The following is a 57,671-nucleotide window of genomic DNA, read 5'->3' as shown; positions in this document are numbered from 1 at the left end:
GCTGTGGACGGACCCGATCGACAAGCTGGTCCTGCACCACCCGGGCCTGCCGGAGGAGGAAGTCGAGGCCACGGCACGGTCCTTGTGCGGCGACTCGGTCACCGTGGTGCACTCGGTGCAGGGGATGGTGGAGGTGCTGCCGGCGGGCACCACCAAGGCGGCCGGGGTGGAGCGCGCGGCGCGGCTCCTCGGCGTCGACGCGGCCGAGACGATCGCGTTCGGCGACATGCCCAACGACATCCCGCTGCTGGCCTGGGCCGGGCACGGCGTGGCCGTGGGCAACGCCCATCCGGCGCTGCGGGCGATGGCCGACGAGATCGCCCCCGGCAACGACGAGGACGGTGTCGCCGCCGTCCTGGAACGCGTCTTCGGCCGGACGGAGCCGGTGTCGTGACCGAGGACCTGCGCGCGCTGGCGCGTGCTCACGGGATCGCCACCGCGTACACCACCGACCGGGGGCAGCGGCGGGAGGTGGCCCCGGACACCCTCGTGGCGGTGCTCGCCGCGTGCGGGGTGGACGCGGCCACCGCCACGGCGGCCCGCGCCGCCCTGGCGGACCACCACGCGCGGACGGCCGCCCGGCTGCTGCCCGAGTGCGTCGTCGTACGCGGAGACGCCCTGCCCCCGCTGGACCTGCCCGGAGACGCCACGGCGGAGGTGGCCCTCGAAGGCGGAGGCACCGCCGCCCTGTCCGGCTCGCTGCCGGTGGGCCGGCACACCCTGCACGTCGGCGCGGCGGGCCGCGACGCGTCCGCACCGCTGCTCGTGGTGCCCGGCCGGCTGCCCGTCCCGGCCGGGCGGCGCTGGGGGTTCCTGGTCCAGCTCTACTCGGTGCTGTCGCGCCGCTCCTGGGGCATGGGCGACCTCGGTGACCTGGCGGAGCTGGCGTCCTGGGCGGGACACGCGGCCGGGGCGGACTTCGTCCAGCTCGGCCCGCTGCACGCCGTGGAGCCCGGACCGCTGCCGGACCCGTCGCCGTACCGGCCCGCGTCGCGCCGTTACCCCGACCCGATGCACGTCCGGGTGGAGGCGGTCCCGGAGTACGCCTACCTCACGGGTGAGGCACGGCGGACCGCCGACCGGTGCGCCGCCCGGGCCCGCGCCCTGAACGAGGGCGTGCTCCGCGGTGAGCTGCTCATCGACCGGGAGACGGTGCGCTCCCTCAAGCACGAGGCGCTGCGCGCGGTGCGCCGGGTTCCGCTCACGCCCGGGCGGGCCGCCGCGTTCGCGCGGTTCCTGGCGCGCGAGGGCGAGGACCTGACGGACTTCGCCACCTGGTGCGCGCTGGCCGGTGTGCACGGCGGGGCCTGGCGGTCCTGGCCGGCCGCCCTGCGCGATCCGCGCTCCCCGGCCGTGGCCCGGGCCCGCGAGGAACTGGCCGCGGAGGTGGACTTCCACCGCTGGCTCGCCTGGATCACCGACGAGCAACTGGCCGCCGCGCAGGCGGCGGCCACCGGGGCCGGCATGGGGCTGGGCCTGATCCACGACCTGGCGGTCGGGGTCGCCCCGGAGGGCGCGGACGCCTGGGCGTTGCAGGACTGCCTGGCCGCGGGCATGAGCGTCGGCGCGCCGCCGGACGACTTCAACCCCTACGGCCAGGACTGGGGGCAGCCGCCGTGGCGTCCCGACGGGCTCGCCGCGTCCGGCTACCGGCCGCTGGCCGGGCTGCTGCGGGCCGGGCTGCGGCACTCGGGCGCCTTGCGCATCGACCATGTGATGGGCCTGTTCCGGCTGTGGTGGGTGCCCGAGGGTCGGCCGCCGTCCGAGGGCACGTACGTCCGCTACGACGCCGAGGCGATGCTGGGCGTGCTGATGCTGGAGGCGCACCGCGCCGGGGCCGCCGTCATCGGCGAGGACCTGGGCACGGTCGAGGCCGGCGTCCGCGCGTCGCTCGACGAGCGCGGGATCCTCGGCACCTCCGTGCAGCGGTTCGAGTACCTCGGCGGGTCGGAGGGGCGGCACGGACCGCTGCCGCCCGAGCGGTGGCGGCGCGACTGCCTCGCCACGCTGACCACCCACGACCTGCCGACGACCGCGGCCTGGCTGAGCGGCGAGCACGTGGACCTGCGCGCCCGGCTGGACCTGCTCACCCGTCCGGAAGCGGAGGAGAAGGCCGAGGCCGTGGCCGAACGCGACGGCTGGCTGGCCGAGTTGCGGCGGCTCGGACTGCTGCCCGACCCGGACGGGGAGGTCGTCGCGCTGCACCGCTTCCTGTGCCGTACCCCGGCCCGGCTGCTCGGCGTCTGGCTGCCGGACGCGACCGGCGACCGCAGGCCCCAGAACATCCCCGGCACGTCCGCGGCGCACCCCAACTGGCGGCTGCCCGTGAGCGATGACCAGGGCCGTCCCGTACCGCTGGAGGATCTGCCCGGCCGGCCCCTGGTGGCCGCTCTGTCCCGGGTGTTCGCGGACCTCCGCCGGCATCGTGAGAACACATGAGGAGAGAGATGTCAGGCCAGGTTCTTGACCGGGTGGACCAGCCGCCGACAGGGGTCGCCGAGGACCCCGGGGGCTTCGACCTGAGAGCGCCCGACGGCACCCGCTACCGGGTCGACCTCACGACCGGAGCGCTCGATCCGTCCAACCCGCTGCTCGCCGGCTATCTGGGCGCGCGCCGGGTGGTGGCCTTCGTCAGCGCGACCGTCGACCGGCTGTACGGCGACCGGCTGCGCGCCTATCTGGACGCGCACACCGGGCCGGGCCAGTGGACCCTGCACGTCATACCCACCGGTGAGCACCACAAGACGCTCGCCGCGGCGGAGCACGTCTGCGCCCTCGCCAAGGCGGACGGGCTGGACCGGCACGGCGTGATGCTCGCGGTCGGCGGCGGCATCGTCGCCGACGTGGTGGGCTTCGCGGCGTCCATGTACGCCCGCGGTGTCCGCTACGTCAAGGTCAACACCACGCTCGTCGGCCAGGTCGACGTCGGCGTGGGCGTCAAGACCGGCGTCAACGCCCTGCGGACGAAGAACATGCTCGGCGCCTACCACCCGGCGCACGCCTCCCTGAACGACCCCGCCTTCCTCGGGTCGCTCCCGCACCGGGAGATCCGCTGCGGGCTCGCCGAGATCGTGAAGATGGCCGTGATCCTGGACGAGGACCTGTTCGCGACGCTGGAGCGGCACCCGGACGTGTTCCGGCGCCCCGGCGGCGACGGGCCGGCGGACCCCGCCCACGGGGAGCTGGAGACCTACGTCCTGCGCACCTCCATGCGCCTGATGATGGAGGAACTCTGCCCCAATCTGCGCGAGCACGATCTGGCCCGGCTGGTCGACTTCGGGCACACCTTCAGCCCCGTCGTCGAGACGGCCGGCGGCCACCGCCTGGAGCACGGCGAGGCGGTCGCCGTCGACATGGCGCTCTCCGCCCACCTGGCCCGCCTGCTCGGCCTGGCGGACGACGAGACCTGCGCGCGCGTGGTGGGGCTGCTGCGGCGGATCGGGCTGCCGGTGTTCGACCCGGACACCTGCACCGAGGACCTGATGGCGCAGGCCCTGCACGCCTCCTGGCAGCGCCGGGGCCGCAAGCTGCACCTCGTGGTGCCGACCGGCGTCGGCAAGGCGGCCTTCGTGGAGGAGCTGGAGGACGTCCCCGAGGAGGTCCTGCGGGCCGCGCTGCGGGCGCTGGCGGCGGACGGGGAGCGCCACGATGGCTGAACCCGTGGTCAATCTGCGGGACCTGCTGACCGGCAAGGAACGGGACCACGGCGGTGTGGGCACGATCCTCGCCCACCGCCTCTTCGCGGCCGGGACCGGCTCCCGGGGCGCCCGCTTCATCGACCTGGCCGTGCTGCCGCCGGGCACCTCGATCGGCCGGCACCGGCACGGCGCCGACCGCGAGACCTATGTCGTGCTGGACGGCGGCGGCCTGATGTACCGGGACGGCGAGGAGTTCCCGGTCGGCCCCGGCGACGTCGTCGTCAACGCCCCGCACGGGGAGCACGGGCTGCGCAACGACGGGGAGCGGGACCTGCGGCTGCTCGTCTTCGAGGAGGAAACGGATGGACGGCGTCCCGTCGCCGAGGAGGGACCGGGTGGCCGGCGTGACGGCTGACGAGGTGTTCACCGTGCTCGACGTGGGCGGCACCACGCTGCGCATCGGCGCGTACGACCCGGGGACGGACGTCCTGTCCCGGGTGCGCAGAGTGCCGGTGGACGGCCTGCACCGCGACCCCGGCGCGCCCGTGCCGGTGCTCCAGCGGCGGGTGGTGGAGCAGATCGTCCGCGAGGTCGCCGCGTACACCGACGGACGGCCGCCGCGCGCGCTGGGCGTGGCCTTCGCCGGGCCGATCACGGCGGCCGGGCTGGTACGGGCCGCCCCCACCGTCTGGGGGCGGCGCGGCGACCCGCTGCCGCTCGGCGAACTGCTGACGGAACGAACCGGCGCACCGGCCGTCGTGGTGAACGACCTGACGGCGGCGGCCTGGCGGTACGCCGCCACCGAACCCGGCGACTTCTGCCTGCTCACCATCAGCTCCGGCATCGGCAACAAGGTGTTCCGCGGCGGCGAGGTCCTCGTCGACGCCGACGGTCACGGCGGCGAACTGGGGCACTGGGTCTGCGACCTGTCCGCCGACGCGCCGCTGTGCGACTGCGGGGGCCGCGGGCACCTCGGTGCCATCGCCTCCGGCCGGGGTGTGCTGGCCGCGGCCCGCCGGGCCGCGCACGCCGCCCCGGCCGCCTTCCGCGGTTCACGGCTCGCCTCCTTGTGCGACAGCCGCGCGGACGGCATCGACAACCGGGCGGTCGCGGCGGCGGTCCGCGCGGGCGACCCGTTCGCCACGGAGGTGCTGCGCGGCACCCTCACCCCGCTCGCCCAGGCCATCACGAGCGTGTTCACGTCGGTCGGGGTGTGCCGTTACATCCTGATGGGCGGTTTCGCCCTGGCGGTCGGCGAGCCCTACCGGCGGCTGCTGGTGGCCGAACTGGTGCGGCTGGGCTGCTTCGGCCTCGAACCGGAGCAGATCGACGCGCTGGTGTCGCTCGGGGTGGCCGACGACGACCACGGACTCATCGGGGTGGGCCGGCTGCTGGCGGCCCGGACGCCGCTGGCCTCCGCGCGGGGGGCGTCGTGACCGGCAACGGCACCCTGGTCGTGGGCAGCGGCCTGGTCGGTACCGGGATCGCCCGGCGACTGGCGTCGGCGGGACGGCCCGTGACCCTCGTCTCGCGCCGTCCGCCCCGCACGCCGGCCGAGGAGTTCGGAGCACGCTGGGCGGCGCTGGACGCCACCGACGCCGGGGCCTGCCGGCGGCTGCTCGACGAGCTGCGGCCCGGACGCATCGTCCTGGTGCACGGCCCCTCCGACGTCACCTGGTGCGAGGAGCACCCGCAGGAGACGCGGGATGCGCACGTCACCGTGGCGCGCACCTTCGCCGCCCTGGCACCGCGGGCGCGCACCGTCCTGATCTCCACGGACAACGTCTTCGCGGGCGACTTCCCCCGCAACGACGAGTACAGCCCGCTCTCGCCGGCGAACGCCTACGGCCGGGCCAAGCGGGCGGCCGAGGAGGCCCTGCTCGCCCTGTCCGAACGGGCCGTCGCCCTGCGCGTCAGTCTCGTCTACGGCCACGAGCCGGCCGACGCGGGCAAGTGGCTGAACTTCTTCGCCGCCTGCGCGCACCGGCTGCGGCGCGGCGAGCCCGTCGAGGCGCCGGACGACCACTGGACGACACCGGTGCTCGTGGACGACGTGGCGGCGGTGACGGCGGCGCTCCTCGACGCCGAGCACCCGCTGCCCCCGGTGCTGCACCTGGGCGGGCCCGACCGTGTCACCCGCGCCGAGTGGGCCGCCGTCATCGCCCGGACGCTGGGCGCGCCCACGGAGCTGGTGGTGCCGGTGCCGCGCGCCCGCACCCGCTACGCGTCCCGTCCGGTGAACGCCTGCCTCGGCAGCGCGCTGCTGGGGAATCTGCCCGCCACCGAGCGGATCGCCGTCCGGGGCGTGCACGCGGGAGCGGAGCTGCTGGCCCCCGCGTTCACCGGGTCCCCGGCCGTATGAGCACGTGGCCGCGGGGAGCCCCGTGACCACTGCACCGACATGTTCCCGGCCCGCCCGCGCCCCGGGCACGGCGTGGCACCGGGCACCGAAGTAAGTCCCGTTCGCCCCGCGGGAGGCCCCGCTCGCACCGCTCGCCGACGGACCGGCGGCGCGCCCGGTGCCCTGCCCCGCCCCGGCGACGACCCAGCAACGGAGTGATCATGACAGATGCGTCCCTGCCGACCGGCTACGACGTCGTCGTCCTCGGCGGCGGCGTGGCCGGCTGCGTCCTGGCCGCGCGCCTCAGCGAGGACCCCGGCCGGTCGGTGTGCCTGGTGGAGGCCGGCCCCGACTACGGACCGCGGCCCGCGGACTGGCCGGAGAAGGTGCGCAACTCCCGCGCCCTGCCCCGGGACGACGTGTGGGAACGGCACACCGCCTTCTACCGCATCCGCGCCCGTGTCCTGGGCGGCTCCTCGTGCATCAACGGCGCCTGGAACACCTGGGGTTCGCACGCCGACCACGCCGAGTGGACGGAGGCGGGCGGCGAGCACTGGTCGGCCGCCGCGCTGGAGCCGTACCGGTCGCGGGCCGTCGAGCGGATGGGGCTGCGCACCGTACCGGACCACGAACTCTCGCCCTGGGCCTCGGCCGCGCTCGCGGCGGCGCGCGAACTCGGCTACGGCGAAGTGGACATGGGGCGTCCCGGCGGTCCCGGCTACGGCCGGCCGCTGATCAACTCGGTCGACGGCCTGCGCTGGAACGCCGCGTTCGCCTATCTGGACCCGGCGACCCGGTCGCGGCCCAATCTGACGGTCCTCGACGGTGCCCTGGTGGACCGGCTGTCCGTGCGCGGCGGCCGGGTGCTCGGCGCGCACATCGTACGCGAGGGCCGGCCGGTCACGCTGACGGCGGACACCTACGTGCTGGCCTCGGGCACCTTCGGCTCCCCCGGCGTGCTGCTGCGCAGCGGCATCGGTCCGGCCGCGCACCTGCGGGACATCGGCGTCCGGTGCGAGCTGGACCTCCCGGGCGTCGGCGCCAACCTGTCCGACCAGCCGGGTGTGTTCGTGCCCCTGTCGCCCACGGACGACCTGAACAAGGCGCTGGCGGCCAAGGAGGCGGCCGGCGAGCTGTACGTCAGCCGCATGCTGGTCCGGGCCGCCGGCCCGTCCTGCCCGGACGGGGCGTGGGACCTGCATCTGCTGCCCACCGCCGGTCTCCCGCTGTTCGGCGGGCTGCCGCCCGGACAGTACGAGGCCGGTATCTCCGCGTTCCTGATGAAGCCGGCCTCGCGCGGGCACGTCAGGCTCCGCTCGGCCGATCCGCTGGAGCCGCCCGAGATCGATCCCGCGTTCCTCACCGACCCGGCCGGCCGTGACCTGGCCACCCTCCGAGCCGGACTGGAGAAGGTGGACCAACTGGCCCAAGCCCTGGGGACGTTGGCGGGTCCCTCGGACGGCGCACCGGTGCGCGGGCTGTCCGACGCCGGCCTCCGGGAGCGGGTGGGCACCTACTGGCACCCGGTGGGCACCTGCGCCATGGGCCCCGGGGAGGACGCGGGGGCCGTGGTCGACGGGCAGGGCTCCGTCCACGGGGTGCGGGGGCTGCGGGTGGTCGACGCCTCGATCCTGCCGACCGTGCCGGCCGCCAACACCCAGTTGCCCGTCCTCGCCGTCGCCGAGATGCTCGCCGACACCTTCCGGCACTGACCATCCGTCCACCACCCGCACACACCACGGAGTCCGCCATGGCGGCACAGACCGACATCCGCACGCACCGGCTGGTTCTCGGCTGCATGGGCCTGGGCGGCGACTGGGACACCCGGCCTTACACGTCCGAGGACGTCGACCGCGCCGGGACCGTCGTCGAGGCGGCCCTCGCCGCCGGCATCACGGCCTTCGACCACGCGGACATCTACCGCTACGGCAAGGCCGAGGCCGTCTTCGGGGAGGTGCTCGCCCGCAGCCCCGGGCTGCGCGAGCGCATCGTCCTGCAGAGCAAATGCGGCATCCGGCTGCCCGACGGCGACCGGCCGGGGCTGTACGACCTGAGGGGTGCGAGCATCCTGCGCAGGGTGGAGGAGAGCCTCGGCCGCCTGCGCACCGACACCCTGGACGTGCTGCTCCTGCACCGGCCGGACCCGCTGGCCGACCCGGCGCAGATCGGCGAGGCGCTGGCCTCCCTGCACGCCCAGGGACTGGTCCGGCAGTTCGGCGTGTCCAACATGAGCGGCCCGCAGATCGCCTCCCTCCAGGCCCACACGGACGTCCCGCTGGTGGTCGACCAACTGGAGATGAGTCTGGCCCGGCGGGACTGGGTGGAGGCGGGCGTCCTGTTCAACACCCCGGCCGCCGCCGGGAACGGCTTCGCGCCCGGCACGCTGGAATGGTGCGCGGCGGGCGGCATCGGGCTCCAGGCGTGGGGCCCGCTCGCCCGCGGCCGGTTCACCGCCACCACCGACGCGCCGGTGAACCGGCTCGTCGCGGACCTCGCCCGGCGCAAGGACACCACACCGGAGACCATCCTCCTGTGGTGGCTCCAGCGCCATCCGGCGGGCATCGCTCCCGTCGTGGGCACCACCCGCCCCGAGCGCATCGCCGCCTGCGCGGACGCGGTACGGCGCGAACCGGACCTCACGCACGAGGAGTGGTACGAGCTGTGGGTCACCGCCCGCGGCACCGCTCTGCCGTAGGGCCGGGCGTCCGGGTCAGTAGCGTTGCGCCTTGGCGAGCACGGGTGTCAGTCTCGGCTCGGGCGGCTGGTGGCTGAAGGCGATCGGCTGTTGCCTCTTGCCCGGCCGAAGGTGTTCGGCGCCGACGTACCGGGTCTCGACGACCTTGCCCTCGGCGTTCTTGAAGTCGACCTGGACGGCGTACGACGCTTCGCTGTCCGTCTTGTTGGTGATGGTGATCTGGACGGCGAGGATTCCCCCGGTCTCCGCCCGGGGGATGCCCGTCATGCCCACCTCGGCCAGGGCGTTGCCGCGGCCGTCGACCTTCTTCAGCTCCTTCTGTGCCGCCGCGCTCCTGCGCTGGGTGTCGGCCTCCACCGACGCCTCGAACTCCGAGGCCCGCGCCGAGGCGGAGGAGGCCGCCGCGGACGCCGACGCGTGGGCCGAGCGGCTGGCCGCGGAAGCGGACGACGCCAGAGCCGACGGCGGCCGGCCACTGAAGGACGAGGCGTTCGGTGAGCCGGAGGCGCGGGGCGAGGAACCGGTGTCCGTACCGCCTCCGCCGCCGCAGCCGGCGAGCACACCGGCGAGGAGGGCGCTCGCTACGGCGGTCCGGCGCGCGGTCCGGGCGGGGCCGGTGAGTCGTCTCGTGGGCATGGTGCCGTCCATGGGGTCGGGGACTCCTGCCTCCATAGTCGGGGGCGGATGTGCCGCGTGCGACTCGGACGCGGCCGGGCGGACCGGCCGCCGGCACCGGAGTCCCGGCCCGGGGTCCTCTCGGACGGCGTCGGGCGGCGCGCTCCCGTTCGCCGCGCCGGCCGGCCTCCCCGTCGGCCGGCGGCGGGCCGCCGCCGTGCCCCCGGCCGCCGGCCGGGCGGGGTGACTTCAGGTGCCGGCGTGGGTTTGGCCGAGCGCGGTGAGCGCGGCGTCGGCCTCGGCCTGCCGCGGGCTGCGCAGCACCGCCAGGGCGTCACGGGCGGCGCGGAGCGTCTCCCGGGCCTCGGGGTGTCCGGTGGCGCTCAGCGCCTGGCCGAGGTCGAGCCGGGCGTGTTCGGCCCAGGCCGGCATCTGGGCGGCCTCGAACGCGGCGAGGGCCTGCCGGAGCGGCGCCTCGGCCTCCTGCCAGCGCTCCAGGGCCGCCAGGTCGTTGCCGATCTGCTGCCGGGCGACCGCGTGGTACAGCCCGATCACCTCCCGGGTCCGGCCCGGGACCCCCGCGTGGCAGATCCGCTCGCTGCGCCGGTGGATGTCCAGGGCCTCGGCTGCCCGGCCGGTCTGGCGCAGCAGGGTGCCGAGGCTGTTGAGCATCGTCAGCTCGGCCAGCCGGGCCTGCGGTGACGGCTGGGAGGCGAGGCAGCGGGCCCCCTCGCGCAAGCGCTCCTGGGCCTCGTCCGCGCGGCCCAGCCGGTTGAGCGCGCCCGCGCCGTAGCCGAGTGCCCAGCCCTCTTGCAGCCCGTCCCCGCAGTCGCGGGCCGCCGTCAGCGCGGCGTCGGCGCTCCGCAGAGCGGCGTGGGGGTCGTGCACGCAGAGGTTGTAGGCCCAGGCGAGGTAGTTGAGGTGGACGGCCTCCTCCCGTCTGCTGCCCAGGGAGCGGGCGGAGTCGGCGGAGCGCCGGAACACGTCCACCCACTGCTCCCAGTGCTGGTTGAGATCGGAGAACCAGTGCATGGCCTCCGCCGTGTCCAGGACCTCCCGGTGCCGGCCGGTCTCGTGGGCCCGGCGCAGCGCGGCGAGCCACTGGGACCGCTCGGCCTCCAGCCAGGCCCGTGCCTCGTCCCGGCCGGTGGGCGCCGTGTCCGGGTCCGGGTCGCCCGGCCACGTGGTCCGTTCGTGGCCGACGTCGAAGTGCAGCGCGGCGGCGGTGGCCCGGCGCAGCATCCAGTGCGCGGTCCGGTCGAGGGCGGCGTCACGGGCCTCGGGGCCGTCCTCGGCCTCGGTCTGTTCGGCCGCGTAGAGCCGGAGCAGGTCGTGGAAGCGGTACCGCTCGGCCCCGGCGTCGCTCTGCAGCAGGCCGGCGTCGGTCAGTTCCTCGGCGCAGGCGATCGCCTCGTCCAAGGAGAGGCCGGCCAGCAGCGCGCCGGTCTCCGGGCTGAAGTCCGGGCCGGCGGCCAGCGCGGCGCGGCGCAGCAACGTCCGCGCGTTCTCGGGGAGTTGCCGGTAGGAGAGCGCGAAGGCGGCGCGCACCCGCAGGTTTCCGGCCTGGAGGCCGTCCAGCCGCCGGCCCTCGGCGGCGAGCCGGGCGACCAGCTTGCCGAGGCTTTCGTGCGGACGGCTCAGGAGCCGTTGGCCGGCGATCCGGACGGCCAGCGGGAGGTGTCCGCACAGGTCGGCGAGGTCGCGCGCGGCCTGTGCCTCCGCCCGCACCCGGTCCGGGCCGATGATGCGGGTCAGCAGTTCCACCGCCTCCTCGCGCCGCAGCAGGGCCAGATCGGTGCGGTGGACGGACTCCAGGCCCGCCAGGACGTGACGGCTGGTGACGAGGGTCAGGGACGGACCGGTGCCGGGCAGCAGCGGGGCGACCTGGGACTCGTCAACGGCGTTGTCCAGCAGCAGGAGCATGCGCCGCTCGCCGGCCAGGGAGCGCCACAGGCCGGCGCGGTCGTCGGTGCCGGCCGGCAGCGCGGCGTCGGCGACGCCCACCGCGCCCAGCAGGCGGGCCAGCGCGTCCCGGGGGGTGGTCGGTTCGGGATCCATGCCGTGCAGGTCCAGGGCGAACTGCCCGTCGGGGAAGTGCGGGGCGAGGCGGTGCGCGGCGTGCACCGCGAACGCGGTCTTGCCCAGACCGGGCTGTCCGGCGACCACGCTGACCACCGGCCGGCCCGGAGCGGCCTCCCGCGCCAGCTCCAGCAGCCGGGCGAGGGCCGGCCCGCGCGCGGTGAAGTCCTGGATGTCGCGCGGCAGGGCCAGGGTGCCGGGGCCGGCCGGGCCGGTGGCCGGCCGGGGGCGCGGACGGCCCAGGGCGGCGGACTTCTCCAGGTCCGCCGCCTCGTCGTCGTCCAGTCCCAGCGCCTCGGCCAGCGCCCGCACCGTACGGCGCTGCGGCCCCCGGGTGCGCCCGCGTTCCATGTCCGCCAGCGCCCTGACACTCACCTGGGCGTCGTGCGCGAGTGCTTCCTGGCTCAGCCCGGCACGGGTCCGCAGCCGGCGCAGCCGCTGCCCGAAGTCCTCCGTGGATGGCGTGCCGTCGCGCACCGTCGATGTCCCCGATCGTCCGGCCCGTCCGGATGAGAGCCCCCGGCAGAAGTATGGCCGACGGTACTTCTGCCGGGACAACCGCCTGGGTTGTGGAGACCGGAAGTGGTCGACTGAAGACCGACGCGGAACGGTCGGCCCGCACGAACGCGGTCCCGGCAACGCGTCCCCGGCGGACGCATCCGCCGGGGACCGGAACCCGTGCGGGCCAGGAAGCGGCCCAGACCACCCTCCGTCGACTGAAAACCGCGCACCACCAGCAGGACGACCTCGGCCGGCGGCACCACGCCGCGGCCCCGCACCACTCCAGGGGGAACTCTCCATGAACATCTCGCGTCACCGCTCCGCGCTGCTCGCCGTCGCGGCCACGGCTCTCACTCTGTCCCTCACCGCCTGCCAGAGCGACGGGGACACCACGTCGAAGTCCTCGGCGGCCCCCGCGGCCACCGTGGCGTCGGCCACGTCGGCCACGTCGGCCGCCCGGGCGGCCGGCGGCGAGGCCGCCAGCGCGTCCGAGGCGACCGGGTCGGCTGCCTCGGCGCACGCGACCGGATCGAAGGACTCCGCGAACTCCACCGGTGCCACGGGCTCCACCGCTGCCACGGGCCGGCAGGCTTCCGCCTCCGCCCCGCTGTGCACCGCGCGGGACGTCGCCGTCACCGCCGCCACGCAGGACGGCCCGCCCTACACCCACATCGTCCTCACGGCGAAGAACACCTCCTCCCACCCCTGCCGGCTGACGGGCTTCCCGCACATCCAGTTGCTGGAGAGCCACAAGCAGGACGTCCCGGCCGTCGCCAAGAGCAAGCCCGCCACCCCGGTCGTCCTCACCGCGGGAGCCCCGGCCTACGCCCTGGTGAAGGTGTCGGACGGCGGAGTCGACGAGGACAACGAGCCCGTGTCGGCGTTCTCCGTCACGCTGGAGAACGACTCCACGGTCATCACCGTCACCGCGCCCGGCAGCGGCGGCATCGCCGCCGACCCGGCCAAGGCCCTCACCGGCTACTGGACCCCCGAACTGCGCAACGGCGCGGACGACTTCTGATCCCCGCAGCCGCCGCGGGGCCCTGCGGCCCCGCGGCGGTCCGACAGCGGTCCCCGGACTCCCCGCCCGCACACCCCCGGACACCCGGCTCCCGCCTCGCCCCGGTCGCGACGAGCCGCCTACTGCGCGGCGCAGGCGGCCCCCTCCGTGCGGCTGCTCCTGCCCTGCCGGTACGCCCCGCACGCCAGGGCGACCCGCGGGCCCTGCTCCGACTGGCGCAGCAGGACCAGGGTCTTGTCCCGCGGCGGCATGTTGCTGCCCTGGCCGTAGGAGATGTAGCCGGTCGTGCCGTCGAAGGTGATCCCGCTCCGCAGCGCCGTCAGCATGGCGTTGGGGTCCACGCCGCCCTGGCCGGAGAGGGCCATGTCGGCCGCCCGGGACAGGACGTGGAAGGCGTCGTAGGACACCGCGGAGTGGCCGTCGTCGCGCCAGGGGTCGTCCTTGGCGGGCCCGCTCACGAACGCGTCGTACCTGCTGACGAACTGCTTCGTCCGCTCGTCGGCGGCGCCGGCGTCGGCCGGCAGCCGGTGCGCCGAGTAGTACAGCCGCAGCCAGTCCTTGTCGGTGAACTCGCCCGTGAGTACCACGTTCGTCAGCTCGTTGCCGCCCAGCATGGTGATGTCCCGATGGATGCACGTGCCTTGCGTGTCCAGGGCGTTGACGAAGGCGACGAAGTCGCGGGCGCGCGCGGACCAGTAGACGACCGTGGGCTCCGCGCCGCGCAACGCGTCGCACACCGTCTCCGCCAGATCGTGCGCGCTCCTGACCTTCGGCGTGCCCGCGGGCGCGCCGGTGAAGTCGCCCTCCTGGGAGAAGTTGACCAACTGCGTGCTGCCGTGGAAGTCCCCGCGGAACTTGTCCGCGAGGCTCTTGCTGTACAGATCCGCCGAACTCTGGATCACGACCGCCTTCCTGGCCGGTTCGCAGCCGCCGGAGGCGCGCGCGACGATGGGGAAGCCGGTGGCGAAGTCCGCCTCGATCCGCGCTTCGGTGCTGTTGAGCGGCGTGAGGGGCCAGTAATTGGCGCTGACGAGCATCTCGTCCGCGGTGGCGGTGGTGCCGATCACGGGGAGTTCGGCCTGCTCCAGGATCTTCAGGGCCCGGCGCGTCGTCTCCTTGCTCTGCGCGAAGCCGAGCACGCCGACCACCTGCTCGTAATCCTTGCCGCCTCCCTTGCCTCCCTTGTCTCCCCCGCCGTCCTCGCCCGCCTGGCCGTGCTCGACCTGGCCGACGAGTTCCCGTGCCTTCTGCTCGGCGTGGACGAAACCCTTGCCGGTGGTGAGCACCTCGACCCGCAGCGGCACCCGCGAATCGTCCGAGATCGCGTCCTTGTTCAGTTTCAGTTGCCACATGGCGATGCCGCGCAGCTCCGGGATCGTGCCGTCGAACAAGGTGTCCGTCTCCGAGGTGGGGCCGTCCGACGTGAACGCGACGACCGTGCGCACGGTCTTGCCCTGCTCCGCGAACCGCTCGGCCTGCCGGTTCTGGGCCCGGATCTCCGCGAGCGTCTCGTCGTACCACTGCTTCGGATGCAGCGGGACGGGCACGGTGTACCTGCTGCCGGCGACCGGCATGTCACCGGCGACGCAGCTGCCCGACTCCCGCTTCACCGGCGTGAGCAGTGCCGTCCCGCCGACCCCCGCGAGCCCCAGCGCCAACGCGGTGCCCCCGGCGACCCCCGCGGTCACCGTGCGCCCGCCGACGCGGTACGACGTGGGAGACGTGGGACGGATGATCAGCCCCTCCCTGGTGAAGGGTTCCTCCCGCAGCCGTACCAGGATCACGTCCGAGCCGGACTGGTGCAGCATCCGGCCCGCCGAGGTGAGGCTCGACACCGCCGGGCTGCCGAGGTTCGCCAGCAGCGTGCGGGAGGGCACGCCGACCGCGATGACCAGGGGACCCGCCGCCTGTGCGGTGTGCTTCCGCTCCTGGTGGAAGGAGCACAGGAAACGCTCCACCGCCTCGGCGCCCGGCCTGCCCTCCTTCGGCAGCGGAAGCAGGAGTACGGGGCGTGCGGTGCGACGGCGTTGCAGGGGCCGCACCCTGCCGACCGCGGGCGTCTTCAGGTCTTCCAGCAGCGCCCGGGTCAGCAGCGCTTCGAGGGCGGCGAGCGACTCCTGGTGCCGGGCGTGGTCGGGCGGCAGCACGAGCCGCGCCATCTGGCGGTCGGCCACCTCGTCCATCACCGCGAACAGGGTCTCGGCGTCGCCGGACATGCCCAGCATGCCGCCGAGCCAGCGTTGGCGGGCCGGACGGAACAGCCGCGGGGCCCGCACCAGCTTGCGGGTCTTGCGCCGTTCCCAGCACCAGCGGGGCAAGGTCCGGGTGATGCCCTGCCACAGCGAGCCGAGCAGCCAGCCGCGGATGCCGCCGACCGGGGGCGACTCGCTGCCGCCGAGTGCCCACAGGAACACCTGGAGGCGTCCCTCGCGCCGCTGTTGGCGGTGGGCCCGCAACTGGGCGTGCGCGTGGTCGCGCAGCACGTCCGCGCCCGGGGCCCGCCGCTCGTCCGCGTGGTCCCTGATGTAGCCGACCGAGTCCCACAGCGGCCAGAAACCGGGCAGCCGGTCCGGCGTCATGTGCTTGGGCATGCCGAGGGCCAGTCCGCGGGCCGCGGCGCCGGACAGCAGTTCGGAACCGTCGTCGGCCGTGGGGATCGCGTACGGGACCAGTTTCGCGTCCTGCCGGCCGCGCAGTGCCTGCTCCAACGCCCCTACCAGGCGCCGGACGCGGCTGTCGTACTCGGCGTCACCTCCCGCGACGTCCAGGATGACCAGCGGTGGGGTGTGCGCGAGCAGGTCCCGGTCGGCGGGCGACACCGCCTGACGGAACTCCCGGACGAAGTCGTCCGCACCCTCGTCGTCCGGGAAGCCGCTCGGTAAACGGTCGGGTCCGGTCATGGAAGATCCCCCTCAGATCACCTCGGCAGGTCACGTCCTTCGACCCGCCCTCTCCCTGCAGTGGAGGGGAGAGTACTGGCAACGCCGCCTCTCCCACGCCCGTTCACGAGAAGCGCTTTCCCTCCCCCGCCCGCACGGTCCGCCCCGGCCGGAGTGCACCTCCTCGACCACGGCGGCCGCGACTGGGTGATGCCCGGTACGACGGCCGCCGACGCCTCGGAACGCTCCCGTTCCGGGCACGCGCGGACGCGGTCGGACCGGGTGCGTTCTCTCCTCCGGAGAACGGCTGACGGACAGTCGTGCGGGGCCGGCAGGACTGTCCCGGTGCCGCGCGTCGTCACGACGACCGGCCGCCGCAGGGGTAGTCCGGCGTGTCCCGGGTACGCGGGTCCGGGCGCCTTCGGTAACGAAAGGCCTGTACGCGGCACCCGTTGAAGCTGGGAGACGACATGACGTTCCGCCGGCCGACCGGGGCACTGGCCAGGTGCTCCGCTGAAGTGCTGGCCGGGCGGTATCGCCTGGACGCGGTCATCGGATCGGGCGGCGCCGGCGTCGTCCACCGCGGCTTCGACCTGCGTCTGCGACGGCCCGTGGCAGTCAAGATGTTCCGCGCCGACGCCGACTCCGGCCTGGAGGAGAGCTTCCACAACGAGGCGGTGATCCTCGCCCGTCTGCACCACCCCGGTCTGGTCACCGTCTACGACGCCGGACGGCACAACGGCCGCGCCTACCAGGTGATGGAGCTGATCGAAGGCCCCACGCTGAAGCACCGCATCGCCGCGGGACCCCTCACCCCCGGCGAAACCGCCGCCCTCGGTGCCGGCCTGGCCCGGGCTCTGGCCCACGCACACGAGGCGGGCATCGTCCACCGGGACGTCAAACCCTCGAACATCATCCTGGACACGGCCGGCCGCCCCCATCTGACCGACTTCGGCATCTCCCGGCTGCTCGACGCCACCACCCGCACCGCCACCGGCACCCTGGTCGGCACGGCCGCCTATCTGTCGCCCGAGCAGGTGCTCGGACAGCCCGTCGGCCCGCCCGCCGATGTCTACGCCCTCGGCCTGGTGCTCCTCGAATGCGTCACGAGCAGGGTCGAGTACGACGGTGGTCCCCTGGAGTCCGCGATCGCACGCCTCCACCGCCGGCCCGAGCTGCCCGGCTCCCTGCCGGAGCAACTCGCGGAGCTACTGGGCGACATGACAGCGCTGGAGGTACCGGCCCGCCCCTCGGCGGACGACTGCGCCCGGACCCTGGACGCCCTGGCCGGCACGGCCGGGGCCGCTCCCGCCCCGGCCCGGGTCACGAGCCCGGTCCCCCGGGAGACACCGGTGCGGGCGGACGTCACCCACCGGCGCCCGTCCTGGACCACCGACACGGCGCCGCCGAAGACCGCGCCGGCCCGCGGACGCCGCCTGGTCGCCGGCGGAGCCGTCGCGCTGGCCGCCGTCATGGCCACCACGATCGCCGCGTCCGACGGCACCCGGCACCAGGGAGGCGGCGGCGAAACGACACGGGCCGCCGGCAGCCCGTCGGCGACGGACCGGCTTCCGGGCACGGCCGGTACCGGCGCCGAAGGATCCGCGGCAACGACGCCCTCCGCCCGCGACGCTTCCGGCCGGCAGTCCCATGAGCCCACCCGCGAGCAGAGCGCCGGGCCGGCCGCCACCACCCTCGCGGAGGTACCGGCCGCCGACACCGGCACGCCCGCTTCCGCAAGCCCGCTGTCCCACCGCCCCGGGGAGTCCGCACCGGATCCCAGGAACATGGACCCGACGGGCCCTCGCACCTCCGCCACCATCCCTACGGCACCGACCTCCGGGAAAGAACCCATAGAGGACACCGAGTCCGGGAAGAGCGGGAAGCCCGGGAAAGCCAGGAAAGCCGGGAAGCACAGGAAGCAGGGGAAGCCCGAGAAGGCCGACGAAGCCGGGAAGGCCGGGAAGGCCACGGACAAGCCCGGCAAGGGCAACGAACGGTAACGGCGTCACGCCCGAGGCGGCCCTGCTCCGGGGTGACCCTGCTCCGGGACGGCCTCCGCGGGTAGTGTCCGGTTGCCGCCTCCGACCAGAGCGGATACCTGATGAGGGGGCCGCGCATGCGTCTTCGCCCTCGCCGAACGGCCATCGCATCCGGCACCCACCTTCGTCGAGAGCGGCACGGCTACCCTCCCGACGAAGGAAACGGCTGGAAGTATGGGACACCTCCTCATGAGGCCGGCGCCGCTTCGGCTGCTCGGCACCGCGCTGCTCCCGGTGCTGTGCCTGACGGCCTGCACCGCCGGCACAGACCCTGTGCCCGACCACCCCGCGACAGCGGCCTCTCCCCCGAGCGGAGACACCCCGGCGGAGAAGAAGCTCGCCGCACGGGCGCAGTCGGCACTCGATGCCGTCACCGAACAGGGTGATGCGATGGTCGAGTCGGGGATGGAACGCGTCTCCGACGGGATCCACACCCGACCCGGCCTCTCGACGGGACGCCCTTACAAGCTGACGGTCGTCTGCGCCGGAAAGGGAGACGCGGAGATCGTCGTCACCCCGGGCAAGACCGCAGCAGCCAGACCCGTTCCCTGCGATGGCTCCGTGGTATTCGAGCGTTTCACGGGCGGTACGGCCCTGCGCATCGACGTCCGGGGCAAGGCCGAGGCAACCGGGATGATGGCCTGGCGGATCAACACGCTGTGAGCCGCTGCCGGAGGGTCAGGAGGTCGGCGGCGCCAGGTAGTCGCCGTGCTCCAGGTCTTCGAGCAGTGTCGAGTGCGTGGGCGACCAGCCGAGCAGCTCCTGGGTGTACGAGCTGGAGACGGGCGCGTCGAGACCGTAGACGGTGGCCATGAACGGGTTCGGGAAGTGCGCGGCGGCCTGCTCGGGGGTCAGCGAGACCGCGGGCAGGTCCAGGCCCCGGGCGATCGTCTCCGCGATGCTCTTCAGGGTGACGCCGCTTTCGGCCACTCCGTGCAGCACGCTGCCTGCCGGAGCCTTCTCCAGGGCCAGACGGAAAAGGACCGCCGCGTCGAGCCGGTGCACCGCGGGCCACCGGTTGCCGCCGTCGCCGACGTACGCCGAGACGCCGGTCTTCCGTGCGGTGGCGACGAGCATGCCGATGAAGCCGTGGTCGCCGGGACCGTGGACGGTAGGGGCGAGCCGGACCACGCTCGCGCGCACTCCGCGGGCGGTGAATCCCAGAGAGGCTCGCTCGCCCGCGATACGGAAGGCGGCGATCCCGGCCGTGTCGGGCTCGTCCCTCTCGGTCGTCTCCCGGCCGACGGGCATGACCAGGGTGCCCGAGGTGCTGACCAGCGGCTTGCCCGAGTGTTCCAACGGCCGGCCGAGCGCCTCGATGGCGGTCCGGTCGCGCCGCATCATGTCGTCGAGGTCGGAGAAGTCGCCGCCGTAGGCCATGTGCAGAACGCCGTCGGCGGCCTCGGCACCGCGGCGCAGGCTGTCGAGGTCGTCCAGGGAGCCGGGGTGTGGTGTGGCACCCAGCGACTCCAGCCGGGCGGCGGCGGCGTCCGACCGCGCCAGAGCGGTGACGGTGTGGCCGGCCGCGATGAGTTCGGCGACGACGGCGGGGCCGGTCAGGCCGGACCCACCAGTGACGAATACACGCATGGAACGTGCTCCCCAATGTCAGTGACTGGCACTACTTAGCGCCAGTCACTGACTCTACGGTAGCGCCAGTCACTGGCGTCAAGTAGTGCCGGTCGCTGATGTGTGCGGTATCGTCGCGGGGTGCCACGGAGCGGAGCAGAAGCGCGCCGCCGCCTTCAGCAGGCGGCTTTGGAGCTGTACCGGGAGCGAGGGTTCGACCAGACCACCACGGCGGAGATCGCCGCCCGGGCCGGCGTCAACGAGCGCACGTTCTTCCGGCACTTCCCGGACAAGCGGGAGGTGCTCTTCGACGGCGAAGCCGACCTGCGCGCCGCACTGGTGCGGGAGGTGGCCGCAGCGCCCGAAGGTCTCCCACCGCTCGAGATACTGCTGCACGCCTTCCGGAAAGCCGGACGGATCCTCGAGGACAACCGCGCGTTCTCCGAGCCGCGACTCGAAGTCATCGCCAAGACACCCGCGCTCCGCGAACGTGACCTGGCCAAGGCCGCGTCGCTCACCGACGCCGTAGCGGAGGCGCTGCGCCGGCGGGAGGTCGACGGCCGGCTGGCCGGCCTGGCCGCGCAGACCGGCTGGGCCGCCTTCCACCACGCGGCCCAAGCCTGGATCGACGACCCCGCACAGAGCCTGGACGCCCATCTCCTCCAGGCCTTCGCCGACCTGCGCACACTCTCCACGCCCGTCTCCCCGGCACCGGCACAGCTCGAAACCTGATACACCCCCGGGCGGCGCGTCCCTCAAACGACGGCAGCTCGCTACGAGCGTCCGGCGAGTCAGGCCGTGGGCCTCTCGATCAGGCGCTCGCTCAGTTCCCACAGGCGTCGGGCGGACCGGGGGTCGATGGAGTGGGGTACGACGTCGACCGGGACCTCGGTGTCGGGATCGGTGAGGTCGACGGGCCGCGGGTCCTCGTCCAGCGGTGAGATGTCGCTGTTGTTGAGGTAGACGCCGCCGATGTCGGCGAGCAGGGGGCTGGTGGCCGCGAACACGATGGTCGCGGCGCCCTGCTCCGGCGTCTTCTTCCCCCGGTCCGGGTCGATGACCGGCTCACCGGATGCGTCGATGAGGCCCATGGCCCGCTGTGCCTCCTCGCCCACCGACCTGTTGAAGGCCGTGGCGGGCACGATGCCCGGGTGCGGAGCGTAGGCACGGATCCCGTCGGCGGCCCAGCGACGGTCCAGCTCGACCGTGAACAGCACATTGGCGGTCTTGGACTGAGGGTAGGCGAGGCCGGGGTCGTACCGGCCGGTGGTGAAATGCGGGTCGTCCCACAGGATGTCGGACACGCGCTGGGCGCCCGACGTGGTGGTGACGACCCGGGCGCCGCCGGCTGCGCGCAGTGCGGGGTACAGGCCCAGCGTCAGCTGGAAGTGGCCGAGGTGGTTGGCCGCGAACTGCGCCTCGTAGCCGCGCGCGTCGCGCACGATCCCGCCCAGGCCCGGGAAGCCCGCGTTGTTGATCAGGATGTGGAGCGGCCGGCCGGAGTCGAGGTAGCGGGCGACGAAGGCGTCGATCGAATGCGGTTCGAGCAGGTCCAGTTGACGGACCTCGACGTCCCCGATTCCGGAGACCGCCTGCTCGGCGCGGTCGGTGTCGCGGGAGCCGATGGTGACCCGTGCGCCGGCCTTGGCCAGCGCGCGGGTGGCCACCAGTCCGAGCCCGGAGTGCCCGCCGGTGATGATGACGTTCTTGCCGGTGAGGTCGATGCCCTCCAGGACGTCGTCGACCGTCGACGCGGGAGTGAAGCCGGAACCGATGGGGTGCTGAGCATGCGTGGTGCTTGGTGTCATGCCTCCAGCCTGGGCCGCGGTGCGCGGATTCTGAATGCTTGTCGATCCGCGTTTCCTTCGCGACAGTACGGAGGTGGACAGAGATCAGCTCTCCGAGGTGTTCGACCTCATCGAGGTCCGCGGTGTGCTCTCCGGCGGGTTCGCGGCACGCGGCCGGTGGGTCTCGCGCGGGACGCTCGGGACCCCGTTGAAGTTCTTCGCCGTGGTGCGTGGTGGTGCGCGGCTGACCACGGACGGCATCGACGCGCCGGTCGAACTCGGGCCGGGGGACGTCGCCGTGCTGAACAACCGGACGTGGCTGGAGCTCGAAGGCGGCACCGGCGACGCGCCGCCCCGCGAGATCCTGCCCGAGGAGAACGACCCCTCGGCCGATCTCCTCGGGGTCGGCTTCGGCACCGCCGACGTCGTGGTCGGTGGCCGGGTGGAGCTCAACCCGACCGGTCAGGCACTGCTGCAACAGGCGCTCCCACCGGTCGGACACGTCCGGGGATCGGCCGCCACCGCGCAGCACCTGCGCGGCACCGTCCACCGGCTGTTCGACGAGGTGAGCACACGCCGGATCGGCGCGGAGTTCGCGATCCGCCAGCACGTGCAGCTCCTGGTGCTGGAGATGGTCCGCGCCTACGCCCGCCAGGCGGAACTGCCCCCGGGCTGGCTGCGGGTGCTGACCGACGAGCGGTTGCGCCCGGCGCTCGCGCTCATGCACGCCGACCCCGGGAAGCCGTGGGGCCTGGAGGAGCTGGCCCGCGCCGCGGCGATGTCACGCACCTCGTTCGCCGAACGCTTCCGGACCGTGGCGGGTGTCCCGCCCTTGGCCTACCTCGGCCGCTGGCGGATGCTGCTCGCGCAGCAGGCGCTGCGCGACGGCGACGTCCGGGTCGGCGCCCTCGCCTCGGAGCTGGGATACACCTCCGAGAGCGCGTTCAGCACCGCGTTCAAACGCCAGGTCGGACTGTCGCCCCTGCGCTATCGGCAGCGCCTACGCACGCAAGAACCCGGAGGTCAGCGACGTACCGGGTCGTAGGGGTGCCTCGGACGCCTGCTCGGACCGTGACATCACCGCGCTGGACGAGGTCGCCCTCGCATACCCGTGCGCGGCTCGCCTGACGCGTGCCCGCGCGTGACGGGACGCGGTGCGGTGCGGTGCGATGTCAGGCCGATCCGAGGCGGCGGTTCACCGAGGCGGTGAGGCGTGCGCGCCATGACGAGGTGTCTGCGGCGTGCCGGAGCCGGGGTCCCTGGTCACCGTGGGCCCGGTCGTCCGGATCGGCCCAGTCCGGCGGCATGTCCCCGTCCACCAGGAACTCCAGCACCACCGGGCCCCTGGCCGCCAGTGCCTCCTCCCAGGCGAGCGCCACGTCCGCCGGGCGGACACAGCGGACGGCGGGGAGGCCCAGCAGTTCGGTGTAGCCCGCGTAGGACACCGCGGGCACCTCGCCGGTGGCCGGGATGCGGGGGTCTCCCGCGTCCCGCCGCCGCTGCCAGGTGAGCCGGCTGAGGTCCTCGTTGTTGAGGACGCAGAAGATCACCGGGGGCAGGCCGGCGAGGCGTTCGATGTGCCGTCGCACGGTGATCAGCTCGTTCATGCCGCCCGCTTGCAGGGCCCCGTCACCGACCAGGGCGATCACCGGGCGGTCGGGGCAGGCCAGCCGGGCGGCGACCGCGTAGGGGACGGCCGCTCCGGGCAGGGCGAGGCGTCTGGAGAGGAGGGCGCGCATTCCGGCGCGCAGCCGCAGGTGCCGGGTCCACCAGTCCAGGGCCGAGCCCGTGTCGGTGACGACGATCGCGTGGTCCGGCAGCCGTGCGGACAGTTCGGCGACCACGGAGCGAGGGCTGACGGCCATACCGAAGAAGCGTCGCGCCTTCGCCTGTCCCTCGGCGCGCCACTGCGCCACCGCGTCCTCGACCGCGTCCCGCCACCGGCGGTCGGACCGGCGGTTCAGCAGGGGCAGCAGCGCCTCCAGCGCCAGGGCGACATCGCCCGTCACCTGAACGGCGGAAAGCGCGTCCGCGTCGACGGGACACGCGCCCGAGTCCACGTCGAGGGTGACGACGCGGCGCTGCGGGCCGGAGCCGGGCAGCAGACCGGTGTCGAAGTCGTGCGCCCCGACGAGGAGCAGGGTGTCGCAGTCGCGGACCAGGGAGGCCGCGGGCGCGCTGCCGAACGAGGCGGCCACGCCCGCCACGTACGGCAGGTCGTCCGGAAGGACGTCGCGGCCCGAGGGCGTCTTGGCGACACCCGCGCCGAGCCGTTCGGCCACTTCGGTGATGCGGTCGGCGGCACCGGCCGCGTCCGGTCCGACGACCACGGCGGCTCTGCGGCCGGCGTTCAGGACGCCGGCCGCGCGCCGCACCTGTTCGTCCGGCGGCCGCACCGGTGGGCGCACACGGAGAGGTGACGAGGTGGCCTCCGCACCGCGCGGCTCCGACGGCGCCTCGGCCTTCAGGACAGGACGGGAGACAATCAGGGTGGCCACCCCCCGGCCGCCGAGCGCGGCGCGCAGCGCGCGGTCCAGGGCGTCACCGATCAGGGCCGGATCGGTCACCCGCTCGGAGTACTCCGACACCTGGGCGAAGAGGTGGGCAGCCGAAACGGTGCGTCGCTGACGGCCGGCGCCGGGAGGTACCGGTTCCTCGCCGACCAGGGCCACCACGGGCTGGCGGTCGAGTGCCGCGTCGTACAGACCGCTGAGCAGGCGCAGCGCGCCGGGTCCGGGCGGGGCGAGGCAGCAGCCCGCGCGTCCGGTGAGCTTGGCGTGCGCGCATGCCATGAGAGCGGCCGATTCCTCGTGCCGTACCTGGATGAACTCGGGGGCCCGCCGCCCGCCGCCCAGTACGGCGACCAGGGGGTCCACGTCCGGTCCTGGCGTACCGAACACCCGGTCCACGCCCCAGGCCCGCAGCCGCGCCGCGACGTATGCGGAGACACTGGTCACGCGCACCTCCAGCTCTCGGGGGCCGTCGATGCCGCTCCGGGTAGCCAGGGGGCCGCCCCGGCAAACGGGCGGCCGCTCCCCGAGCACTCCGCCCGGCCCCGGACGCCGCTTCGGCCGCGCGCCACCGGGGCTCCCGTGCGAGGCTCGGAACGAGTGGTGGGCGATCAGACACGGCGGGCAGTCCGCGGAGCCGGGCGGCGGAAAGGGCGACACACCGTGGCGGTGTCTCACGAGGACGAGTCGGCCCCGTCGCCGGCCTGGGGCGAACGTGTGGTGACCGCGCTCGACAAGCGGCTGCCGGTCTCCTCCGCCGGCCGGGTGTTCCTGCGCAAGGCGTTCCCGGACCACTGGTCGTTCCTGCTCGGCGAGATCGCGCTGTACTGCCTCGTCGTGCTCGTCGTCACCGGCGTCTTCCTGACCTTCTTCTTCCATCCCGGCATGACCGAGCGCCCGTACACCGGCTCGTACCTGCCGCTGCGGGGCGTGCGGACGTCGGAGGCGTACGCCTCCGTGCTGGACATCAGTTTCGACGTGCGCGGCGGTCTGCTGATCCGGCAGATCCACCACTGGGCGGCACTGGTCTTCGTCGCCGCGATCGGTGTCCACCTGCTGCGGATCTTCTTCACCGGGGCCTTCAGGCGGCCCCGTGAGGTGAACTGGACGATCGGCGTGACGCTGTTCCTGCTGGCCCTGCTGGAGGGGTTCTGCGGGTACTCGCTCCCCGACGACCTGCTGTCGGGCACCGGCCTGCGCACGACCCAGGGCATCATGCTGTCGATCCCGGTCGTCGGCACCTACCTGGCGTTCCTCGTCTTCGGCGGCCAGTTCCCCGGGCACGAGATCATCCCGCGCATGTACGTGGCGCACATCCTGCTGCTGCCCGGACTGCTGCTGGCCCTGGTCGTGGTCCACCTGGGCTTCGTCGTCTACCACAAGCACACCCACTGGGCCGCGCCCGGCCGCACCAACCGCAACGTGGCCGGCAAGCCCTTCGTCCCGCAGTACACCGCCAAGTCCGTCGGCCTGTTCTTCGTCGTGGCCGGGGTCCTCACCCTGATGGCGGCCCTGATGCAGATCAACCCGGTGTGGAGCTTCGGTCCCTACCGGGCCGACCAGGTGTCCATCGACGCCCAGCCCGACTGGTACGTGGGCTTCCTGGAGGGCGCGCTGCGGCTGATGCCCGGCGTGGAGACGGACCTCGCCGGACACACCATCGTGTGGGACGTCTTCCTGCCCGCCGTGGTCCTGCCCACCCTGCTGTTCGTGGTCCTCTACAGCTATCCGTTCTTCGAACGGTGGGTCACCGGGCCCGGGCCCGAGCAGCACCTGTGCGACCGGCCGCGCGACCAGCCCACGCGCGCCGGCCTGGGCGCGGCCGCCGTCTCCGCCTACGCGGTGCTGCTCCTGGCCGGCGGCCAGGACGTGTTCACCCATGTGTTCAAGGTGCCGTTGGAAGTCCTGACCTACGGCTTCCGCACGGCGCTGTTCGTGCTGCCCCTGGTCGCCTACCACGCCACGAAACGCGCGTGCCTGGGACTCCAGGCGGCCGACCGCCGGCGGCTGCTGCACGGACGGGCGGCCGGGGAGGTACGCCGGAACGCGGACGGCGGGTACCAGGAGGCGCGGACACTGCTGCCCGCGGCCGAGACGTACCGCATCGTCGTGCGCGACGAGCCGCGTCCCCTGGCGCACGGCACCGAGGTGTGGCGCTGGTTCCGCAGGCACCGCGTCCGCAACGCGCTGAGCCGCTGGTACTTCGGCGAGCGGGTCGGGCTGCCCGTCACCGCGCGGCAGCGACAGCAGATCGACGTCGTACGGGCCGCGCCGGGCGAGGCCCGCGAGGCCGACGACACATGAGCGAGGAGGTCCGGTCATGACGGACGACACCGGGGCACGGGCGGCCGCAACGGACGGGAACCTGCTGTCCGGCCCGCAGCCGGAGGTGGCGCGCGCCGCCGGGTATCCCGAAGCGCCGCCGCGCCTGGGCTTCTTCACGGACACCTCCGTGTGCATCGGCTGCAAGGCGTGCGAGGTCGCGTGCAAGGAGTGGAACGCGATCCCCGAGGACGGCCTGGAACTGACCGGCATGTCCTACGACAACACCCAGGGCCTCGGCGCCGACACCTGGCGGCACGTGGCCTTCATCGAGCAGCGCAAGCCGCTGGGCGGCCAGGAACCCGGCGTCTCCCACGACCACGTAGACGTGTTCGCCGCCGCCCGCGGCCTGGGCACCTCCCCGTCCTCGCCCGGTCCGGGCGCCACCGCGCCCGCGCCCTCCGGCGCGCGGGCACCCGCCGGGGCGCCGGCCGGGCAGGTCTCGCCCCTCGCGCCCGACGGACGCACCGAACTGCGCTGGCTGATGTCCTCGGACGTCTGCAAGCACTGCACCCACGCCGCGTGCCTCGACGTGTGCCCCACCGGCTCGCTGTTCCGCACCGAGTTCGGCACGGTCGTCGTCCAGGAGGACATCTGCAACGGCTGCGGCTACTGCGTACCCGCCTGTCCGTACGGCGTCATCGACCAGCGTCCCGACGACGGCCGGGTGTGGAAGTGCACGCTGTGCTACGACCGGCTCGGCGTCGGCATGGAACCCGCCTGCGCCAAGGCGTGTCCGACCGACTCCATCCAGTTCGGCCCGCTGGACGAGCTGCGGGAACGTGCCGCCGCCCGGGTCGCCCGGCTGCACGCGGCCGGGGTCACGGACGCGCGTCTGTACGGCGAGGACCCGGCGGACGGCGTCGGCGGGGACGGCGCGTTCTTCCTGCTGCTCGACGAACCGGAGGTGTACGGGCTGCCGCCCGACCCGGTGGTGACCACCCGTGATCTGCCCGCCATGTGGCGGCACGCCGCCGCGGCCGCGGCCGCGCTCGCCGTCCTGGCGGCCGCCGGTTTCGCCAGGAGGCCGCGATGAGCGAGTCCGACGTCACCCGTGACGGGGTGGAGGGCGCCCGCCCCGGACGCGACGCCCTGACGGGCAGCCGGGCCGGGCGGCGCCGGCGACGCCGCGGCCGGGGCGAGCGCGCGATGGTGCCCGCCGCCGCGTTCTCCTCGTACTACGGCAAGCCGGTCCTGAACAAGCCGACATGGAAGGCCCTGGACATCGCGGGCTACCTGTACCTCGGAGGTCTGGCCGGCGGGTCGTCGCTGCTGGCCGCGGGGGCGCACGTCACCGGCCGTCCCGCACTGGCCCGGACGGCGAAGTGCGGGGCGGCGGGCGGCATCACGCTCTCGCTGGCCGCCCTGGTGCACGACCTCGGCCGCCCCGCCCGGTTCCTCAACATGCTCCGCGTGTTCAAGCCCACCTCCCCGATGAGCGTCGGATCGTGGCTGCTGACGGGTTACGCGCCGCTCACGATGGCCGCCGTGGCCGCCGACGTCACCGGCCGCTGCCGCCTGGCGGGTGCCGCCGCCACGGCGTCCGCCGCCGTGCTGGGCACGGCCGTCGCCACCTATACCGCCGTGCTGGTCTGCGACACCGCCGTGCCGTCCTGGCACGAGGGGTACCGGGAGATGCCGTTCGTCTTCGCCGGCTCCGGGGCCACCGCCGCGGCCGGCCTCGCCCTGGTGGGCGTACCGGTGCGGGAGACGGGGCCCGCGCGCCGGACGGCCGTTCTCGGGGCCGTGCTCGAACTCGGCTCGTTCCAGGTGATGAAGCGGCACATGGGCCTGGCGGCGGAGCCGTTCGAGAAGGGCAGGCCGCACGGGCTGCTGCGCGCCGCCGAGGTGCTCACGGCCGGGGGCGCGGCGCTGGCCGCCCTGGGGGCCGGACGCAGCCGGCCGGTCGCCGCCGTGGCGGGTGCCGCCCTGCTCGCCGGTTCCGCGGCGCTCCGGTTCGGCGTCTTCCACGCCGGGGTGGTCTCGGCCGAGGATCCCAAGTACACGGTGCTGCCGCAGCGGGAGCGCCTGGAGGCCCGGGAGCGGGCCGCACTGCCCGACAGCACTCCCCCGGCCCCGTGAGCCGGCCCGCCGCGGCGCCGAGCCGCCGGGCGGTGGGCGTCCCGTCGGCCGAGGACCGGGGCCCGGGCGGAACCGTCCTCAGGCAGGCGGAGCACCGCCCGGCACCGGCAGGGGCCGGCCGTCCGCAGCCCCGGCCAGCCGCTCCTCCCGGGTGACCCACGTCCAGGTCAGCACGGCGGCCGTGACACTCAACGGCAGCATCGCGACGATCATGGCGATGCCCTCGGCCGCGTGCCCGGCGGCGATGGTCCCGAGCACGGGCAGGTCGAGCAGCGGCGCCGTCAGGAACAGGTACAGGCACCGGCCCGGGGCGCTGAGCCGGTGCCGGGTGCGGGCCACGACGGGCACCCAGAACAGCACCGCGCCCGCCAGCAGGACCGGTTCCGTCACGAACGGCCCGGCCGGGGGCGCGAGGCCCACGAGGCCGCCGAGGACCGCCCAGGCGTGCAGCAGCACCAGCAGCGGCATGCCCACGCCCGGCGGCAGACTCACCCGTTCCCACAGCGGCGACCGGCGGGCGAGCCAGAGGGCGCCCGGCACCACCGCGGCCAGGGCGAAGCCGGACCAGGCCATCGCGGCCACGGACGACAGCGGGGCCGTGTGCGCCGAGTGGTCCATCGCGGTTCACTCCTCCCGGGCCGTGGTGCCCCGCACGAAGAGGGCCAGCGCCACGGCCAGCAGCGGTACGGCGAGGGCCAGCAGCCACAGCCCGTACACGAAGACCAGCGCGGTCAGCACGCAGCCGAGCGCGGCGGGCAGCGCGGCACCGGCGCCCCGGTCCGGCAGCCGGTACCGGACGTGCTGCTCGGGTCCGGCGCGGGAGGACACGAGCACGAGCAGGGCGGCCAGTTCCAGCCCGGCCACGGACGCGCCCCACAGCCAGTACGTCAGCGCGCTCTCGCCGTACAGCACCAGCACCGCCAGCAGGACGGCGTTGAGCCCGCCCCAGCCGGCCACGACCAGGAAGGCCGGATGGCGCTTCACGGCCGGCTCCCGTCGCCGGCGGCTTCCTCCTGCCGGCGCTGCCGCAGGTCCAGCAGGGGCGCGAAGCTGGGGATGGGCGGGACCGGGTGACCGGGGCCGAAGTTGTACCGGGGCGGCGGGGAGGTGGTGGCCCACTCCAGGGTGTGGGCGCCCCAGGGGTCGTCCGGCGCCGGTTCGGCACGGCCGCGGCCCCGTTGCCGCAGGGTCCACAGGACGTTCACGACGAAGACCACCGTGGCCGCGGCGAGGAAGGCCGCGCCGATGCTGGAGAGCAGGTTGAGCAGGCCGAAGCCGTCGAAGGCGGCGTAGGTCCACACGCGGCGCGGCATCCCCTCGTAGCCGAGGGCGAACATGGGCAGGAAGGTGAGGTTGGTGCCGAGGACGAGCAGCCAGAAGTGCAGGCGTCCGCCGCGGTCGCTCAGCATCACGCCGCTGACCTTCGGGAACCAGAAGTAGACCGCGGCGAACAGGCCGAACGCGCTGCCGGCGAACAGCACGTAGTGCAGGTGGGCCACGACGAAGTAGCTGTCGGTGACGTGGTAGTCGATGACCGGGGTGCCGACCATGATGCCGGTGAGTCCGCCGATGAGGAACTGCGGAACGAAGGCGAGGGCGAACAGCATCGGGGGCCGGAAGCGCAGCCGGCCGCCGGCGATGGTGCCCAGCATGCCGAAGTACTCCACACCGGCGGGCACCAGCAGCAGGATCGACGTCAGCGAGTAGTAGTCGTTGGCGGCCTGGCCGGTGGCGAACATGTGGTGGCCCCAGACGCTCATGGACAGCGCGGCGAAGACCAGCAGGGACAGCACGGTGCCGCGGTAGCCGAAGAAGCGGCGCCCGGAGAAGACGGCCAGCACCTCGGCCACGGCGGCCAGGTACGGGAAGAACATCACGTACACCACGGGGTGGCCGTAGAACCAGAACAGGTGCTGGTAGCCGATGTTCCAGGCGTTGGAGGCGAACAGACCCGGGTCCGCGCGGCCCACGGCGAGCACGACGAGCGCGGCGAGCAGGGCGGGGAACGCGCCGATCACCATCAGGCAGGTCGCGGTCATCGACCAGGCGAACACCGGCATGCGCAGCATCGTCATCCCGTGCGTACGCTTGCGCAGCACCGTCCACAGCACGGCCCAGCCCATGAGGATCGTGCCGGTGACCGCGAGGAACACCCCGACGATCCACAGGTCCGAGCCGATGCCGGGCGAGTGGACGCTGTCCGCCATCGGGGGGTAGGAGAACCAGCCGTCGGCGTGCGCTCCGTTCGGCGTCGCGAAACCCGCCAGCATGACAATCGCACCGAACACGTAGAGCCAATAACCCAGAAGGGTGAGCTTCGGCAGGGCGATGCCGGGCGCGCCGATCTGCAACGGCACCAGGTACACGCCCATGCCGAGGGCGAACGGGGTGAGCACCATGTAGATCATGCCGGAGCCGTGGACGGTGAACAGTTGGTTGTAGGTGTCCACGCCCACCAGTTCCTGTTCGGGCCGGGCCAGTTGGGCGCGCATGATCAGCGCCAGGATGCCCACGAGGACGAACAGCACCAGCGAGGTGCCGATGGTGAGCAGTCCGATCCGCTTGTGGTCGGTGCTGGTCACCCAGCCCAACCAGCCGCCCGGCGCCACGGGCCCGCCCGCCCCGGCCTCCTCGGTGGCGGGCGGCGCCGACGTCACGCCGCCGCTCCCTGGCCGCCGCCGTGCAGCCACGTGTCGTACTCCCCCGGCGACACCGCCTTGAGCCAGAAGTGCATCGCGTAGTGCCGGTGCCCGCAGAACTCGGCGCACTTGCCCATCCAGCGGCCCTCCCGGTTCATGGTGAGGGTGAAGGTGTTGGTGTGGTCGGGGAAGGCGTCCATCTTGTACCGCAGGTCCGGCACCCACAGAGAGTGGATGACGTCCCTCGCCGTCAGGTTCAGCCGGACGGGACGTCCGGTCGGCACCACCAGGGTCGGCAGGTCGTCGCCCCGGCAGGTTCCCGAGACGCTGCGCCGCTCGGCGGTCTGGGGGTAGCGGAACGTCCAGCACCACTGGAATCCGGTGACGTCGACGCGTACCGCGGGGCGCTCGGCCGACTGGTGCTCACGGTGGTTCTGCCAGGCCGTCCACGCCACCAGGAACACGGCGAAGGCACCCAGCACGGCGACGTAGTACGTCTCCAGGCGCGGGCGTTCGGCGCGCTGCGAGGGGTCCACCGGCCGGCCGGCCCGCCGCCGGAGCACCGCGTAGCCGAACACCGCCAGCACCGCGAGGAACACCACGCTCGCGATGACCGTCTCCAGCGCGAACACCTGGCCGAAGATGTGCCGCTGTCTCACCGTGCCGTCCTTCCCTCCTGGACGGCCGCGCCGGGTCGATCCGGTCCGTCCGGACGTGTCAGCCCGGCCGCTGGGAGGAGACCCGCGCCAGCCGCCCGCTCACTCCGGCCCTCGGGCCGGGACCGGGGCCATGCGGACATTACGGGCAGGCCGGACGGTCCGCGAGCGGACACACCGCAGGACGAAGCGCACCCCTGCCTGCCCGCCTCCTCCGCCGCGCACCCCGCCCGCGAGTGGTTCGGATCCGTCGTGCCCTCGCTCGGCACGACCGGCACCGGCGTCAGGCACGCGGCGAGCAGCCGGAGCCGTGAGCCGGCCGCTTCCGGCGCCGGCGCGCGGTCGCCGGCCGGGACGAGGAGGTTCACCGTTCCGGGTGCCGTTTCGCGTATGCCGTGGCGTGCACCGAGCGTCGGCGGCGGCGTGGCTGCTTGGGTGAAGGACGACAACGCACGGTCAGTGAGTCACGTCCGGAGGAGACACCATGTCGCAGATCGCCGAAGCGCCGCCTGCGGGTCTCGTGCCCGAGCACTGGGACGCCGTGGTGCGTGAGGTGGTCCAGCCGCTCGCCGAGGAGGTCGACCGCGCCGGCGCCTTCCCGCGGACCGGTGTCCGCACCCTGGCGGAGGCGGGGGTGCTCGGTCTGCTCAGCTCCCCCGCGCACGGCGGAGCGGGCGGGGACCTGCGGCAGGCCGCGGCGGTCGTCGGCAGGCTGGCGGGGGTCTGCGGGTCCACGGCCATGGTGGTGCTGATGCACTACGCGGCCGTGACCGTCATCGAGGCCCACGGCGACGACGAGGTCCGGCGCGCGATCGCGACGGGACACCACCTGACCACGCTCGCGTTCTCCGAGCACGGCTCGCGCAGCCACTTCTGGGCCCCCGTCGGCACCGCCGTCCCCGACGGCGCGGGAGCCGTACGGCTGGACGCCCGCAAGTCGTGGGTCACCTCGGCCGGCGAGGCGGACAGCTACGTGTGGTCGAGCAGGCCGCTGGACGCGGCGGCGGGCGGCATGAGCCTGTGGCTGCTGCCCGCCGGCAGCCCGGGACTGGAGGTCCGCGGTGACTACGACGGGTTCGGACTGCGCGGCAACGCCTCCAGCCCGGTCACCGCGGAGGGCGTACGGGTGCCGCGCCGGGCCGCGCTCGGCCCCGACGGCGAGGGCCTGGCCATCGCCCTCGGCGTGGCGCTGCCCTGCTTCCTGACGCTCAGCGCCGCCTTCTCCCTCGGGGTGGCGGACACGCTGCTGGAGATGACCGCGCGGCACCTGCGGGAGACCCGCCTGGAGCACCTGGGCGAGTCCCTGGCGCACCAGCCGGTGGCCCGGCGGGACTACGCGGCCCTGCGGCTGCGCGCCGACGCCGCCCGTGCTCTGCTCGACGACGCCCTCACCGCCGTGGAGACCGGGCGTTGCGACGCGATGCTGCAGGTGCTCCAGGTCAAGGCGCTCGCCGCGGAGACGGCGGCCGATACGGCGGACGGCGCGATGCGCCTGTGCGGCGGTTCGGCGTTCCGCCGGGAGCTGGGGGTGGAGCGCCGGTTCCGGGACGCGCTCGCGGCGCGGGTGATGGCACCGACCACCGAGGCGCTGTACGACTTCTGCGGCCGTGCCGGCCTCGGTCTGCCGCTGTTCGAGGAGGCGAAGTGAGCGGGATCGTGCTGGGGGCCGTCGCGTACGACCCGAAAGTGGTGACGATCTGGTCCGGCTTCCGGGAGTGGCTGCTCGGGCGGGGGCTGGACTTCGACTTCGTGCTCTACAGCCACTACGAACGGCAGGCCGAGGACCTGGCCGGCGGCCGGATCGACGTGGCCTGGCACTCGCCGCTGGCCTGGCTGCGCACCCGCCGGCTCGCCGCGGCGGCGGGCGTACGGGTCGAGCCGCTCGTCATGCGCGACACCGACCGGGACCTGACCTCGGTCGTCGTGGTGCGCGCGGACGGGCCGGTCCGCTCCGTGGCCGACCTCAAGGGCGAGACGGTGGCCGTCGGCGCGGTGGACTCCCCGCAGGCGACGCTGCTCCCGCTGCGGCACCTGCGCGAGCAGGGCCTGGTGGCGGGCGTCGACTTCGACGTCAGACGCCACGACGTCGGGGTCGGCCTGCACGGCGACCACGTCGGCGGGGAGCGGGAGGCGGCACGCGCCCTGATGGCGGGCGAGGCGGCGGCCGCCTGCGTCGTCGACTCCCATCACCTCCTGTTCGGCGAGGAGGGCGTCCTGCCGCCGGGCTCCACCCGCCTGCTGAGCCGGACCCCGCCCTACGACCACTGCGTCCTGGCGTCCGGACCCTCGCTCGGCGCGGCGCCGGCCCGCCGGCTGACGGAGTCGCTGCTGTCCATGTCCTACGCCGACCCGGAGGTGCGCCACCTGCTCGACCTGGAGGGGCTGACCCGGTGGCTGCCGGGGCGCGAGAGCGGTTACGCGCAGTTGTCCGCCGCCGTGGACGACACGGGTTTCTACGACGCCGGGGGCCGGGTCACCGCCGTCGGGTACCGGCCGTGACCTCGCACGGCACACCGCCCGGCGCGACGGCGGTCGACCTGGGCGACCTGCCGCTGGAAGGCGGTGCCCGGCTGCTGCTGCGCAGGGCCCTGGACCGGGTGCCCGCGGGCGGCGAGGTGGCGGTCGCCGGCCGCGACCCGGCACTCGTGGTCCACCTGACCGCGTGGTGCCGCCGCGAGGGGCACACCGTCCGTCCCGCGGAGCCCGGTGACGCCCCGGTCCGGGCCCGCGTCCGCCGGAGCGGCACCGCGGCGGCGCGCTGGGCGGGCGCCGAGCGCGCCGGCGGCCCCGGGCCCGGCCGGGCGGCCGGGCGGGCCGAGCCGCACTGGGGGCTGGCCGCGCGGGGCGCGCTGGTCGAGGCCGGCGGCCCCGAGGTGTTCTTCCCCGTCACCGACCGGGACGTGGTCTGGAGCGACCTGGCGCCGCGGCTGTACCGGCAGGCCACCGCCGCCCAGTGGGACCCGTGGACCGCGGTGCCCTGGGACGCGCCCTTCACCCTGCCGGACGAGGTGGAGGCCGCCGTCGTACAGGTGATGACGTACCTCGTCGAGAACGAACAGGCCGCCCTGGTCGTACCCGCCCGGCTGCTCGTCCAGGTGCATCCCCACTTCCGCGAGGTGCTGCAACTGCTCGCCGTGCAGGCCGCCGACGAGGCCCGGCACGTGGAGGTCTTCACCCGGCGGGCCCTGCTCAGGGGCGACGTCATGGGCACCTCCTCGGTGGGCGGACGGGCCTCCCTGACGACCCTGCTCGCCGAACCGGACTTCTCCCTCGCCTCCTTCCTGCTGTCGGTGCTCGGGGAAGGCAGCTTCCTCAGCCTGCTGGCGTTCCTGGAACGGCACGCTCCCGATCCGGTGACCCGGCGGATCAGTCATCTGGTGCGGCAGGACGAGGGCCGGCACGTCGCCTTCGGGGTGGGCCACCTGGAGCACCGCGCGAAGACCGATCCCCGGCTGCGCGGCCGGCTGCGGGCCGCCGTCGAACGCCGCCACGACGCGCTCGCCGGCACCGCCGGGCTCAATCAGGACGTGTCCGACGCGCTGGTCCTGCTGGCCGCCGGATCGTGGGCTCCCGAGGCGATCGCGGGCGGCTGGCAGGCGGTGCGGCGGTTGCGGGCGGACATGGACGAGGGCAGGCGCCACCGGCTGGCACGCCTGGGCTTCCCCGACGACGAGGCCGCCGAACTGTCCCTCCTCCACACCCGCAACTTCATGTGAGTGCGCGTCCGCACCCGGTCTGCCCACGGCTCCGCCGCCGGTGACGCCCGGATATGCCGGGCCGCGCGGTCGCGTCGCGGCTGACGCGGCACGGTGGGCCCGCGGCGTCCGGAGATGCCGAACGCGCGCGGTGGAGGCAGGATCTTCGAGAGGCACGGTGAGCACGTCGTCCCCGCGGCACCGGGAGACGGCCGGTGCCCTCGGTGCCGCTGCGGCCGGGGACCGGCGGACCGGGGAACCCACGGCGGCGTCGAGCACGACGGGAAAGGCGGACGTGATGGGGGTACGCACCTGGATCGACTCCTGGCCGGTCTACCGCCAGCTCACGGGGACGGATCCCCTGGGGCGCGGTGCCGCGGCCAAGAGCGGCACCAGCGCACGGCTCACCCCCCGCGTGGCGTCCGCGGACCGGGTCGTGAAGTCGGTCTGCCCCTACTGCGCGGTGGGCTGCGGCCAGAACGTCTACGTCGAGGACGACCGCGTCACCCAGATCGAGGGCGACCCCGACTCGCCGATCTCGCGCGGCCGGCTGTGCCCGAAGGGCGCGGCCAGCCTCCAGCTCACCACCGGCGGCGCCCGGGAACACCACGTCCTCTACCGCCGTCCGCACGGCACCGAGTGGGAGCGCTTGGAGCTGCACACGGCGATGGACATGATCGCCGACCGGGTGATCGCGGCCCGCCGCGCCGGCTGGCAGTGGGAGGTCGACCAGGCCCGCACCCGGCGCACCCTCGGCATCGCCAGCCTGGGCGGCGCCACGCTGGACAACGAGGAGAACTACCTGATCAAGAAGTTGTTCACCGCCCTGGGAGCGGTGCAGATCGAGAACCAGGCACGTATTTGACACTCCTCCACCGTTCCCAGTCTGGGAACCTCGTTCGGCCGCGGCGGCGCGACCACCTTCCAGCAGGACCTGCAGAACTCGGACTGCATCGTCATCCAGGGCTCGAACATGGCCGAGTGCCATCCGGTCGGGTTCCAGTGGGTGATGGAGGCCAAGGCCCGCGGCGCGAAGGTGATCCACGTCGATCCGCGGTTCACCCGCACGAGCGCGCTGGCCGACGTGCACGTGCCCTTGCGCGCTGGCTCGGACATCGCCTTCCTCGGCGGGATCGTCAACTACGTGCTGCGCAACGACAAGTACTTCCGTGACTACGTCGTCGCGTACACCAACGGGCCCGACATCCTGCGGGAGGACTACCGCGACACCGAAGACCTCGACGGCGTCTTCTCCGGCCTCGACCGCGACAGTCGCAGTTACGACAACAGCAGTTGGCAGTACGAGGGGACGGAGGTCCAGGCGGCGTCGGGCGAGCGCGACCAGGAGTACGAGGAGCGCACCGGGGGCGGCGCCTCGGTGGCGGACGCCGCGGGCGGCGAGTCCCACGGCTCCGGCGGTCCCGCCATCCCCGAGGGCGAGCCCGAGCGGGACGAGACGCTGACCCACCCGCGCTGCGTCTTCCAGGTGCTGAAGCGGCACTACGCGCGCTACACACCGGAGAGGGTGGAGCAGATCTGCGGGGTGCCGCAGGATCTCTTCCGGCAGGTGTGCGAGCTGGTCACGGAGAACTCCGGACGCGAGCGGACCACCGCGTTCGCCTACGCGGTCGGCTGGACGCAGCACACGGTGGGCGTGCAGTACATCCGTGCCGCCTGCATCCTGCAGAGCCTGCTGGGCAACATCGGACGGCCCGGCGGCGGCATCCTGGCCCTGCGCGGACACGCCTCCATCCAGGGCTCCACGGACATCCCCACCCTGTTCAACCTGCTGCCGGGCTACATCCCGATGCCGCACGCGCACCAGCAGGAGGACCTGGACTCCTTCGTGGCGGGCGAGGCGGCCCAGAAGGGCTACTGGGGCAACATGCGCGCCTACCTGGTCAGCCTGCTGAAGGCGTACTGGGGCGGGGCCGCCACCGCGGACAACGACTTCTGCTTCGACTACCTGCCGCGGCTGACGGGTTCGCACTCCACCTACGAGACGGTCATGGCCCAGTTGGAGGGCACCTGCAAGGGCTACTTCCTCATCGGCGAGAACCCCGCGGTCGGCTCCGCCAACGCCAAGATGCAGCGGCTCGGCATGGCCCGGCTGGACTGGCTCGTCGTACGGGACTTCTCCCTGATCGAGTCGGCCACCTGGTGGAAGGACGGCCCGGAAATCGAAACGGGCGAGCTGCGCACCGAGGACATCGGCACCGAGGTGTTCTTCCTGCCGGCCGCCGCGCACACGGAGAAGGACGGCAGCTTCACCAACACCCAGCGTCTGCTGCAATGGCACCACCAGGCGGTCCCACCGCCCGGCGAGGCCCGCAGCGACCTGTGGTTCACCTACCACCTGGGCAGGATCATCCGGGAGAAGCTCGCCGCGTCCACCGACGAGATGGACCGGCCGCTGCTGGACCTGACGTGGGACTACCCGACCAAGGGCGAACACGCCGAACCCGAGGCGGAAGCCGTCCTCGCCGAGATCAACGGTTACGACGCCGAGGGCAGTCCGCTGGCCTCGTACGAACAGCTCAACGCCGACGGCTCCACCGCGTGCGGCTGCTGGATCTACTGCGGGGTCTACACCGACGGCGTCAACCAGGCCGCCCGCCGCAGACCGGGCGAGGAGCAGAACTGGGTGGCCAACGAGTGGGGCTGGGCCTGGCCCGCCAACCGCCGCATCCTGTACAACCGGGCGTCGGCCGACCCCGAAGGCCGGCCCTGGAGCGCACGCAAGTCGTTGGTGTGGTGGGACGCGGACGAGGGGGTGTGGACCGGCCACGACATCCCGGACTTCAAGAAGGACAAGGCACCCGATCACGAACCCCCGCCGGACGCGACCGGCCCCGAGGCGCTGACCGGGACGGACGCCTTCATCATGCAGGCGGACGGCAAGGCATGGCTGTACGTCCCGTCCGGTCTCACCGACGGACCCCTGCCCACGCACTACGAGCCGCAGGACTCGCCGTTCCCGAACCTGCTCCACACCCAGCAGCGCAACCCCGTACGCCAGTTGCTGACCCCGCACCCCGACAACCGCTACCAGCCCAGCGGCCGGGAACCCGGCTCGCAGGTGTTCCCCTACGTCGCCACCACCTACCGGCTCACCGAGCACCACACCGCGGGCGGCATGTCCCGCTGGCAGCCGTACCTCGCCGAGCTCCAGCCGGAGTTCTTCTGCGAGGTCTCCCCCGAGCTGGCCGCCGAGCGCGGGCTGGAGCACACCGGCTGGGCGACGATCGTCACCGCCCGCGGCGTGGTGGAGGCCCGGGTGCTGGTCACCGACCGCATGACCCCGCTCACCGTGCAGGGCCGCCGGCTGCACCAGGTGGGCATGCCCTACCACTGGGGCCCGAACGGCTACAGCACGGGGGACGCGGCCAACGAACTGCTGCACATGTCCCTGGACCCCAACACGCACATCCAGGAGACCAAGGCGTTCGCCGTCGACATCCGGCCCGGGCGCCGGCCCCGGGGACCGGCCGCCACGGAACTCGTGCGGGCCTACCGGGCACGGGCCGGTATCGACGAGGACACCGGCACCGCACCCTGAGCGTGCGGGGGCGGGATCACCTGAGGACGAGAGAGTGCTCGCCCCGGGCCACCAGCTCCCCCACCACCGGTGCGCCCGGCACCTCTCCCGCCACCAGCAGACCGCCGGAGGTCTGGGCGTCCGCCAGCAGGAACCGGGTGTCGGCGTCGGTGCCGCCGAAGTCGGTGAACAGCGCCACCCACTCCAGGTTGCGCCGGGTGCCACCGCTGACGAACCCGTCCCGTACCGCCTCCCGCGCGCCGTCGAGGTACGGCACGGCGGCGGTGTCGATGACGGCCGTCACCTGCGAGGCCCGCGCCAGCTTGTACAGATGGCCGAGCAGGCCGAACCCGGTGATGTCGGTGGCGCAGACGGCGCCGGCCGCGAGAGCCGCCGCCGACGCGTCCCGGTTGAGTGCCGCCATCGTGGCCACCGCCTGCTCGAACCGCTCGCCGGTCACCTTGTGGCGGTTGTTGAGGACGCCCAGACCGAGCGGCTTGGTGAGCGACAGCGGCAGGCCCGGCCGGCCCGCGTCGTTGCGCAGCAGCCGAGCCGGGTCGGCCACCCCGGTGACGGCCATCCCGTACTTGGGTTCGGGGTCGTCCACGCTGTGCCCGCCGCCCACGTGACAGCCGGCCTCGGCGGCGATGTCCAGCCCGCCGCGCAGCACCTCGCGGGCTAGGTCCCACGGCAGCACCTCGCGCGGCCACGCCAGGAGGTTGACGGCGACGATCGGCCGGCCGCCCATCGCGTACACGTCCGACAGCGCGTTGGCCGCGGCGATGCGGCCCCAGTCGTAGGGGTCGTCCACGACCGGGGTGAAGAAGTCGGCGGTCGCCACCACGGCCTGGGCCGGGGCGCCGGCCGCGGCGGGCAGGGTGACGACGGCGGCGTCGTCACCGGTGTCCAGGCCGACGAGGAGCGTCGTGCCGGCCGCGGCCGGCTGGGGCCGCAGGAGGCCGCCGAGCACGTCCTCCAGCTCACCCGGCGGGATCTTGCAGGCGCAGCCTCCGCCGTGCGCGAACTGGGTGAGCCGTACGGGTGTCTCGCGGATGGTCGTCATGCCTGGCCCTTCCGAGGGGTCGGTTCGGTCGTCGGCGGGCTCCGGCGCCCCGGTGGCCCGGGCGGGCGAGGGAGGCGTGCGGGTGCCCGGTGGCCCTCCCGGTCCTCACGACCGGGGTTCCCGGGCCGGCGGGTTCGCTTCCCGTCCGCCTCCGCCTCCGCCTCCGCTTCCCGCGGTGTCCCGGCAGCGCCGGTGCCGGTCGTCCACGCGCTCGGTGTGTCCCCGCCGGTCCAGCAGTTCCAGCAGGGGCACGGCCACCCTGCGGGTGGTGTCGAGGGCGCGACGCGCCTCGCTCAGCGTGAACGGCTGGGGCAGGGAGCGCAGTACGGCGGCGGCGCGGTCGTCGGCGCCGGGCAGCAGCACGACGCCCTCGGCCACCCGGAGCAGCGCGCCGGCCGTGACGGCGGCCGCCAACGGCTTGCGGGTGAGCCCGAGTTCGGCCAGCCGGCCGGCCTCGGGCGCACGGAACGGCGTCCGGCGCAGCTCCTCCGCCAGGGCGTCGACGGCCCGCCGGACCGGCGGCGGCAGCGACGGCCGCGTCTCGCCGGTGCCGTACAGGCGCCCTTGGCGGTGGTGCAGTACGGCCGTGCCGGGTGTGTCGGCGAGGGCCTGGACGAGGGACCGGTCCGGCAGGCCGAGCAGGTGTCTGGCCGCTTCGGCGGGCAGGCCGGGGTCCAGCGGCTGCCGCTCCGCGTGCCGCGCCGCTTCGGCCGCCAGCCGTTCGCGCAGTACGGCCCAGTGCTCCGGGTCGGCGAGCCAGTCGCCGGTGACGGGCGGGCCGGGAGCGGCGACCCCCATGGCTTCCAGGTCCGGCCGGCGGACGAGCCGGCGTCGCCGCAGTTCGGCGGCGCCGTCCGGCCGGCCGGTCATGGCCGTCAGCTCGGCCGCCCTGGCGCGGGCCGCTCCGCGCCGCGTCAGCCGTGGCGGTGCCACGTCCAGCACGGTCAGACCGCACGGCGTGCGCCGTCCGCCCGGTTCGCGCAGGACGGCCCGGTCGCCGACCCGCAGCGGCAGCCCACGGGTCAGGGTCAGCCTCGCGGTGTCCTCGCCCAGCGGCCGGACGGTCACCGGCACCGCGGCGGTCCCGATGTGCAGGGTGACCGTCCGCGGCAGCTCCGCCGCCGGTGTTCCGTGCACCCGGACGTCGGTCACGGTGGCCGGCCGCCAGCGGCCGGGGGTGAGCAGCACCCCGCCCCGGCCGAGCGCGGTGCCGCCGTCGCCGTGGACGTTGGCCGCCACCCGTGCCACGCCGCTGACCGACGACCGTGCCTGGTGCAGGCACTGGAGTCCGCGTACCCGCAGCGCACCGGTGCCGTCGCCCGTCTCGAGCCGGTCGCCGACGCGCAGGGTGCCCGCCCCCAGGGTGCCGGTGACGACCGTGCCGTGGCCGCGCACGGTGAAGGCGCGGTCCAGCCACAGCCGTACGTCGGCGTCGGCCGGCGGGTCGGGCAACACGGCGCTCAGCCGGGCCAGTTCGCGGCGCAGCTCGTCGAGTCCCGTGCCCGTCACCGCGCTCACCGCGACGGACGGGACGGTGCCGAGGGAGGTGGCGGCCAGCCGCTCGACGGCGTCCGCGCGGACCGGTCCGGGGTCCGCCAGGTCGCTGCGGGTCACGGCGAGCACGGCGTGCCGGACCCCGAGCGCGTCCAGGATCTCCAGGTGTTCCTGGGACTGCCGCTGCCATCCCTGGTCGGCGGCGACCACGAAGAGCACGCCGGGCACCGGGCCGACGCCCGCCAGCATGGTGGAGACGAACCGCTCGTGGCCGGGCACGTCGACGAAGGCGAGGTGCCCGTCGCCGAGGCCGCTCGGGGAGTCCGGCTCCAGCCGGGTCCAGACGAAACCGAGGTCGAGCGTCAGGCCGCGGCGCCGCTCCTCCTCGTAGCGGTCGGGTTCCATGCCCGTCAGCGCGCGTACCAGGGCGGACTTGCCGTGGTCGACGTGCCCGGCGGTGGCCAGCACCCTCATCCGCCCCTACCTCTCCCCGAGCCGTACGGAGCACACGGCCGCGGCCAGCCGCCGGTCGTCCCCGGCTGGCACCGCCGCCAGGTCCAGCAGGCAGCGTCCCCCGTCCAGCCGTCCGACCACGGGAACGCGCCCCCCGCGCAGTGCGGCGCCGTACGGCTCCGGCAGGGACACGGCGGCGCTCGGCAGGGTCACACCGGGCGCTCCGCCCCCGCCCACGGTGGCCCGGCTCCCGACCGCCCGGGCGTCGATGCCGTCCGCCTGCAACGCGCCGGCCAGCCGTTCGGCGCGGTCGGACAGTTCTCCGGGGTCGGCGGCCAGCGCCCGTTCGGTCGGCGTCGGCGGACCCGTCAGCGTGGCCTCCAGCGCGGCCAAGGTCATTTTGTCGACCCGGAGGGCACGGGCGAGCGGATGCCGGGCCAGGGTGCGGACCAGGTCCTCCCGGCCGAGGACGAGTCCGCACTGGGGTCCGCCCAGCAGCTTGTCGCCGCTGGCGGTGACGAGCGCGGCGCCGGCCTCCAGCTCGGTCCGCGCGTCCGGTTCCTCGGGCAGCCGGGGGTGCGGGGCCGGCAGACCCGATCCGATGTCGGCGACCACCGGGACACCGAGCGGCGCCAGTTCGGCGACATCCGCGGCGCGGGTGAACCCGGTGACGCGGAAATTGGAGGGATGCACCTTGAGGATGAGGGCCGTCTCGGGGCCGATGGCCGTGGCGTAGTCCTCCGCGGTCGTCCGGTTGGTCGTGCCCACCTCGCGCAGCCGCGCCCCGGTGGAGACCAGGAGGTCCGGCAGCCGGAAGCCGTCCCCGATCTCCACCAGCTCGCCGCGGCTGACCAGGATCTCCTTCCGCGCGGCCAGCGCGGTGGCGGCGAGGACCAGAGCGGCTGCACCGTTGTTGACGACGTGCACCGCGGCGGCGGCCGGCACCCGGGCGCGGAGCGCGGCCAGCGCGGTACGGCCACGGCGGGCCCGTGCCCCGGTCTCCAGATCGAGTTCGACGTCGGTGGGACCGGCGGCTTCCTGTACCGCCCGCCGGGCGGCGGCGGACAGCGGCGCCCGGCCGAGATTGGTGTGGAGCAGCACCCCGGTGGCGTTGATCACCGGGTGCAGGCCGCTCGCCGTCCGCGGCAGGAGGGTGAGCGCCGCGTCCGTCACCTGTTCCGGCCGCAGGACGCCTTCCCTGGCCTGTTGCTGTGCCTGGCGGACCGCCGCTTTGACCCGCTCCGGCCCGAGCCGGTCCGCCGCGTCCCGCAGACGGGGCTCACGCAACAGCGCGTCGGTGCGTGGGATCCGTCGCCGCACGTCCGGTACGGCGCCCGCCTCCTCGCCCGCCGCGGCAGCACCGCCGGCGCCCCGTTCCGCGCTCCCGCCGCTCCGCTCGGCCGTACCCCGCTGTCCCACGCGTTCCCTCCGCTCCGGCCCGGCTCCCGCTGTCCGGGAACACGCATCGTTCCCCCAGCGGAGCCGGCGGGTTCCCGGGACACGCCGGGCGGAGGCGAGAGGGACGCGACCGCGTCGGCCGTCTGGGGAACGTGGCGCTGCCGGTTGCGCGCCGGGGAAGACGTGGTGGTCACCGGGAACGGGCTCCACCGGGCGGGGTGCGGGTGCGGACCGCCCGGTGGAGTCCGGCCGCTACCGCGTCAGCAGCTTCTCCAGGACGTCCGCCGCCTTGGACGCGCCGCCCGCCCCGCGCACGATCCGGCTCAGGGCCGCCGCCCGGGGGCGGCAGGACCGGACGTCCCGTACGGCGTCGCGCAGGCCCTGCACGGTCGGCTCGGCGAGCGTCCTGCCGACCCGCAGCTCCTCCGCCCGGCGGGCGACCGCCCGCTGTTCCGGGATCTGCGGCACCGCCACGAAGGGCACCCCGTGGTACAGGGACTCCATCGCCGAGTTCATCCCGGCGTGGCTCAGGAACACCTCGGTGTGGCGCAGCACCGCCACCTGCGGCACGTGCGCGTGCACCTCGACGTTGGCCGGGACCGGGCCCAGCGACTCCCGGTCCAGCCCGCCCACCGCCATGACGACCTGCCAGTCGCTGTCCCCGAACGCCTCGACGCAGGTCCGGTAGAACTCGGGCCGGTCGTTGAAGACGGTTCCCAGCGATATCAGCAGCACCGGGGCCTGCGACCGGGGGCTCCACTTCTCGGCGGTCTGCCGGCTGCTCAGCGACGGCCCGACGAAGTGGAAGCGCTCGTCGAAGGTCTCCCCCGACAACTGGAACTCGCGGGGGATGAACACCAGGTTCGTCGGGGCCACATGGCCGAACATCAGGTTCGGGTCGTCGAGGAAGGTGTGGCCCTGCGCGAACTTCCCCATGTCCTGGACCGCGGCCACCAGCCGGGGGTCGGTGTGGTCGAAGTCGGCCGGCAGGTACACCTGCGCCGCCGAGAAGGACTCGTTCTCCGCGAAGGTCGGCACCAGGGAGACCTCCCGCACCCCGAGCAGGTTCGCCAGCATCCTCCCGGTGAAGGTCACCGAGTCGTAGCACACCGCGTCCGGCGGGTCGGCGGAGAAGTGCCGGGCCAGGACGGGGAAGGAGGCCCGCGCGTCGTCGAGGTAGTACTCCATCGTCACGGCGAGCTGTTCCGCCGTGAACTCGCCCCGCGCCGCCATGTCGGGCGGCAGTTGCGAGGGCAGGGTCACCGGTGTCGCCCCGGCGGCGACGGGGCCGTCCATGGTGGCCGGTCCGGTGGCGTAGCCGACCCGGTGACCGCGCCGGACCAGCTCTTCGACCAGCGGCAGGGTCGGGTTCACATGCCCGGACGCGGGCGCGCTGACGAAGGCGAAATGGGCCATCAGCCCTCCTCCAGGATGACCGGCAGAGTCTTGTGTCCGTTGGTGAAGAAGGAGCCCAGCGGCTCCAGTTCGGACGACGGGACGGCCGGCCGCAGCCGGGGGAACCGGGAGAACAGCGCGGACAGCGCCGTCGTCGCCTCCAGCTTCGCCAGGGGGCTGCCGAGGCAGTAGTGCACGCCGTGCCCGAAGGTGAGGTGATCGGCCCGCGACGGCCGGGTGACGGAGAAGTCCTCCGCGTCGGCCCCGTGCTGCGCCGGGTCGCGGCCGGCCGCGCCGTAGGACAGCAGGATCGCCTCGCCCTTGCGGATGTGCACGCCGTCCACGGAGACGTCCTCCACGGCGTACCGCAGCGGCAGGTTCGGCACCGGCGCCTGCCAGCGCAGGGTCTCGTCCACCACGTCCTCCCATGTGCTGGTCCCGGACCGGACCAGGGCGAGCTGGGAGGGGTGCGTGGCCAGCGCGTGGACGGCGTGGTGGAGCAGGTTGACGGTCGTCTCGAAGCCGGCGGAGATGGTCAGCAGCAGGGTGTCCAGCAGTTCCCGCTCGGACAGCCGGGTGCCGTCCGCCTCCTGGGCGGCGATCAGGTCGCTGGTCATGTCGTCGCCGGGGTCGCGCCGTTTCGCGGCCGCGAGGTCCTTGAGCAGCATGTACAGCTCGCCGGAGGCGGCCTGCACGCCCGCCGGGTCCGCGTCGAGGCTGAACACCGCGTCCACCAGCCGCCGCAGCTCCGCGCCGGTCTGCGCGGTCACCCCGAACAAGCCGGTGATGACCTGGATCGGCAGCGGGAACGCGAACCGTGCGCGCAGGTCGACCGCCTGCCCCGGCGGCACCGTGGCCAGGTCGGCGATCAGGCCGGCCGTGATCTCCTCGACGCGCGGCCGCATCGCTTCGATACGGCGCGGGGTGAACGCCTTGGCCACCAGGCTGCGCAGCCTGGTGTGGTCGGCGCCGTAGGCGGTGAACATGTTCTGCATCGCGACCCACATGATCAGCGGCCAGTCCGGCGGGATGTCGCCGTCGCGCCACATGGGCCAGTGCTTGTTCGCGTCCTTGGAGACCCTCGGGTCGAGCAGCAGTTTCTTCGCCAGGTCGTGCCCGGTGACGGCCCAGGCCGACACACCGCCGGGCAGTTCGACGGGCGTGGCCGGCCCGCGCTCGCGCAGGGCGGCGGCCTCGCCGAAGATGTCGCCGCCCGAGGGGTCGATGACGTACGCCTCGGCGGGCGGGGCCGCCTGCGCGCGCACCGGCTCGGTGAAGGTGGTGGCCGTACGGGGCTTGGGCGGCTCGGTGACCTCCAGCAGGGACGCGGTGAACCGCGAGCCCATGCCGAGGCCGATCGACATGATGGTGTCGCCGGGCTTGAGGGTCTCGTCGTGCAGCAGGTGGTCCATGCCGAGCAGTTGGTCGCACGGCCCGACGTGGCCGAGCTCGCGCAGCATCGGCCAGGTGGTGCGGCCCAGGTCGATGCCGAGCGGCTCCAGCACGACGACCTCCAGTTGGGCCAGGCCCAGACCGGTGACGACGAACCGGGTGATGTCGGCGACGCTGACGCCGGCCTCCTTGGCGGCCTGCTCGACCGCGGTGACCAGTGCCCCGCTCATCAGCGTCAGATACGGGGCCAGGCCGGTGACCTCGATCGGCGTACGGTTGCGGTGGCCCGCGGGGTCCGGGATCGTCGGGGTGGCGAGGACCTCCATCTGGGTCGCGGAGCTGTTGGCGGTCGCGACCAGCCGCGCCCGGCCGCCCTCGCGGTTGAGCACGGCCGCGACCGCGCCGTCGGCCAGGAAGATCCCGACGGTGGGCTGCCAGCGTTCCCACCGCGGCGGCAGGAACCGGGCGGTGGCCGTGACCAGGGTTGCGGTCGCGGCCGGGTCGGCCACCAGGTGCGCGGCGGCGGACTGCAGCGCGGCCGAGCCGCCGTTGCTGGTCGCCTCGACCTCGTAGACGAGGGCGTGGCCGAGGCCGAGGACGCGCTGCAGGTGGCAGGAGGACGCCATGTGGTCCTGGTGGTCCATCTGGGCGTAGGCGGCCATGGAGATGTCGGCGCCGCTGAGGCCGGACTCGCGCAGCGCCCCGATCGCCGCGTGCACGGCCATCGCGTGCTCGGTGACGTCGTCGGAGCGGGTGAACGACACGAAGTCCGACAGCGCGAGCAGCCGCCGCATGGTCTCGGTGTCCGGCACGGCCTGCGTCGCGGGCGTGCGGGGCGGCAGATACCGCCCCGTTCCGCCGATGTAGACGTTGTCCCAGATCATGCTTCGTCCTTTCCCCTGAGTGCGGACAGCCCGGCCCCGTATCCGCTGAAGTCGAGGAGCCACGTGCTGATGGCCAGCGCCGTGGCCGCGGAGTGCTCCTCCAGTACGGTGAAGTGGTCGCCCGGGACCGTGAGCACCTCCTGGGCGGTGGTGGACAGCCGGGGCCACGAGCGCTTCCCGGTCTGCACCAGCAGCACCGGCGCGGTGACGGGCTCCGGGGCGCCGGCCAGATCGAGGTAGCGGCCCATGGCCACCAGCCGGTCGTCGTCGACCGGCTGGACCTGGTGGCCGGCGTCGAGCATGCCGGTGAGCACACCCGGCAGGTCGTCGGGGTAGCCGTCGATCAGCACCACGGCGCTGGGCCGGGCCCCCCGCCGTTCCAGTTCCCGGGCGGTCGCCAGCGCCAGCCACGCGCCCACCGAACGGCCGACCAGCACCGGCGCGGCGACGGCCGACGCGGCCTCGGCGAGTGCCTGGACCAGGACGTCGGCGTCCGCGGGCAGCGGGTCGCCGGCGAAGCCGGGCAGGTTGAGCGCCGTGACGTCGCGGGCGGCCTCCAGCGCCGCGGCGAACCGCCCGTACTCCTCGATGCCCCCGGACGCCAGCGCGGACGGCAGGCAGACCAGCGACGGCTGGAGGAAGCCGGCCGCGAGGGCGACCGCCTCGGCCTTGGGCGCGTCGGTGGCCGGGCTCAGCCGGGACGCCGTGGCCAGCAGGTCGAGGCCGTCCTGCGCGCGGCCGACGTCCACGGCTTTGCGCAGCAGGCGCTCCATCGGCCCGGCGACCCGGTTCTCCGGCGAGCACAGCTGCCCGTAGAGGTGGTTGACGAGTTGTTCGGGCGTCGGGAAGTCGAAGACGAGGGTCGCCGGGAGCTGGAGCCCGGTGGCCGCGTTGAGCCGGTTGCGCAGCTCGATGGCGGTCAGCGAGTCGACGCCGTGGTCGCGGAACAGCCGACGCGGGTCGTCGATCCCGCCGGGGGCCATCCCGAGGATGCTCGCGCTGTGCGTGACGACCAGGTCGAGCAGCAGGGCGCGCTGCTCGGGCTCGGGCAGGGCTTCGAGCCTGGCCCGCAGGTCGCCGGGGCCGGCCGCCGGGGCCGGTGTGCGCCGCGGCCGGGCGAGTCCGCGCAGCAGCGCGGGCGGGGTGTCGATCGCCGCGAGGTCGAGGCGGACCGGCACCAGCGCCGGGCGTTCGCCGGCCAGGGCGGTATCGAACAGGTCGAGGGCCTGCGCGGTGGCCAGCGGCAGCATCCCGGTCCTCGCCAGCCGGCGGTGGTCGGCCTCGGTCAGGTTCCCGGTGATGCCGCTGGACTCGGCCCACTGGCCCCAGGCCAGGGAGGTGGCCGGCAGACCGTGCGCGTGCCGGTGCTCGGCGAGCGCGTCGAGGAACGCGTTCGCGGCGGCGTAGTTGGCCTGCCCGGGGGCGCCGAACACCCCGGACGCCGAGGAGAACAGCACGAACGCCCGCAGGTCCAGATGCTCGGTGGCCTCGTGCAGGTGCCACGCGGCGTCGGCCTTCGAGCGCAGCACCGTGCCGATCTGCTCCGGTGTCATCGATCCGACCACGGCGTCGTCCACGACCCCGGCGGCGTGCACGACGACCCGCAGGTCGGGGATCGAGGCGACGAGGTCCCTCAGTGCCCCGCGGTCACCGGCGTCGCAGGCGACCACGGTGAGGGCGGCGCCCAGCTCCTGCCGGAGCCCGGGCGGCTCGACACCGCGGCGGCCGGCGAGCACCACGTGCCGGGCGCCGTGCCGCGCGACCAGGTGCCTGGCGACCAGCACGCCGAGGGTGCCGGTGCCGCCGATGATCAGCACGGTGCCGTCCAGGGGCGCGCCGTCCAGCGGCCCGGCCGGGGCGGCCGGGGCGGCCCTCACCAGCCTCGGCACGAGGGCGGTTCCGTCGCGCAGCCGGACCTCGGGCTCGCCGTCGCGCACGGCGGCGCGCACCGCGGCGGGGGCCGCCCGTCGTGAGGCGGCCGTGCCGTCGTGCCGTACGGTCAGGATCCGCCCGGGGTTCTCGCTGTGCGCGCTGCGCAGGAAGCCGCGGGCGGCGGCCGAGGCCAGGTCGTCGCCGGTGAGGACCACGAGCCGGGCCGGCGTGTCGGTGGCCAGGAACTCCCGTACCCTGCCGAGCAGTTCCCGGGTCACCGCGTGGACGGCCGCGACCGGTTCGCCCGCGCCGGCGACCTCGTGGAGGACCGTCTCGGTGTCCGGGCCGTCCGGTGCCGCCATCGGGGTCCAGTCGACGGCGAACAGGGTGTTCGGCCGGCGCCCGGCCCCGGGACCCGCCGCTTCGACGGGCCGCAGGACGATCTCGTCGATGCTCACGACCGGTGTCCCGGCGGTGTCGGTGATCCGCACCGCGCAGGTGTCCGGCCCGGTCGGGTGCAGCACCACGCGGGCCGTCGCGGCCGACCCGGTGACGGACACACCGGAGAACGAGAAGGGCAGCCGCGCCGGGCTGCCGCCGGCGCCGTCGTCCTCGGCCGCGAGGCCGGCGAGCAGGGTCAGCGGCTGTATGGCGGCGTCCAGGAGCGCGGGGTGGACGCGGTAGCCGGTGAGCTGTGCGGGGTCCGCCGGGAAGCTCACCTCGGCGTGCAGGTCCTCGCCGTGCCGCCGGATGCCGGTGAGCCCCTGGAAGGTCGGCCCGTAGTCGTAGCCGGCTTCGGCGAGCCGGTCGTAGAACGAGCCGATGTCGACCGGCGCGGCCTCGCTGTCGTCCGCCCCGGCTACGGCCGTCCGGTCGGCCGGTGTCGCCCGGTCCGTCGGCGGACCGAGCACGCCGGTCGCGTGGCGGGTCCACTCGTCGGGTTCGGCCGAGGTGCGGGAGTGGACGGTGACGGGCCGGCGTCCGGTGTCGTCGGGCGCGCCGACGGTGACCTGCACATGCACCCCGTCGGGCTCGGACAGCACGAGCGGCGCCTCCAGGACCAGTTCGGACAGGACGGGGCTGGCCGTGTGCTCGCCGGCGTGGACGGCCATGTCCACGAACGCCATCGCGGGCAGCAGCGTCGAACCGAGCACGGTGTGCTCGGCCAGCCACGGGTGGACGGACGCGGAGAGTTTCCCGGTCAGCACCACGCCCTGCCCGTCGGGGAGCCTCACCAGGGACCGCAGCAGCGGGTGGTCGGGCGTGTCGAGGCCCTCCGACGGGGTGGTGGGCTGGAGCCAGTAGTGCTGATGCTGGAACGGATACGAAGGCACCCGCGCGTCCGCCCTGGTCTCCGTGGGTGGCATCCAATGGGCGGCGCCGTCCGCCCACAACCGGCCCAGCCCCGCCAGCACCTGCTCCGGAGAATCCGCACCACGGCGCATCAACCCGTTGCTCACGAGCAGCGGGTGCGGGCCCACTTCCACGAACCCCGTAACCCCCTGGCCCGCCAGCCACTCCATGGCATCAGCGAACCGGACCGGCTCCCGCACCTGCCGCACCCAATACCCAGGCTCCCCCATATCCACCGGATGTCCGGCCACCGTGGACACCACCGGAATCACCGGCTCACCGAACGACAAACCCGCCGCCACCCGGCCCAGCTCCTCCAGCACCGGATCCATCCGCGCCGAGTGGAACGCGTGACTGACCGCCAGCCGCCGCACCCGACGCCCACGACCCCGCCACACCTCACCCACCGCAGCCACCGCCGCCTCATCCCCCGACACCACCACCGCATCCACCCCGTTGACCGCCGCCAGCTCAGCACCCGCCACCAGCGACCCCGCCACCTCCTCCACCGACGCCTGCACCGACACCATCGCCCCACCACCGGCCAGCCCCTGCATCAACCGGCCCCGCGCCCCCACCAGCACACACGCATCCTCCAGCCCCAACACCCCCGCCACATGAGCCGCCGCCACCTCACCCACCGAATGCCCCACCACGAAATCAGGCCGCACACCCAGCCACTCCACCAACCGGAACAACGCCACCTGCACCGCGAACACCCCGGCCTGCGTGAACAACGTCTCCCCCAACACCCCCTCCCCGTCCTCGAACAACACCCCCACCGACAACCCCAACAACCCGCACACCTCGTCCAGCGCCCGGGCAAACACCGGGAACACCCGGTACAAACCCCGGCCCATCCCCACCCACTGACCACCCTGACCAGAGAACACAAACGCCGACTTACCCGAGTCGCGGGCCTCGCCGGTCACCAGTCCGGGATGCGCCTCCCCGCGCACCAGGGCCGCCAGTGCCTCCGGTCCGGTCACCATGGCCCGGTGGGCGAACCGGGTCCGCGCGGCGAGCGCGGCGCCGATTCCGTCCGCGTCGGGGGCGGTGGCCGCGTACACCTGCAACCTGCGGGCCTGGGCCAGGAGCGCCTGCTCGGACTTGGCCGACAGCAGCCACGGCACCGGCACCGCGGCGGCAGGGGCGGGCGTGGGAGTGGCCGGGGACTCGGGTGACGTGTCGTCGGCCGGTGCCTCCAGGATCACGTGCGCGTTGGTGCCGCTGATGCCGAAGGCCGAGATGCCGGCCCGGCGGGGACGCCCCGTCTCCGGCCACGGCCGGGTCTCGGTGAGCAGTGAGACCTGGCCCGCCGACCAGTCGACGTGCGAGGTCGGCGCGTCGACATGCAGTGTCGGCGGCAACTGCCCGTGCCGCATCGCCATCACCATCTTGATCACACCGGCCACACCCGCCGCCGCCTGCGTGTGCCCGATGTTCGACTTCACCGACCCCAGCCACAACGGCTCCACCCGGTCCCGGCCATACGTCGCCAACAGCGCCTGCGCCTCGATGGGATCGCCGAGCGTCGTCCCCGTACCGTGCGCCTCCACCGCGTCCACCTCGGACGGCTCCAGCCCGGCATTCGCCAACGCCTGGCGGATGACGCGTTCCTGCGAAGGGCCGTTGGGCGCGGTCAACCCGTTGGACGCCCCGTCCTGGTTCACCGCCGAGCCCCGGACGACCGCCAGCACCCGGTGGCCGTTGCGACGGGCGTCCGACAACCGCTCCAAGAGCACGACACCCGCGCCCTCGCCCCAGGCCGTGCCGTCAGCCGCCTCGGCGAACGCCTTCACCCGGCCATCGGCCGCCAGCCCCCGCTGGCGGGAGAAGTCGATGAAGGCGGCGGGTGTCGCCATCACCGTCACGCCACCGGCCAGGGCCAGCGAGCACTCCCCCGAGCGGAGCGCCTGCGCCGCCAGGTGTATCGCCACCAGCGATGACGAGCAGGCCGTGTCCACCGACACCGCCGGGCCCTCCAGGCCCAGCAGATACGACACCCGCCCGGAGGTCACACTGGTCGCCGTGCCGGTGGCCACATAGCCGTCCGCGTCGCGTGAGATCTGGTCCACTCCGCCCGCGTAGCCGGATGCCCAGATGCCGGTGAAGATGCCCGTTTGGCTGCCCCGCAACGTCGTCGGATCGATCCCGGCGTCCTCAAGCGTCTCCCACACCGTCTCCAGCAGCACCCGCTGCTGCGGATCCATCGCCAACGCCTCACGCGGCGAGATCCCGAAGAACGCGGCATCGAAGCCACCCGCGTCCGCCAGAAACCCACCCGACCGCGTGTACGACGTCCCCGGACCACCGGCCGGGTCGTAGAGACGGCCCACATCCCACCCACGATCCGACGGGAACTCCCCCACCGCATCGACCCCGCCCGCCACCACGCTCCACAGCTCCTGCGCCGACCCCACGCCACCCGGATACCGGGCTCCCAGCCCCACCACCACCACCGGATCACCCGACACCGGAACCGCAGCCGGCACGGGCGCGACCGTCCGGCGCTCCTTGCCGAGGACCACCTCGCGCAGGTATGCGGCCAGCCGGGCCGGGGTCGGGTGGTCGAAGACCATCGTCGCCGGCAGCCGGGTCCCGACCGCCGTGGACAGCCGGTTGCGCAGCTCCACGCCGGTCAGCGAGTCGAAGCCCAGGTCCTTGAAGGCCAGGTCGCCGCCGATCTCGTCGCTGCGGCCCAGCACGGCGGCGGCGTGGGTGCCGACCAGGTCGAGCAGGAGCTCGCGCTGCCGGGCCTCGGGGAGCGATCCCAGCTCGCCCGCCAGTCCGGTGGTCCGCACCGGTTTGCGGGCGCGGGCCAGCGCGCGCAGCATCGGCCGGTCGCCCAGTGCGGACACCTTGAGTGCGGCCGCGACCACCGCCGGTTCGGCGGTGTCCAGGCCCCCGTCGAACAGCCCGAGTCCGTGGTCGGTCGTCATCGGCAGCAGGCCCGCGCGGGCGAGGCGTTCACCGTCGGCCTCGGACATCTGCCCGGTCAGCCCGCCGGTCTCGGCCCACCGGCCCCAGGCCAGCGACACCCCGGGCAGGCCCTGGGCACGCCGGTACGCGGCCAGGCCGTCGAGGAAGGCGTTCGCCGCGGCGTAGTTGGCCTGTCCGGGGCTGCCGAGCGTCCCGGCCGCCGAGGAGAAGAGGACGAACGCCGTCAGGTCCCGTCCCCGGGTGAGTTCGTGCAGGTTCCAGGCCGCCCGTGCCTTGGGCTCCCAGACCGCGGCGAGGCGTTCGGGGGTCAGGGACTCGACCAGGCCGTCGTCGAGCACACCGGCCGCGTGGACGACCGCGGTCAGCGGGTGCGCGGCCGGGATCGCGTCCAGTACGGCCGCCAGCGCGTCCCGGTCCGCGACATCGCAGGCGGCCACGGTCACCTCCGCGCCCAGCCCGGCCAGCTCCTCCCGCAGCGCGGCCCCGCCACCACTGCGGCTGACCAGCACCAGATGCCGCACACCCCGCTCGGCCACCAGATGCCGGGCCACCTGGCCACCCAGCAGCCCCGTACCGCCGGTGATCAGCACCGTACCGGCCGCGTCGAGATCCGCAGGAACAGTGAGGACGATCTTCCCGATGTGGGCGGCCCGGCTCATGTACCGGAAGGCGTCCCGCGCGCGGCGGACGTCCCAGGTGGTGAGCGGCGGCAGACGCAGCTCGCCCGCGCCGAGCAGCCGGACGGCCTCGGCCAGGATCTCCCCCAGCCGTTCCGGTCCCGCGTCGGCCAGGTCGAAGGCCAGCACGCCGGGCCGGATGTCGGCCTTGCCCATCTCCACGAACCGGCCGCCGGGCGCGAGCAGCCGCAGGGAGGCGTCCAGGAACTCGCCGGACAGCGAGTTCAGCACCACGTCGAAGGGTCCGAACCGGTCGGCGAACTCCAGGGTCCGGGACGAGGCGATGTGGTCCTCGTCCAGCCCCAGGGCGCGCAGCGCGTCCCACTTGCCCGGGCCGGCGGTCGCGTGGACGTCCGCGCCCCAGAGCCGCGCGAGCTGGACCGCCGCCATGCCGACACCACCGGCCCCGGCGTGGATCAGCACCCGGTCACCGGCCGTCAGCCCGCCCAGGTCGCGCAGGCCGTACCACGCGGTCATGAACGCGATCGGCACGGTGGCGGCCTGGGTGAACGTCCACTCGTCGGGGATGCGCACCAGCACCCTGTGGTCGGCGACGGCCGTCCGGCCGAACGCGCCGGGCAGCAGCCCGGCGACCCGGTCACCCGGCCGCAGCCCGGTGACCTCGGCGCCGGCCTCGGTGACGACGCCCGCGCCCTCGCTGCCGAGCAGCGCCGGGTCCGGGTAGACGCCGAGGGCGATCAGCACGTCGCGGAAGTTCAGCCCGGCCGCCCGCACGGCGACGCGCACCTCCCGGGGCCCGAGCGGGGCCTGCTCGTACGGCAGGAAGGCGAGGTCGTCCAGGCTGCCCGTGCCCGCCTGCGTCAGCCGTCCGTCGAACGCCTCCGGTGCGCAGCGCACGAGCCGGGGCACGTAGACAGCCCCCCGGCGCACCGCCACCTGGTCCTCGTCGCCGACCGACAGGCCGTCGGGCAGCTCGTCGGCGTCCACGAGCAGGAACCGGCCGGGGTGCTCGGACTGCGCGGACCGGACCAGGCCCCATACGGCCGAGGCTTCCGGGTCGCTCACCGCGTCACCGGGAACGACGGCGACCGCGCCCCGTGTGCGCACGACGAGCCGTTCGCCGGGCCCGGCCAGGAAGTCCTGGACGGCCGTCAGCGCCTCGGCGACCGAGCCGGGCGAGACGACGGCGTCGCCGAGCGTGCCTTCGCCGGGGGTCAGCGGAATCCAGTCGAGGGCGTACAGCGGGCCGCGTTCCGCCATCGGACGGGTGGTCAGCGCCTCGATCATCGCCACGGGTTCGCCGGACCGGTCCGCCAGGTGGACGGCGTACGTGCCGGGGCGCACCGCCGTCAGCCGCACGCGCGCGGAGGTCACACCGGTGCGGTGGACCGCGATCCCGCCCAGCGAGAACGGCAGCCGTACCTCGCCTTCCGTGCCGGCCAGCAGCGCCAGCGGTTGCAGGGCGGCGTCCAGCAGGGCCGGATGAACGGAGAACCGGGCCGCGTCCGCCACGGTGACCTCGGCGAACACCTCGTCGCCGCGGCGCCACACCGCCTGCACGGCCTGGAAGGCCGGCCCGTACTCGTAGCCCGCCGCGGCGAGCGTGTCGTAGAGCCCGGTGACCGGTTCCGCGCCGGCCGGCGGCCATTGCGTCAGCTCCTGCCCGGCCACGGGTCTCCCGCTCACCGTGCCGGTGGCGTGCCGGACCCAGCCGTCCGTGCGGGACCGGACGTCGACCGTGCGGCGGCCGGTCTCGTCCGGCTCGCCCACGACGACCTGCACGTCCACCGCACCGTCCGCGGGCAGCACCAGCGGGGCCTCCAGGACCAGTTCCTCCACCGCAGCCCCGGCCGCGTGCACCACCAGTTCCACGAACGCCGTCGCGGGCAGCAGCACCGTCCCCCGTACGGAGTGGTCCGCGAGCCAGGGGTGGGTGGCCAGGGAGAGCCGGCCCGTCAGGACCCGCTGCTCGCCCACCTCGACAGCGGCGCCGAGCAGCGGGTGGTCCACCGAGTCGAGCCCGGCCGCGGACACGTCTGCCGTGCCTCCGGCGAGCCAGAACCGCGTCCGCTGGAAGGGGTAGGTGGGCAGCGCCACCGGCTTCCCTTCAGGGAACGGCCACCGCACCGGCACACCCGCGACGAACAGCCGCGCCGCGGCGGCCAGGAACTCGGCCGGGGTGCCGTGGTCGCGGCGCAGTGTCCCGGTCACCACACCCGCCTCGTGCTCCTCCAGCGCGGGCGTGAGCACCGGGTGCGGGCTGATCTCGACGAAGGCGGGGTCGCCGCCCGAGGCGAGCAGCGCACGGGTGGCTTGGTCGAACAGCACGGGTTCGCGGAGGTTGCAGTACCAGTAAGCGGCGTCGAGGGTAGAGGCGCCGATCTCCTCGCCGGTCACCGTGGAGTAGAACGGGACCGTCGCCGGGCGCGGTGTGATGCCGGCCAGGTCGGTCAGCAACTGCTCCCGGATGGTCTCCACTTGGGCGGAGTGGGCGGCGTAGTTCACCGGCAGACGGCGGGCGCGGATGCCGTCGGCCTCGCAGACCGCCAGCAGCTCGTCCAGCGCATCCAAGTCGCCCGACACGACGACCGAACCCGGGGCGTTGACCACCGCCACCGTCAGCCGGCCGCCCCAGCGGGCCACGAACTCGGCGGCCTGCTCCGGCCCGAGACCGACCGACACCATCCCGCCCTGATCCGCCAGGGCAACCAGGGCCTTGCTGCGCAGCGCGACCACCCTGGCGGCGTCCTCCAGGGACAACGCGCCCGCCACGTAAGCCGCCGCGATCTCGCCCTGCGAATGCCCGACTACCGCATCAGGTTCCACACCGTGAGCACGCCACAGTTCGGCCAGCGCGATCATCACCGCGAACAGGGCGGGCTGCACCACGTCCACGCGCTCCAGCGGGGCACCGCCGGTCAGCGCCTCCACCAACGACCAGTCGGTATACGGCGCCAGCGCCGCATCACACGCGTCGATCGCCTCCCGGAACACCGGCTCCGAGCCGTACAACTCCCCACCCATACCGGCCCACTGCGCGCCCTGCCCCGGGAAGACGAACACCGACCGGCCCAGCGGACGAGCGGTCCCGGTGACCAGACCCGGCACCGACCGGCCCTCGGCCAGTGCCTCCAACACCTCTGCACCGCTCAGCACCGCTCGGTGCTCGAACACGGTGCGCGCGGCCAGGGCACCGCCGACCGCCGCCGGGCTCACCTCGGGATGTAGGGCGGTGAAGGCGCCCAGCCGGCGCGCCTGTTCCCGCAACGCCGCCTCGGACCTGGCCGACAGCACCCACGGCACCACTCCGCCCGCGGGCCCGGCCGAAACCCCGGCCGGCTCCTCGGCAGCCGCCTCGATCACCACATGCGCGTTCGTACCGCTGATGCCGAACGCCGAGATGCCCGCGCGACGCAGGTGGCCGTTGTCGGGCCAGGGCCGGGCCTCGGTGAGCAGCCGGATGTTTCCGGAGTCCCAGTCGACGTGCGAGGTCGGCGCGTCGACATGCAGCGTCGGCGGCAGCTCACCGTGCCGCATCGCCATCACCATCTTGATCACACCGGCCACACCCGCCGCCGCCTGGGTGTGGCCGATGTTCGACTTCACCGACCCCAGCCACAACGGCTCGTCCCGGTCCCGGCCGTAGGTCGCCAACAGCGCCTGCGCCTCGATGGGATCGCCGAGCGTGGTGCCCGTACCGTGCGCTTCCACCGCGTCCACGTCCGCCGTCGACAGTCCGGCATTCGCCAGCGCCTGACGGATCACCCGCTCCTGCGACGGGCCGTTCGGTGCCCCGAGGCCGTTGGAGGTGCCGTCCTGGTTCACCGCCGTACCCCGCACGACCGCCAGCACCCGGTGGCCGTGGCGACGGGCGTCCGACAGCCGCTCCAGCAGCACCAGCCCCGCGCCCTCGGCCCAGGCCGTACCGTCAGCCGCCTCGGCGAACGCCTTCACCCTGCCGTCGGGGGCCAGGCCGCGCTGGCGCGAGAACTCCGTGAAGCCCAGCGGGGTCGCCATCACGGTCACCCCACCGGCCAGGGCCAGCGAGCACTCCCCCGAGCGGAGCGCCTGCGCGGCCAGGTGGATCGCCACCAGCGAGGACGAGCAGGCGGTGTCCAGCGAGACCGCCGCGCCCTCCAGCCCCAGCAGGTAGGCGATCCGGCCGGAGGTCACGCTG

The 57,671-nt window shown here is 74.2% G+C and carries 36 protein-coding genes and 1 tRNA gene (2 of these 37 only partly in view); 21 read left to right on the top strand and 16 right to left on the bottom strand.

Going from position 1 to position 57,671, the window contains the following annotated elements; genetic code table 11:
- The 8 genes from ACZ4SV_RS09720 to ACZ4SV_RS09685 form a co-directional block, all read left to right on the top strand.
- On the top strand, positions 1-394 hold the 3' portion of the coding sequence (locus ACZ4SV_RS09720; RefSeq protein WP_468002931.1) for an HAD-IIB family hydrolase. 2,624 nt of this gene lie to the left of the window's left edge; the window shows 394 of its 3,018 coding nt (coding positions 2,625-3,018); its start codon lies off the left edge, out of view; the stop codon is at positions 392-394.
- Positions 391-2,439, top strand: a complete 2,049-nt coding sequence (malQ, locus tag ACZ4SV_RS09715; protein ID WP_468002929.1) for a 4-alpha-glucanotransferase — start codon at positions 391-393, stop codon at positions 2,437-2,439. Before ACZ4SV_RS09720 ends, malQ begins: the two co-directional genes overlap by 4 nt.
- Positions 2,440-2,447: 8 nt before the next feature.
- Positions 2,448-3,656 (top strand): sedoheptulose 7-phosphate cyclase, encoded by a 1,209-nt coding sequence (locus tag ACZ4SV_RS09710; RefSeq protein ID WP_468002927.1) that lies wholly within the window; start codon positions 2,448-2,450, stop codon positions 3,654-3,656.
- Positions 3,649-4,053, top strand: coding sequence for a cupin domain-containing protein (locus ACZ4SV_RS09705; protein WP_365874440.1), 405 nt, complete (start codon positions 3,649-3,651; stop codon positions 4,051-4,053). The genes ACZ4SV_RS09710 and ACZ4SV_RS09705 overlap by 8 nt, the downstream gene beginning before the upstream one ends.
- Positions 4,043-5,074: an ROK family protein gene (locus ACZ4SV_RS09700; protein WP_468002924.1), complete on the top strand. Its 1,032-nt coding sequence runs from the start codon at positions 4,043-4,045 to the stop codon at positions 5,072-5,074. The genes ACZ4SV_RS09705 and ACZ4SV_RS09700 overlap by 11 nt, the downstream gene beginning before the upstream one ends.
- The gene (locus ACZ4SV_RS09695) at positions 5,071-6,000 is read left to right on the top strand and encodes an SDR family oxidoreductase (RefSeq protein ID WP_468002922.1); all 930 of its coding nucleotides are present in this window, start codon (positions 5,071-5,073) and stop codon (positions 5,998-6,000) included. The genes ACZ4SV_RS09700 and ACZ4SV_RS09695 overlap by 4 nt, the downstream gene beginning before the upstream one ends.
- A 200-nt stretch (positions 6,001-6,200) precedes the next feature.
- Entirely contained in the window at positions 6,201-7,691 is a 1,491-nt protein-coding gene (locus ACZ4SV_RS09690; protein ID WP_468002920.1) for a GMC family oxidoreductase, read from the top strand.
- Between the two features lie 38 nt (positions 7,692-7,729).
- The gene (locus tag ACZ4SV_RS09685; protein WP_397970642.1) at positions 7,730-8,674 is read left to right on the top strand and encodes an aldo/keto reductase; all 945 of its coding nucleotides are present in this window, start codon (positions 7,730-7,732) and stop codon (positions 8,672-8,674) included.
- Between the two features lie 15 nt (positions 8,675-8,689).
- Here the strand turns inward: ACZ4SV_RS09685 and ACZ4SV_RS09680 are convergent, their stop codons facing one another.
- Together ACZ4SV_RS09680 and ACZ4SV_RS09675 are read right to left on the bottom strand one after the other, a co-directional pair.
- Entirely contained in the window at positions 8,690-9,310 is a 621-nt protein-coding gene (locus ACZ4SV_RS09680; RefSeq protein WP_468002918.1) for a hypothetical protein, read from the bottom strand.
- Between the two features lie 228 nt (positions 9,311-9,538).
- Complete coding sequence (locus tag ACZ4SV_RS09675) at positions 9,539-11,845, bottom strand: ATP-binding protein (RefSeq protein ID WP_468002916.1); 2,307 nt, start codon at positions 11,843-11,845, stop codon at positions 9,539-9,541.
- A gap of 322 nt (positions 11,846-12,167) precedes the next feature.
- On the opposite strand from ACZ4SV_RS09675, the gene ACZ4SV_RS09670 reads away from it, so the two are divergent.
- On the top strand, positions 12,168-12,890 hold the full coding sequence (locus ACZ4SV_RS09670; RefSeq protein WP_468002914.1) for a DUF4232 domain-containing protein: 723 nt from the start codon (positions 12,168-12,170) through the stop codon (positions 12,888-12,890).
- Positions 12,891-13,009: 119 nt separating this feature from the next.
- On the opposite strand, the gene ACZ4SV_RS09665 is transcribed toward ACZ4SV_RS09670, so the two are convergent.
- On the bottom strand, positions 13,010-15,790 hold the full coding sequence (locus tag ACZ4SV_RS09665) for a type 1 periplasmic-binding domain-containing protein (RefSeq protein ID WP_468002912.1): 2,781 nt from the start codon (positions 15,788-15,790) through the stop codon (positions 13,010-13,012).
- Positions 15,791-16,239: 449 nt separating this feature from the next.
- Between ACZ4SV_RS09665 and ACZ4SV_RS09660 the strand changes: the two genes are divergently transcribed.
- Together ACZ4SV_RS09660 and ACZ4SV_RS09655 are read left to right on the top strand one after the other, a co-directional pair.
- On the top strand, positions 16,240-17,772 hold the full coding sequence (locus ACZ4SV_RS09660; protein ID WP_468002910.1) for a serine/threonine-protein kinase: 1,533 nt from the start codon (positions 16,240-16,242) through the stop codon (positions 17,770-17,772).
- Between the two features lie 213 nt (positions 17,773-17,985).
- Positions 17,986-18,474, top strand: a complete 489-nt coding sequence (locus ACZ4SV_RS09655) for a hypothetical protein (RefSeq protein WP_468002908.1) — start codon at positions 17,986-17,988, stop codon at positions 18,472-18,474.
- 15 nt (positions 18,475-18,489) lie between these two features.
- Here ACZ4SV_RS09655 and ACZ4SV_RS09650 read toward each other — a convergent pair whose 3' ends face one another.
- Positions 18,490-19,401 carry an SDR family oxidoreductase gene (locus ACZ4SV_RS09650; RefSeq protein ID WP_468002906.1) on the bottom strand — a complete coding sequence of 304 codons (912 nt, stop codon included), beginning with the start codon at positions 19,399-19,401 and terminating at the stop codon, positions 18,490-18,492.
- 120 nt (positions 19,402-19,521) lie between these two features.
- Here ACZ4SV_RS09650 and ACZ4SV_RS09645 point away from each other — a divergent pair, with 120 nt between their 5' ends.
- Complete coding sequence (locus tag ACZ4SV_RS09645; protein ID WP_468002904.1) at positions 19,522-20,112, top strand: TetR family transcriptional regulator; 591 nt, start codon at positions 19,522-19,524, stop codon at positions 20,110-20,112.
- Positions 20,113-20,171: 59 nt separating this feature from the next.
- Here the strand turns inward: ACZ4SV_RS09645 and ACZ4SV_RS09640 are convergent, their stop codons facing one another.
- On the bottom strand, positions 20,172-21,188 hold the full coding sequence (locus tag ACZ4SV_RS09640) for an SDR family NAD(P)-dependent oxidoreductase (protein ID WP_468002902.1): 1,017 nt from the start codon (positions 21,186-21,188) through the stop codon (positions 20,172-20,174).
- 73 nt (positions 21,189-21,261) lie between these two features.
- On the opposite strand from ACZ4SV_RS09640, the gene ACZ4SV_RS09635 reads away from it, so the two are divergent.
- Positions 21,262-22,212, top strand: a complete 951-nt coding sequence (locus tag ACZ4SV_RS09635; RefSeq protein WP_468002900.1) for an AraC family transcriptional regulator — start codon at positions 21,262-21,264, stop codon at positions 22,210-22,212.
- 127 nt (positions 22,213-22,339) lie between these two features.
- Here ACZ4SV_RS09635 and ACZ4SV_RS09630 read toward each other — a convergent pair whose 3' ends face one another.
- The gene (locus tag ACZ4SV_RS09630; protein ID WP_468002898.1) at positions 22,340-24,124 is read right to left on the bottom strand and encodes a thiamine pyrophosphate-binding protein; all 1,785 of its coding nucleotides are present in this window, start codon (positions 24,122-24,124) and stop codon (positions 22,340-22,342) included.
- 222 nt (positions 24,125-24,346) lie between these two features.
- Between ACZ4SV_RS09630 and qcrB the strand changes: the two genes are divergently transcribed.
- The 3 genes from qcrB to nrfD are packed head-to-tail and all read left to right on the top strand — an operon-like array spanning position 24,347 to position 28,081.
- Positions 24,347-25,981, top strand: coding sequence for a cytochrome bc1 complex cytochrome b subunit (gene qcrB / locus ACZ4SV_RS09625; protein WP_468003390.1), 1,635 nt, complete (start codon positions 24,347-24,349; stop codon positions 25,979-25,981).
- Positions 25,982-25,997: 16 nt separating this feature from the next.
- Positions 25,998-27,035, top strand: coding sequence for a 4Fe-4S dicluster domain-containing protein (locus ACZ4SV_RS09620; protein WP_365942236.1), 1,038 nt, complete (start codon positions 25,998-26,000; stop codon positions 27,033-27,035).
- Entirely contained in the window at positions 27,032-28,081 is a 1,050-nt protein-coding gene (gene nrfD, locus ACZ4SV_RS09615; protein WP_468002895.1) for an NrfD/PsrC family molybdoenzyme membrane anchor subunit, read from the top strand. Before ACZ4SV_RS09620 ends, nrfD begins: the two co-directional genes overlap by 4 nt.
- Positions 28,082-28,159: 78 nt before the next feature.
- On the opposite strand, the gene ACZ4SV_RS09610 is transcribed toward nrfD, so the two are convergent.
- From ACZ4SV_RS09610 to coxB, 4 genes are read right to left on the bottom strand one after another with little or no spacing between them, the layout of a single operon-like run.
- Positions 28,160-28,699, bottom strand: a complete 540-nt coding sequence (locus ACZ4SV_RS09610) for a hypothetical protein (RefSeq protein ID WP_468002893.1) — start codon at positions 28,697-28,699, stop codon at positions 28,160-28,162.
- Positions 28,700-28,705: 6 nt separating this feature from the next.
- A complete protein-coding gene (locus ACZ4SV_RS09605) occupies positions 28,706-29,065 on the bottom strand; it encodes a hypothetical protein (protein WP_365882855.1) in 360 nt (119 codons plus the stop codon).
- Positions 29,062-30,738 carry a cytochrome c oxidase subunit I gene (locus tag ACZ4SV_RS09600; RefSeq protein WP_468002891.1) on the bottom strand — a complete coding sequence of 559 codons (1,677 nt, stop codon included), beginning with the start codon at positions 30,736-30,738 and terminating at the stop codon, positions 29,062-29,064. Before ACZ4SV_RS09600 ends, ACZ4SV_RS09605 begins: the two co-directional genes overlap by 4 nt.
- Positions 30,735-31,379, bottom strand: a complete 645-nt coding sequence (coxB, locus tag ACZ4SV_RS09595) for a cytochrome c oxidase subunit II (protein ID WP_468002889.1) — start codon at positions 31,377-31,379, stop codon at positions 30,735-30,737. Before coxB ends, ACZ4SV_RS09600 begins: the two co-directional genes overlap by 4 nt.
- A gap of 481 nt (positions 31,380-31,860) precedes the next feature.
- Between coxB and ACZ4SV_RS09590 the strand changes: the two genes are divergently transcribed.
- The 4 genes from ACZ4SV_RS09590 to fdh all read left to right on the top strand — a co-directional run bounded on the left by ACZ4SV_RS09590 (position 31,861) and on the right by fdh (position 38,630).
- On the top strand, positions 31,861-33,024 hold the full coding sequence (locus ACZ4SV_RS09590) for an acyl-CoA dehydrogenase family protein (RefSeq protein WP_468002887.1): 1,164 nt from the start codon (positions 31,861-31,863) through the stop codon (positions 33,022-33,024).
- Positions 33,021-33,875: a phosphate/phosphite/phosphonate ABC transporter substrate-binding protein gene (locus ACZ4SV_RS09585; protein WP_468002885.1), complete on the top strand. Its 855-nt coding sequence runs from the start codon at positions 33,021-33,023 to the stop codon at positions 33,873-33,875. The genes ACZ4SV_RS09590 and ACZ4SV_RS09585 overlap by 4 nt, the downstream gene beginning before the upstream one ends.
- Entirely contained in the window at positions 33,872-35,092 is a 1,221-nt protein-coding gene (locus ACZ4SV_RS09580) for a ferritin-like domain-containing protein (protein ID WP_468002883.1), read from the top strand. Before ACZ4SV_RS09585 ends, ACZ4SV_RS09580 begins: the two co-directional genes overlap by 4 nt.
- A gap of 277 nt (positions 35,093-35,369) precedes the next feature.
- Complete coding sequence (gene fdh / locus ACZ4SV_RS09575) at positions 35,370-38,630, top strand: formate dehydrogenase (RefSeq protein WP_468002881.1); 3,261 nt, start codon at positions 35,370-35,372, stop codon at positions 38,628-38,630.
- Between the two features lie 16 nt (positions 38,631-38,646).
- Here the strand turns inward: fdh and selD are convergent, their stop codons facing one another.
- Positions 38,647-39,672: a selenide, water dikinase SelD gene (gene selD, locus ACZ4SV_RS09570; RefSeq protein ID WP_468002879.1), complete on the bottom strand. Its 1,026-nt coding sequence runs from the start codon at positions 39,670-39,672 to the stop codon at positions 38,647-38,649.
- 70 nt (positions 39,673-39,742) lie between these two features.
- Here selD and ACZ4SV_RS09565 point away from each other — a divergent pair.
- Positions 39,743-39,826: transfer RNA gene (locus ACZ4SV_RS09565), tRNA-Sec, on the top strand.
- Here ACZ4SV_RS09565 and ACZ4SV_RS09560 read toward each other — a convergent pair.
- From ACZ4SV_RS09560 to ACZ4SV_RS09540, 5 genes are all read right to left on the bottom strand, one after another.
- Positions 39,778-41,640, bottom strand: a complete 1,863-nt coding sequence (locus tag ACZ4SV_RS09560) for a SelB domain-containing protein (RefSeq protein ID WP_468003388.1) — start codon at positions 41,638-41,640, stop codon at positions 39,778-39,780. The genes ACZ4SV_RS09565 and ACZ4SV_RS09560 overlap by 49 nt on opposite strands.
- Before the next feature lie 6 nt (positions 41,641-41,646).
- Positions 41,647-42,939 carry an L-seryl-tRNA(Sec) selenium transferase gene (gene selA / locus ACZ4SV_RS09555; protein WP_468003386.1) on the bottom strand — a complete coding sequence of 431 codons (1,293 nt, stop codon included), beginning with the start codon at positions 42,937-42,939 and terminating at the stop codon, positions 41,647-41,649.
- A 330-nt stretch (positions 42,940-43,269) separates the two neighbouring features.
- Positions 43,270-44,433 (bottom strand): macrolide family glycosyltransferase, encoded by a 1,164-nt coding sequence (locus ACZ4SV_RS09550; protein WP_468002877.1) that lies wholly within the window; start codon positions 44,431-44,433, stop codon positions 43,270-43,272.
- The gene (locus ACZ4SV_RS09545) at positions 44,433-46,688 is read right to left on the bottom strand and encodes a cytochrome P450 (protein WP_468002875.1); all 2,256 of its coding nucleotides are present in this window, start codon (positions 46,686-46,688) and stop codon (positions 44,433-44,435) included. Before ACZ4SV_RS09545 ends, ACZ4SV_RS09550 begins: the two co-directional genes overlap by 1 nt.
- Positions 46,685-57,671: the 3' portion of an SDR family NAD(P)-dependent oxidoreductase gene (locus tag ACZ4SV_RS09540; RefSeq protein WP_468002873.1), read on the bottom strand. The gene runs 6,356 nt beyond the window's last position; 10,987 of the gene's 17,343 nt are visible here — the last part of the coding sequence; the start codon falls outside the window, past its right edge — the gene reads right to left on this strand; the stop codon is at positions 46,685-46,687. The genes ACZ4SV_RS09545 and ACZ4SV_RS09540 overlap by 4 nt, the downstream gene beginning before the upstream one ends.

This window comes from Streptomyces sp. NPDC027672, assembly GCF_055566335.1.
The sequence above is the reverse complement of the archived record's forward strand: the minus strand, read 5'-3'. Positions and strand labels throughout refer to the sequence as shown.

Coding starts and splice junctions, on each gene's coding strand:
- ACZ4SV_RS09710 (WP_468002927.1), top strand. CDS start 2,448: ATGTCAGGCCAGGTTCTTGACCGGGTGGACCAGCCGCCGACAGGGGTC.
- ACZ4SV_RS09705 (WP_365874440.1), top strand. CDS start 3,649: ATGGCTGAACCCGTGGTCAATCTGCGGGACCTGCTGACCGGCAAGGAA.
- ACZ4SV_RS09690 (WP_468002920.1), top strand. CDS start 6,201: ATGACAGATGCGTCCCTGCCGACCGGCTACGACGTCGTCGTCCTCGGC.
- ACZ4SV_RS09685 (WP_397970642.1), top strand. CDS start 7,730: ATGGCGGCACAGACCGACATCCGCACGCACCGGCTGGTTCTCGGCTGC.
- ACZ4SV_RS09680 (WP_468002918.1), bottom strand. CDS start 9,310: ATGCCCACGAGACGACTCACCGGCCCCGCCCGGACCGCGCGCCGGACC.
- ACZ4SV_RS09670 (WP_468002914.1), top strand. CDS start 12,168: ATGAACATCTCGCGTCACCGCTCCGCGCTGCTCGCCGTCGCGGCCACG.
- ACZ4SV_RS09665 (WP_468002912.1), bottom strand. CDS start 15,790: ATGACCGGACCCGACCGTTTACCGAGCGGCTTCCCGGACGACGAGGGT.
- ACZ4SV_RS09660 (WP_468002910.1), top strand. CDS start 16,240: ATGACGTTCCGCCGGCCGACCGGGGCACTGGCCAGGTGCTCCGCTGAA.
- ACZ4SV_RS09655 (WP_468002908.1), top strand. CDS start 17,986: ATGGGACACCTCCTCATGAGGCCGGCGCCGCTTCGGCTGCTCGGCACC.
- ACZ4SV_RS09650 (WP_468002906.1), bottom strand. CDS start 19,401: ATGCGTGTATTCGTCACTGGTGGGTCCGGCCTGACCGGCCCCGCCGTC.
- ACZ4SV_RS09640 (WP_468002902.1), bottom strand. CDS start 21,188: ATGACACCAAGCACCACGCATGCTCAGCACCCCATCGGTTCCGGCTTC.
- ACZ4SV_RS09620 (WP_365942236.1), top strand. CDS start 25,998: ATGACGGACGACACCGGGGCACGGGCGGCCGCAACGGACGGGAACCTG.
- nrfD (WP_468002895.1), top strand. CDS start 27,032: ATGAGCGAGTCCGACGTCACCCGTGACGGGGTGGAGGGCGCCCGCCCC.
- ACZ4SV_RS09610 (WP_468002893.1), bottom strand. CDS start 28,699: ATGGACCACTCGGCGCACACGGCCCCGCTGTCGTCCGTGGCCGCGATG.
- ACZ4SV_RS09590 (WP_468002887.1), top strand. CDS start 31,861: ATGTCGCAGATCGCCGAAGCGCCGCCTGCGGGTCTCGTGCCCGAGCAC.
- selD (WP_468002879.1), bottom strand. CDS start 39,672: ATGACGACCATCCGCGAGACACCCGTACGGCTCACCCAGTTCGCGCAC.
- ACZ4SV_RS09560 (WP_468003388.1), bottom strand. CDS start 41,640: ATGAGGGTGCTGGCCACCGCCGGGCACGTCGACCACGGCAAGTCCGCC.
- ACZ4SV_RS09550 (WP_468002877.1), bottom strand. CDS start 44,433: ATGGCCCATTTCGCCTTCGTCAGCGCGCCCGCGTCCGGGCATGTGAAC.
- ACZ4SV_RS09545 (WP_468002875.1), bottom strand. CDS start 46,688: ATGATCTGGGACAACGTCTACATCGGCGGAACGGGGCGGTATCTGCCG.